The 57,671-nt window shown below is 42.1% G+C and carries 48 protein-coding genes and 1 pseudogene (1 of these 49 running past the window's edge); 21 read left to right on the plus strand and 28 right to left on the minus strand.

What is annotated here, in order from left to right:
* Positions 1 to 261: pseudogene (locus ACYVRH_RS03145) on the plus strand (hypothetical protein); the annotation flags it as partial.
* A gap of 67 nt (positions 262 to 328) precedes the next feature.
* Here ACYVRH_RS03145 and ACYVRH_RS03150 read toward each other — a convergent pair.
* Together ACYVRH_RS03150 and polA are read right to left on the minus strand one after the other, a co-directional pair.
* Positions 329 to 1,027, minus strand: coding sequence for an NYN domain-containing protein (locus ACYVRH_RS03150; protein ID WP_461255478.1), 699 nt, complete (start codon positions 1,025 to 1,027; stop codon positions 329 to 331).
* 38 nt (positions 1,028 to 1,065) lie between these two features.
* Positions 1,066 to 4,014 carry a DNA polymerase I gene (polA, locus tag ACYVRH_RS03155; protein WP_461255479.1) on the minus strand — a complete coding sequence of 983 codons (2,949 nt, stop codon included), beginning with the start codon at positions 4,012 to 4,014 and terminating at the stop codon, positions 1,066 to 1,068.
* Between the two features lie 65 nt (positions 4,015 to 4,079).
* Between polA and ftsH the strand changes: the two genes are divergently transcribed.
* Entirely contained in the window at positions 4,080 to 6,026 is a 1,947-nt protein-coding gene (gene ftsH / locus ACYVRH_RS03160) for an ATP-dependent zinc metalloprotease FtsH (RefSeq protein WP_461255480.1), read from the plus strand.
* Between the two features lie 175 nt (positions 6,027 to 6,201).
* The gene (locus tag ACYVRH_RS03165) at positions 6,202 to 6,585 is read left to right on the plus strand and encodes a hypothetical protein (RefSeq protein ID WP_461255481.1); all 384 of its coding nucleotides are present in this window, start codon (positions 6,202 to 6,204) and stop codon (positions 6,583 to 6,585) included.
* 85 nt (positions 6,586 to 6,670) lie between these two features.
* Here ACYVRH_RS03165 and ACYVRH_RS03170 read toward each other — a convergent pair whose 3' ends face one another.
* Entirely contained in the window at positions 6,671 to 7,012 is a 342-nt protein-coding gene (locus ACYVRH_RS03170) for a helix-turn-helix domain-containing protein (RefSeq protein WP_461255482.1), read from the minus strand.
* 96 nt (positions 7,013 to 7,108) lie between these two features.
* Positions 7,109 to 8,086 carry a M15 family metallopeptidase gene (locus ACYVRH_RS03175; protein ID WP_461255483.1) on the minus strand — a complete coding sequence of 326 codons (978 nt, stop codon included), beginning with the start codon at positions 8,084 to 8,086 and terminating at the stop codon, positions 7,109 to 7,111.
* Positions 8,087 to 8,168: 82 nt separating this feature from the next.
* Between ACYVRH_RS03175 and ACYVRH_RS03180 the strand changes: the two genes are divergently transcribed.
* Positions 8,169 to 9,317, plus strand: a complete 1,149-nt coding sequence (locus tag ACYVRH_RS03180) for a FliG C-terminal domain-containing protein (protein WP_461255484.1) — start codon at positions 8,169 to 8,171, stop codon at positions 9,315 to 9,317.
* The gene (locus ACYVRH_RS03185; RefSeq protein WP_461255485.1) at positions 9,314 to 12,274 is read left to right on the plus strand and encodes an insulinase family protein; all 2,961 of its coding nucleotides are present in this window, start codon (positions 9,314 to 9,316) and stop codon (positions 12,272 to 12,274) included. Before ACYVRH_RS03180 ends, ACYVRH_RS03185 begins: the two co-directional genes overlap by 4 nt.
* Here the strand turns inward: ACYVRH_RS03185 and ACYVRH_RS03190 are convergent, their stop codons facing one another.
* Entirely contained in the window at positions 12,275 to 14,362 is a 2,088-nt protein-coding gene (locus ACYVRH_RS03190) for a hypothetical protein (protein ID WP_461255486.1), read from the minus strand.
* 2 nt (positions 14,363 to 14,364) lie between these two features.
* On the minus strand, positions 14,365 to 15,414 hold the full coding sequence (locus tag ACYVRH_RS03195) for a DUF2804 domain-containing protein (RefSeq protein ID WP_461255487.1): 1,050 nt from the start codon (positions 15,412 to 15,414) through the stop codon (positions 14,365 to 14,367).
* 102 nt (positions 15,415 to 15,516) lie between these two features.
* Here ACYVRH_RS03195 and ACYVRH_RS03200 point away from each other — a divergent pair, with 102 nt between their 5' ends.
* On the plus strand, positions 15,517 to 16,311 hold the full coding sequence (locus ACYVRH_RS03200; protein WP_461255488.1) for an acyl-[acyl-carrier-protein] thioesterase: 795 nt from the start codon (positions 15,517 to 15,519) through the stop codon (positions 16,309 to 16,311).
* Between the two features lie 64 nt (positions 16,312 to 16,375).
* On the opposite strand, the gene ACYVRH_RS03205 is transcribed toward ACYVRH_RS03200, so the two are convergent.
* Positions 16,376 to 17,134: a glycogen-binding domain-containing protein gene (locus ACYVRH_RS03205; protein WP_461255489.1), complete on the minus strand. Its 759-nt coding sequence runs from the start codon at positions 17,132 to 17,134 to the stop codon at positions 16,376 to 16,378.
* A 41-nt stretch (positions 17,135 to 17,175) separates the two neighbouring features.
* On the opposite strand from ACYVRH_RS03205, the gene flcA reads away from it, so the two are divergent.
* Together flcA and ACYVRH_RS03215 are read left to right on the plus strand one after the other, a co-directional pair.
* Positions 17,176 to 20,700, plus strand: a complete 3,525-nt coding sequence (flcA, locus tag ACYVRH_RS03210; RefSeq protein WP_461255490.1) for a periplasmic flagellar collar protein FlcA — start codon at positions 17,176 to 17,178, stop codon at positions 20,698 to 20,700.
* Between the two features lie 145 nt (positions 20,701 to 20,845).
* Positions 20,846 to 21,622, plus strand: a complete 777-nt coding sequence (locus tag ACYVRH_RS03215; RefSeq protein WP_461255491.1) for a TatD family hydrolase — start codon at positions 20,846 to 20,848, stop codon at positions 21,620 to 21,622.
* Positions 21,623 to 21,716: 94 nt separating this feature from the next.
* Here ACYVRH_RS03215 and ACYVRH_RS03220 read toward each other — a convergent pair whose 3' ends face one another.
* A complete protein-coding gene (locus ACYVRH_RS03220; RefSeq protein WP_461255492.1) occupies positions 21,717 to 22,202 on the minus strand; it encodes a hypothetical protein in 486 nt (161 codons plus the stop codon).
* A gap of 4 nt (positions 22,203 to 22,206) precedes the next feature.
* Positions 22,207 to 24,576 carry a hypothetical protein gene (locus ACYVRH_RS03225; RefSeq protein ID WP_461255493.1) on the minus strand — a complete coding sequence of 790 codons (2,370 nt, stop codon included), beginning with the start codon at positions 24,574 to 24,576 and terminating at the stop codon, positions 22,207 to 22,209.
* Between the two features lie 97 nt (positions 24,577 to 24,673).
* Here ACYVRH_RS03225 and dusB point away from each other — a divergent pair, with 97 nt between their 5' ends.
* The gene (dusB, locus tag ACYVRH_RS03230) at positions 24,674 to 25,897 is read left to right on the plus strand and encodes a tRNA dihydrouridine synthase DusB (protein WP_461255494.1); all 1,224 of its coding nucleotides are present in this window, start codon (positions 24,674 to 24,676) and stop codon (positions 25,895 to 25,897) included.
* Here the strand turns inward: dusB and ACYVRH_RS03235 are convergent.
* Complete coding sequence (locus ACYVRH_RS03235; protein ID WP_461255495.1) at positions 25,881 to 26,744, minus strand: LEA type 2 family protein; 864 nt, start codon at positions 26,742 to 26,744, stop codon at positions 25,881 to 25,883. The two genes, dusB and ACYVRH_RS03235, sit on opposite strands and share 17 nt — an antisense overlap.
* Positions 26,745 to 26,988: 244 nt before the next feature.
* Here ACYVRH_RS03235 and ACYVRH_RS03240 point away from each other — a divergent pair, with 244 nt between their 5' ends.
* The 4 genes from ACYVRH_RS03240 (at position 26,989) to ACYVRH_RS03255 (ending at position 29,510) form a co-directional block, all read left to right on the plus strand.
* Entirely contained in the window at positions 26,989 to 27,570 is a 582-nt protein-coding gene (locus ACYVRH_RS03240) for a rhomboid family intramembrane serine protease (protein ID WP_461255496.1), read from the plus strand.
* A 2-nt stretch (positions 27,571 to 27,572) separates the two neighbouring features.
* Positions 27,573 to 28,652 carry a D-alanine--D-alanine ligase gene (ddlA, locus tag ACYVRH_RS03245; RefSeq protein ID WP_461255497.1) on the plus strand — a complete coding sequence of 360 codons (1,080 nt, stop codon included), beginning with the start codon at positions 27,573 to 27,575 and terminating at the stop codon, positions 28,650 to 28,652.
* Between the two features lie 227 nt (positions 28,653 to 28,879).
* Positions 28,880 to 29,152: a type II toxin-antitoxin system HicA family toxin gene (locus ACYVRH_RS03250; protein ID WP_461255498.1), complete on the plus strand. Its 273-nt coding sequence runs from the start codon at positions 28,880 to 28,882 to the stop codon at positions 29,150 to 29,152.
* Positions 29,145 to 29,510, plus strand: coding sequence for a toxin-antitoxin system HicB family antitoxin (locus ACYVRH_RS03255; RefSeq protein WP_461255499.1), 366 nt, complete (start codon positions 29,145 to 29,147; stop codon positions 29,508 to 29,510). Before ACYVRH_RS03250 ends, ACYVRH_RS03255 begins: the two co-directional genes overlap by 8 nt.
* A 42-nt stretch (positions 29,511 to 29,552) precedes the next feature.
* Here ACYVRH_RS03255 and ACYVRH_RS03260 read toward each other — a convergent pair whose 3' ends face one another.
* A complete protein-coding gene (locus tag ACYVRH_RS03260) occupies positions 29,553 to 29,906 on the minus strand; it encodes a helix-turn-helix domain-containing protein (protein WP_461255500.1) in 354 nt (117 codons plus the stop codon).
* Positions 29,907 to 30,368: 462 nt separating this feature from the next.
* On the opposite strand from ACYVRH_RS03260, the gene ACYVRH_RS03265 reads away from it, so the two are divergent.
* The 3 genes from ACYVRH_RS03265 to ACYVRH_RS03275 all read left to right on the plus strand — a co-directional run bounded on the left by ACYVRH_RS03265 (position 30,369) and on the right by ACYVRH_RS03275 (position 32,472).
* Positions 30,369 to 31,196, plus strand: coding sequence for a hypothetical protein (locus ACYVRH_RS03265; RefSeq protein WP_461255501.1), 828 nt, complete (start codon positions 30,369 to 30,371; stop codon positions 31,194 to 31,196).
* Positions 31,186 to 31,698 (plus strand): lecithin retinol acyltransferase family protein, encoded by a 513-nt coding sequence (locus ACYVRH_RS03270; protein ID WP_461255502.1) that lies wholly within the window; start codon positions 31,186 to 31,188, stop codon positions 31,696 to 31,698. Before ACYVRH_RS03265 ends, ACYVRH_RS03270 begins: the two co-directional genes overlap by 11 nt.
* 363 nt (positions 31,699 to 32,061) lie before the next feature.
* The gene (locus ACYVRH_RS03275; RefSeq protein ID WP_461255503.1) at positions 32,062 to 32,472 is read left to right on the plus strand and encodes an aspartyl protease family protein; all 411 of its coding nucleotides are present in this window, start codon (positions 32,062 to 32,064) and stop codon (positions 32,470 to 32,472) included.
* Positions 32,473 to 32,528: 56 nt separating this feature from the next.
* On the opposite strand, the gene ACYVRH_RS03280 is transcribed toward ACYVRH_RS03275, so the two are convergent.
* Entirely contained in the window at positions 32,529 to 34,616 is a 2,088-nt protein-coding gene (locus ACYVRH_RS03280) for a [Fe-Fe] hydrogenase large subunit C-terminal domain-containing protein (RefSeq protein ID WP_461255504.1), read from the minus strand.
* Between the two features lie 174 nt (positions 34,617 to 34,790).
* Here ACYVRH_RS03280 and pheS point away from each other — a divergent pair, with 174 nt between their 5' ends.
* On the plus strand, positions 34,791 to 36,452 hold the full coding sequence (gene pheS, locus ACYVRH_RS03285) for a phenylalanine--tRNA ligase subunit alpha (RefSeq protein ID WP_461255572.1): 1,662 nt from the start codon (positions 34,791 to 34,793) through the stop codon (positions 36,450 to 36,452).
* 1 nt (position 36,453) lies between these two features.
* Here pheS and ACYVRH_RS03290 read toward each other — a convergent pair whose 3' ends face one another.
* From ACYVRH_RS03290 to ACYVRH_RS03345, 12 genes are all read right to left on the minus strand, one after another.
* Positions 36,454 to 37,596 (minus strand): protein-glutamate methylesterase/protein-glutamine glutaminase, encoded by a 1,143-nt coding sequence (locus tag ACYVRH_RS03290; protein WP_461255505.1) that lies wholly within the window; start codon positions 37,594 to 37,596, stop codon positions 36,454 to 36,456.
* Between the two features lie 11 nt (positions 37,597 to 37,607).
* Positions 37,608 to 38,426 carry a CheR family methyltransferase gene (locus ACYVRH_RS03295; protein WP_461255506.1) on the minus strand — a complete coding sequence of 273 codons (819 nt, stop codon included), beginning with the start codon at positions 38,424 to 38,426 and terminating at the stop codon, positions 37,608 to 37,610.
* A gap of 275 nt (positions 38,427 to 38,701) precedes the next feature.
* Positions 38,702 to 40,525, minus strand: coding sequence for a methyl-accepting chemotaxis protein (locus tag ACYVRH_RS03300; protein ID WP_461255507.1), 1,824 nt, complete (start codon positions 40,523 to 40,525; stop codon positions 38,702 to 38,704).
* A gap of 94 nt (positions 40,526 to 40,619) precedes the next feature.
* Complete coding sequence (locus tag ACYVRH_RS03305) at positions 40,620 to 41,525, minus strand: polysaccharide deacetylase family protein (RefSeq protein ID WP_461255508.1); 906 nt, start codon at positions 41,523 to 41,525, stop codon at positions 40,620 to 40,622.
* Positions 41,526 to 41,604: 79 nt separating this feature from the next.
* On the minus strand, positions 41,605 to 43,323 hold the full coding sequence (locus ACYVRH_RS03310) for an AMP-binding protein (protein WP_461255509.1): 1,719 nt from the start codon (positions 43,321 to 43,323) through the stop codon (positions 41,605 to 41,607).
* 15 nt (positions 43,324 to 43,338) lie between these two features.
* Entirely contained in the window at positions 43,339 to 43,893 is a 555-nt protein-coding gene (locus ACYVRH_RS03315) for a helix-turn-helix domain-containing protein (protein WP_461255510.1), read from the minus strand.
* 136 nt (positions 43,894 to 44,029) lie between these two features.
* Entirely contained in the window at positions 44,030 to 44,830 is an 801-nt protein-coding gene (locus ACYVRH_RS03320) for a hypothetical protein (protein WP_461255511.1), read from the minus strand.
* Positions 44,831 to 44,840: 10 nt separating this feature from the next.
* Positions 44,841 to 47,285 carry an ATP-dependent helicase gene (locus ACYVRH_RS03325; RefSeq protein WP_461255512.1) on the minus strand — a complete coding sequence of 815 codons (2,445 nt, stop codon included), beginning with the start codon at positions 47,283 to 47,285 and terminating at the stop codon, positions 44,841 to 44,843.
* A gap of 59 nt (positions 47,286 to 47,344) precedes the next feature.
* Positions 47,345 to 48,394: a hypothetical protein gene (locus ACYVRH_RS03330; RefSeq protein ID WP_461255513.1), complete on the minus strand. Its 1,050-nt coding sequence runs from the start codon at positions 48,392 to 48,394 to the stop codon at positions 47,345 to 47,347.
* 15 nt (positions 48,395 to 48,409) lie between these two features.
* Positions 48,410 to 49,066 carry a FecR family protein gene (locus ACYVRH_RS03335; protein ID WP_461255514.1) on the minus strand — a complete coding sequence of 219 codons (657 nt, stop codon included), beginning with the start codon at positions 49,064 to 49,066 and terminating at the stop codon, positions 48,410 to 48,412.
* A 13-nt stretch (positions 49,067 to 49,079) separates the two neighbouring features.
* Positions 49,080 to 50,303: a hypothetical protein gene (locus ACYVRH_RS03340; RefSeq protein WP_461255515.1), complete on the minus strand. Its 1,224-nt coding sequence runs from the start codon at positions 50,301 to 50,303 to the stop codon at positions 49,080 to 49,082.
* Positions 50,303 to 51,211: an OmpA family protein gene (locus ACYVRH_RS03345; RefSeq protein ID WP_461255516.1), complete on the minus strand. Its 909-nt coding sequence runs from the start codon at positions 51,209 to 51,211 to the stop codon at positions 50,303 to 50,305. The genes ACYVRH_RS03340 and ACYVRH_RS03345 overlap by 1 nt, the downstream gene beginning before the upstream one ends.
* 105 nt (positions 51,212 to 51,316) lie before the next feature.
* Here ACYVRH_RS03345 and ACYVRH_RS03350 point away from each other — a divergent pair, with 105 nt between their 5' ends.
* Both ACYVRH_RS03350 and ACYVRH_RS03355 read left to right on the plus strand, forming a co-directional pair.
* Positions 51,317 to 51,508: a hypothetical protein gene (locus tag ACYVRH_RS03350; RefSeq protein WP_461255517.1), complete on the plus strand. Its 192-nt coding sequence runs from the start codon at positions 51,317 to 51,319 to the stop codon at positions 51,506 to 51,508.
* Positions 51,508 to 51,852, plus strand: a complete 345-nt coding sequence (locus ACYVRH_RS03355; protein ID WP_461255518.1) for a type II toxin-antitoxin system PemK/MazF family toxin — start codon at positions 51,508 to 51,510, stop codon at positions 51,850 to 51,852. The genes ACYVRH_RS03350 and ACYVRH_RS03355 overlap by 1 nt, the downstream gene beginning before the upstream one ends.
* 187 nt (positions 51,853 to 52,039) lie before the next feature.
* Here the strand turns inward: ACYVRH_RS03355 and ACYVRH_RS03360 are convergent, their stop codons facing one another.
* The gene (locus tag ACYVRH_RS03360; RefSeq protein WP_461255519.1) at positions 52,040 to 53,215 is read right to left on the minus strand and encodes a leucine-rich repeat protein; all 1,176 of its coding nucleotides are present in this window, start codon (positions 53,213 to 53,215) and stop codon (positions 52,040 to 52,042) included.
* Positions 53,216 to 53,271: 56 nt separating this feature from the next.
* Positions 53,272 to 54,654, minus strand: a complete 1,383-nt coding sequence (locus ACYVRH_RS03365; protein ID WP_461255520.1) for a leucine-rich repeat protein — start codon at positions 54,652 to 54,654, stop codon at positions 53,272 to 53,274.
* 240 nt (positions 54,655 to 54,894) lie between these two features.
* Between ACYVRH_RS03365 and ACYVRH_RS03370 the strand changes: the two genes are divergently transcribed.
* Together ACYVRH_RS03370 and ACYVRH_RS03375 are read left to right on the plus strand one after the other, a co-directional pair.
* On the plus strand, positions 54,895 to 55,098 hold the full coding sequence (locus ACYVRH_RS03370; protein ID WP_461255521.1) for a hypothetical protein: 204 nt from the start codon (positions 54,895 to 54,897) through the stop codon (positions 55,096 to 55,098).
* Entirely contained in the window at positions 55,091 to 55,423 is a 333-nt protein-coding gene (locus ACYVRH_RS03375) for a type II toxin-antitoxin system PemK/MazF family toxin (protein ID WP_461255522.1), read from the plus strand. The genes ACYVRH_RS03370 and ACYVRH_RS03375 overlap by 8 nt, the downstream gene beginning before the upstream one ends.
* Before the next feature lie 85 nt (positions 55,424 to 55,508).
* Here ACYVRH_RS03375 and rimO read toward each other — a convergent pair whose 3' ends face one another.
* Together rimO and ACYVRH_RS03385 are read right to left on the minus strand one after the other, a co-directional pair.
* Complete coding sequence (rimO, locus tag ACYVRH_RS03380; protein ID WP_461255523.1) at positions 55,509 to 56,996, minus strand: 30S ribosomal protein S12 methylthiotransferase RimO; 1,488 nt, start codon at positions 56,994 to 56,996, stop codon at positions 55,509 to 55,511.
* Positions 56,997 to 57,014: 18 nt separating this feature from the next.
* On the minus strand, positions 57,015 to 57,671 hold the 3' portion of the coding sequence (locus ACYVRH_RS03385) for a helix-turn-helix domain-containing protein (RefSeq protein WP_461255524.1). It continues 441 nt past the right edge of the window; only the last 657 of its 1,098 coding nucleotides appear in the window; its start codon lies beyond the right edge, outside the window; the stop codon is at positions 57,015 to 57,017.

Here is a 57,671-nt window from a genome sequence, read left to right on the forward strand (position 1 = left end):
GCGACAAATATAACCTATGAAAATAATTGTTTTGTAATAAATAACAAAGAAGAAAACACTATTCCTGAAATATTTAATGAGTTAATTATAGAATTAAAAAAATATGATGATTGGGTTTTATTTCAGGTTATCGCTCAATATATAAATTTCAAAAATTCAGGATATAAAAAATTTAAAGACTTTGCGCTTGACGCGGAAAAACGCGGTTATATACAGATTAAAAATAACAATCTTGACTGGTATATGAAAAGTAAAGAATAAAAATGAAAAAAGTTCAGTAAATACATTGCAACAATTTTTTCATTTTTCACTTGCCAAAATAATAGTTTTAGGTTATATTTGTCGCCTTTTTTGCGTCATGTACAAATTCCAGCCATGAATTATATCCCAATTTATTCTCATTAAATTGATCATTTAAAAGTTTCATTTTTATTTTTACGGAAGGCGATAAAGGTTTTTTATTTTCATTTATTATTATTCCGACAGCCTCCCTGAATAATTCAAACGCTTTTTCTTTTGTTAATTCATTATCCTTAATTTCGATAAAATCTTTGTCATTCTCTGTAAAGTCATCCATGTTTTTAATTATCGTTCTGTAATCTATGGAAAAATCAGCCATCCTTACCAATTCTTCAGACGCGTTATTATTTACGTCGCAAATAACCCATGTTTCTTTTCCGTGTTTTTTAAATGATAATAATAACGGTCTAAAATCACCGTCTCCGGAAATCAACACATATCTGTCAATGTGCGAATATTGAAAAATTAATTCAACTCCATGCGCTATCAGAGACATATCAGAGCTGTTTTTTTTCCCGGCACTGGATTTAGGAATGTGTATTAACTCAAAATTATTTGAAGCGAGATCAGAAGCGATATTTTTAATTGAATCGCTGTTCCAATTTCCAAACGCCATCGCATAGGATAAAGGCCCTTCTTTACATACGGCTTCTATCACAGACTGTATATAATTTGTCCCTACAGGGGGAGTTACGTTTTCTATGTCCCATAAAATACCGATATTCATGATTTATTTTAAATTTTTTTAAATGGTTTGTCTAGGCATCAATGAAAATCGCCCCACCTGCTCCCTGTCTCCACACTCACTCGCAGAGGGATGCTTAAAGTTGCCGCTTGTTCCATTTCAGTCTTGATCAATATCGAAGTCTTCTCGGCATCACTTTTTGGACACTCAAGAATCAGTTCATCGTGAACTTGCAACAAAAGACGCGCCTTGCTTTTCTCTGTGGTAAGCCGTTTGTCCAGATTGAGCATTGCCATTTTTACAATGTCAGCCGCTGAACCTTGAATGGGAGTGTTTACTGCGATGCGTTCCGCTGCGGATTTTTCGGTCTTGTTATGCGAATTAATTGTTGGAACGTAACGTCTGCGGCCTGAAAATGTCGTAACATAGCCAGTTTGTTCAGTTTTTTTAATTGTGTTTTCTATAAACTGCCGCACGCCTGAGTATGTGTTAAAATACGCGTTAATAAAATTCTGCGCTTCTGTTCTGCTGATGTTTAATTCATTGGCTAGGCGGAAGGCGCTCATGCCGTAAATCACGCCGAAGTTAATTGTCTTTGCCATGCGCCTCTGTTCGGGTTTTACTTCGCTTTCATCAATACCAAAGATTAGTGACGCTGTTCGGGCGTGAACATCGCGGTTTTCTTTGAATGCGGAAATTAGATTTTTATCCTGCGAAAGATGCGCGAGTACTACCAGTTCTATTTGACTGTAATCGGCAGAAATAAGAACGCAGCCGCTTTTTGCGATAAACGCTTCGCGGATACGGCGACCTTCTTCGGCGCGGACGGGTATGTTTTGCAGATTTGGCTCGCGGCTGGAAAGGCGGCCTGTAGCGGTTCCGGTCTGCACAAAGTTTGTGTGCAGCCGCCCTTCGCCGTCAGCCATGTCAGCTAACGTATCGACATAAGTTGATTTTAATTTGGATAAAGTGCGGTGACGCAGAATAAGGGCGGGGACGGGGTCTTCACGTGCCAGTTCCTCAAGCGCCGCCGCGTCTGTGGAGTAGCCGGTTTTTGTTTTCTTTCCCGGGGTAAGTTTGCGCTCAACATAAAGAACTTCTTGAAGCTGTTTTGTCGAGGACAGATTAAACTCGTGTCCGACAATTTTCCATGTGTCAGATTGAATTTTCTCAAGCTCAATTGCAAGCTCTTTGCCGTAACTTGTCAGCGCTTTTGGCTCAATTTTTATTCCCTCTCCTTCCATTTCTGCAAGAATGGGAAGCAGGGGCATTTCAAGATTTTCAAAAAGCGCGATAGATTCAGTCTTCTTTAACATTGGCTCAAGATGATATTTCAGCCTGAGGCAAAAATCCGCGTCTTCTCCTGAATAGCGCGTGGCGGTTTCCAGCGAGACAGCGTTAAATGTCATACCCTTTGGCACTATGTCCAAATATTTTATGGGAGTACAGTCAAAAGTGTAAGAAACAAGAGAGTCCAATGAATAAGCGTTGCGCTCAGGATCAACAACCCATGCTGCAGTCATTGTATCCCAAATTTTGCACTTCCAGCGGTCAATCCCCCAGCCGCGGCTCACTTTGTAATCAAACTTGGCGTTATGCGCGGCAATTGTCATCTTGTTATCTGCAAACAGGGGAGAAAGCAGGGCGCGGATTTTTTCAGGATTATTAAATTTTGAAAGCACGTCGCCAATGCCGTGGGGAGCGACCGGCACATAAAACGCCTCTTTTGGTTTTACCGCAAGCGAGATGCCGACGGGATGGGAATGCCATGCGTCTAGAGAATCTGTTTCAAAATCAAGAGCTAAAAGTTTTTGTTTTTTTGCCTGTTCTAAAATAGAAATTAATTCATCAATATCAAGGATTGTTTTGTATACTCCGTCTCCAAGAAGAGTCTGTTCGGGTGCCGAAAAAGAAATTGATTCAGCTTGATTTACGTTATCTGTCATTTCCTGAGCGGAAGAAATTTGCGTAACGGGGCTTTGTTCTGAAGCCGCCTGTGCGGCAGCCGCCTGTGCGGCAGCCGCCTGTGCGGCAGCCGCCTGTGCGGCAGCTGTCTGAGCGGCAGGTTTCACGTTTGGATCAAGCTGTTTGGCGCTTTGCCTTATGCCTTCGCGGATAAGCACTCTCGCTCCCGCAGGCTTGTCAATGTTTTCTATAGATAAATCGTCAACGGAACTTATCGGTAATTCAACGTCATTTCGCAGGCGAATAAGAGACTGGGAAAAGTAGGCGCTTTCTTTTCCTTCGGCAATTTTTTTCCCGACAGAGCCTTCGATTGCCGCTATATTTTTATATATGTTATCTAAAGAGCCGTAACGCGCCATCAATTTGACGGCTGTTTTTTCTCCTATTCCAGCCACACCGGGAACATTATCGGAATTGTCGCCTGTTAGTGAAAGCAAATCAAGTACTTTTGGCGGTTCTACGCCCCATTCATCTTTTACTTCATCATGACCGACAAGCTCCCAAGAGGGACCCGGCGTGGAGGGGGTCTCATTTTTTCTGTTAATTTTTGCGGGGCGCAGTTCAAATATTCCGCCGCCGACAAGTTGAAGCAGGTCTTTGTCAGACGAGAGAATATAGCACTGCCTTTTTTCAGCGCGGCATTTTTCCGCAAGGGTCGCAATAATATCATCGGCTTCAAAACCCTCAACTTTAAGACTTTGAACGCCTAATGCCGTTAAAAATTCTTCAACTAACGGAACTTGCTCGTGAAGGTCTTCAGGAGCTTTTTGCCTGTTCGCCTTGTATTCGCTGTACATCTTGTGGCGGAAAGTGGGAGTCCGCGAATCAAAAACTGCTGCAAGGCGAAGGGGCTTTACGAGACTATCAAGACTTTTACCGGCGTTGTCTGCGGCAGGGGCGCCTTCGTCAATCAGGGAAATTACAGTGCGGGCGAATCCGAATAAGGCAGATACATTTTTCCCGGCATTATTGCGCAGAGGACGGGTTAAAAAGGCAAAATATGAACGATAAATAAGACCATAAGCGTCAATTAAATAAAGGGGAGGCAAGACGGAATTTTTCATATTATATAGTAACACAAGAGGAGCGAACCTTGCAACGACAGTCAATTTATGCAATAATTCTATATATGAGTGAAAATTCCGGTGATAAGAATGATAATAAAGGCGGTCCCATGTTTCCTTTTGGCGGACCGCCTAAAATGCCTGATTTTAAAGGGTTTGGGGGCTGGAAATTCCTCCTTGTCTATGTTGTTATCCTGATTATTGGGATGAGTCTTTTTAATTATGTGTTTCTCAACAAAATGAATCCGGCGATAGATTTTTCTGAATTTAAATCCCGTATTTCAACAGGCGAAATTAAACGCGTGGAAATAACGGAATCTTATTTTACAGGTTTTACAAATCCCGACAAAAAAGAGTCTGCAAGATCAATTACACGTTCTTACGGTCCAACTCAGCATGATAAAGTGTATCGTACTGTTTCAATTCTTACCGAAGGTTTTATTGATTTTTTAGACGCGCATAATGTTTCCTACGGCGCGGTTTCACGCGAAGGCAACGCGGTTTTAAATTTTATTTTCAGTTGGGTACTGCCAATAGCTTTCTTCATTTTTATCTGGAGGTTCGTATTCAGGCGGTTGGGGAATATGGGCGGCAATGTGCTTTCCATCGGACAAAACCGCGCGGTTATTGTCGCGGAGGGGGACATTATTACGCGCTTTAGCGATGTTGCCGGAGTCGATGAAGCCAAAGAAGAGCTAGTTGAAGTTGTTGATTTTTTAAAGAGTCCTCAGAAGTACAAGGAGATCGGCGGCAAAATACCCAAAGGAGTGCTTTTGGTGGGACCGCCTGGGACTGGAAAAACTTTACTGGCGCGGGCTGTCGCCGGAGAAGCGAGAGTTTCCTTTTTCCGCATGAGCGGCGCCGACTTTGTAGAAATGTTTGTCGGTGTCGGCGCGGCGCGCGTGCGCGATTTGTTCAAACAGGCAAGAAATAAAGCGCCTTGTATTATTTTTATCGATGAGTTAGATGCCATTGGTAAAAGCAGGATAAACAATATCGCCGGCGGTAACGATGAGCGTGAGCAGACGCTGAACCAGCTCCTTGTAGAAATGGACGGTTTTGACAACGCAAGCGGGTTGATTATCTTGGCCGCCACAAACAGACCCGATGTGTTAGACCCCGCGCTCCTGCGCCCCGGACGTTTTGACCGTCAGGTGCTTGTGGACAAACCCGATCTCAAGGGCAGGGAGGCAATTTTATTAATTCATTCAAAAAATGTAATAAAGGACCCCTCTGTTAATTTAGAAACTGTAGCGCGTGTAACGTCCGGTTTTTCCGGGGCTGATTTGGCGAATATTGTAAACGAAGCCGCGTTATTGGCGGTCAGGGCTGGACGGAAAATGGTAGCGCAACGCGACTTTGACGAAGCGATTGAAAAAACCGTAGCAGGCTTGCAAAAAAAGACAAGAGTACTAAAGTTGAAGGAAAGAAAACTGACAGCTTACCACGAAGCCGGACACGCGATAATAGCCGCGTTTACACCTAACGCCGACCCTGTGCAGAAAATTTCAATAATTCCGCGCGGTTTTGCTTTGGGTTACACTTTGCAGCTTCCTCTTGAAGACCGTTATACGGTAACCAAGTCTGATCTTCTGGGACGGATAGACATCCTTCTTGGCGGGCGTATAGCCGAAGAAATGATTTCAGGCGAATATTCAACAGGGGCGGCTAATGATTTAACTAAGGCGACTGACATCGCCCGCAAAATGATTACCGATTACGGAATGAGCGAACGTTTCCGCAACGTAGCGTTGACATCGCGCGGCATGAGCATGACTGGGCAGGAAAGGCAGGAGCCGTCTTTCCAACGCGAGTACGCGGAAACCACACAACAGTATGTGGATGAAGAAATTGCCCGTGTTATAGAGAGCGAGTACGCGAAAGCCAAAAAAATCTTGGAAGAGAAACGCGATATTTTGAATAGTGTTTCCGCCGCTTTATTGGAAAAAGAAACTCTGGATGAAAAAGAGTTTAGAGCACTTATTGGAGAGGGAATATCAATAGTGGTATAAAAAAACGCAATTGTCCCGATGGCGGATTTGATACTTTACTTCAAAAGTATGTGAGAAAAACGGCATAATTTTGATTTTTTGTAATTTAACAAGAAGCGTAAAATAGTTTTAAGAAATCCTTTACTTTTTTTACGCTAAGTATTATAATTAAATGCATGAGAATAGGAGAAATAAAATGAAAAAACTATTATTAATACTAACCGTATTAACATTTTATTTTACGGGCTGCGATTTAACTCAAACCGCAGAAGAAAAACACGATGATGACCCCTTGAGTGGACAGTATTCCGCTTATTATGGATACGACGGCCCAGTCACTATCGGTCCAGATGAAAATCTATATGACCCATTCTATTATAAATATAAAAAACCAGTAAATACAGTAAGAGAGTTAGTTTATACGAAGAATACTCAGTCTACTATAGACTGGAGCGACAAAAAAATAAACGCCTTGACTAAAGCGTTGAATGACGCTGAAGTTGAAGACAAAATATTAATAGTCACGTGGAAAGACGGCTATGTTTTAATAGTTAAAACAGCTGAACCAACCGAAGAATAACAACTTGTGCGAATAATGTTCTTAAACAATTCATTATACATAGTAGTTAGTTAATAGGCTTGTTCGGGAGCGCGGGGTATTGCGTTTATTTCTTATCTCCGGTTAAGTACTGTTGAGTTAGCTCGCTTACAACTTTCTGTAAAGAATCATTAAAATCCTTCACATAACTCATAACTTCATTGTTTGCCATCGAATTAGGCAGAAAAAATTGATACGGCTCTACATTCAGCGCGACTGAAAGTTTTGCCAGTGTTTTTGCCGAGACTCCTTTTTTGCAGTTTTCAATGTCATTAATAAAATTATGAGTAAGCCCCGTATTGAGAGCAAGATTTAATTGTGACATATTCTGAAAAGACCTAAGGCGTTTAATATTGCTGCTCATTAATTTATAAACATATTTTTCATCAATTTCGTTTTTCTTTGCCATAATACTATTTTCATTTTTTATCAATTATTGACAAATAACATACGGCATATTTTTTATCGCTGTAAGATTGTTATTATGTTATGGTAAAGTTGTGTATTATTTTTCTATCGGAGACATTCCGTTTAAATATAAAACTTCAGGGCGGTATTCAAAATGCATGGTGTCAAAAAGCGGCCATTTGCCTCCCCAGATGAAACCATTGGCTTCAAACGCTTTTATTACCGCTTCAGGCGGGTGGTATCTTTCGTTATACGAAACATTCCACCAATCGCCTCTGTTCTGGGCAGTCCATAGCCAGTATGTTTGTTTGCCGCCTAGCGATTTTGGAAGCAAATCAACAGCAAGCCCATAGGCATGATATGAACGGGCGTGAGTATCCGCGATATATCGCCAGCCATACCCTTCCAGGGAGCCGAGGTTGTCTATCCATTTTTGAAGCGTAGTATCGGTCTTTGCTGCGGCTTTAATTCGTTCTTCAATAATAACAAGTTTTTGCTGAATGCCCTTATGAACTTTTGCGGTTTTCCCAAGAAAATTTATTTTTACAAGCTGATTTTCAGTTTCAACGCGTGTAGAAGCATTCCAGAGATCATCAAGAAAAAAACCAGAACGTTGAAGCTTATTTTGGCTTCGAACACTTGTCCAGTTTTTAAATCTTTCTATCTCCTCCGGACTACGTTCTACCCACGGCGGTAATTCCTCAGTATAACGATAAAATTGATAAGGCATATATTTATCGGCATTTTCTAAATGGCTTTCGGGCAATATTTTTCCGTCTGCATAATAATACCATTTACCTTTCATTAGAATTGCCCAATCGTCATTCTTAAATTCCACTTTATCAATTTTATCTTGATAAGCTTCGAATAATGCTTTCATTACAAGCTCCGCTCTTGTCGGTGGCGGCGGAATAACAGGCTGTTCAGAAACAGGCGCTGACTTAGACACAGGTGTAGGCGCGATCTGCTTGCTTCCAAAAGAAAATAAATTACAAGCGGAAAACAAAAAGATTACAATAAATTGAATATAAGCGATCTTTATTGTATTGTTTATCAATTTCTTTCTTTCTCTCATTTGATAACACCCATCTATTAATTAATTAATAATTATAATATAATTCCAAAATATGGGGAATATAGTACGACATGGCATCGAAATGTATAAACAAACCATGAACCAGCCGGCTGAAAACAAAGCAAAAAATGTTCCCGCCAAACACTCCACAAAAGATATTCCCACTGTTTTTTATAAAGAAGCAAAAAAGCAAAAACCGCCAATTTATGTGCCTGAAATTGAAATTCCGCAGGAATCAAAGTACAGGCGGGTTGCGAAATTCCTTATTTTAATCGGCAGCGAACAGGCGGCGGGAATTTTAGCAGAACTTGATCCTGATCAAGTTGATGAAATATCAAAAGAAATCGCTTCTATTAACATTATTAAACCGGATGAAAGGGACCAAATACTTGCCGAATTCCATTCGCTGTTTTCCAGACCTTATAATTTTTCCGGCTCTTCATACGGCGGAATAGAAACCGCACGCCGTATTCTTTACGCGGTAAAAGGTCCCGAAGAAGGGGAAAAACTACTCAATAGGGCTGTTCCGAAATCGAAGGAAAATCTGTTTGGCTTTCTGGAAGAATTTTCCGCAGAACAGCTTGTAATGCTTTTAAAAGACGAAACAGATCAAACAGCTGCGTTAATACTTTCCAGAATGACGGCAAAACTTACTGCGGAAACACTGAGCAAGCTTCCGTCTAACCGAAAAGCGGCAATTTTAAAACGAATGGCGCACAAAAGCGAGGTTTCGCCGGAAGTGCTTGAACAGGTGTCCGAGGCGTTACGAGAAAAAATCAGGCACGTCAGCGCCGGTTCCAATGACATAAAAATTGACGGGATGCAGACTTTAACCGCGATTTTAAAACATGGGGATTATTCCTTTGGCGATAAATTAATTAATGAGATAGTAAAGGACGATCCTAAAATTGGGCAGAACTTAAAAGAAAAACTTTACACCCTTGATGATGTTTTACTCGCGGTTGACCGTCCTATTCAGGATAAATTATCAACAATGACGGATCGCGATATTGCCATTTTATTAAAGGGCAGAGGAAATGAATTCTACGAAAAAATAATGTCCTGCGTTTCAGCGGGACGCAGAAAGACAATCCGTGAAGAAAATGAGATTCTTGGAGCAGTGCCAAAACGCGACTATGATTCAGTTGCCAAAGAATTTCTTACATGGTTCAGATATGCCCGTGAAAACGGAGAAATTTTGCTTTATAGCGACGAGGATGTAGTTTTATGAACAAGACAACACTAAAAAAAAATCAAAAATTAAACAGCGGTTTTGTAATTCTTGATGTGGTTGAACTTGAAGAACTTAAAGCGCAGGGTATTTGGGCTAAACACGAAAAAACAGGCGTAGAAGTTTTTCATGTGTTAAATGACGATGATGAAAACCTGTTTTCGTTTTCTTTTTCCACATTTCCTGAAGACAACACGGGTGTGGCGCACATTTTGGAACATTCAGTTCTCTGCGGATCAGAGCGTTATCCGCTAAAAGACGCATTTATTGTTCTTGCGCAGGGAAGCCTGCAAACATTTTTAAACGCTATTACTTTTCCAGATAAGACAGTTTATCCCGCAAGCTCAACAAATGAGCATGACTACTTTAACCTCATGTCGGTATACGGCGAATCAGTTTTTCGCCCACTGCTTCCTGAATGGACATTCATGCAGGAAGGGCACAGGATGGAGTATCAAAACGGAAAGCTTGCCATTACCGGGGTTGTTTACAATGAGATGAAAGGCGCTTATTCATCGCTTGACACTTACGCGGGTCTCTGGTCGGTAAAAGCGGTGATGCCGGACACTCCCTACGGTTTTGAATCAGGCGGTGATCCGCAGGCAATTCCGCAATTAACATTGGAAGGCTTAAAAAAATTCCACCGCAGCCGTTATTCTCCCGCTAACTGCAAAATTTTTCTTGCTGGTAATATTCCCACGGAAAAGCAGCTTGCGTTTTTAAATGATGAATTTTTCTCCAAATTGGAAGGCGGTAAGGCAAGCGATCCAATTGTTAAAACTCAGCGCTGGAAAGAACCTAAAAAATGTTATGTGCAATGCCCTTCGGGCAGCGAAAGTCAAGCGACAATTTTTCTATCATGGCTTTGTTCCGATGTTACCGATATTAACGAGAATTTCGCGTTAGTAGCGCTTGCGGAAATTCTTCTAGGGCATGACGGTTCTCCTTTGACAAGGACATTGATTGAGTCCCGACTTGGAGAGGATATAACTCCCGTATCGGGGTTTGAAGGCGAGATTAGGGAAACTTTATTTGTTGTGGGATTGAGAGGCGTAAAGGGAAATGTAAATAAAAAAAGCGAGGCAATAGAAAAATTAATACTTGGAGAACTGCGCAGGCTTGTAAGTGAAGGTATTCCGCCGGAAGAAATAGAAGCCGCTCTTTTATCGCTTGAGTTTTCTCAACGTGAAATACGCCGTTCAGGAGGGCCGTTCTCACTTGTTTGGTTGCGCCGCTCTCTTAGGGCGTGGCAGCACGGCTGTAACCCGTGGGAAGGGCTGTTGGTTACCGGACCCCTTTGTAAAATAAAAGAAAATCTTTTACGCGATAAAAAATATTTTGAATCATTAATTCAAAAATATCTTCTTGATAACCCGCATCGCGCCCTTGTTATCTTAGAGCCAAAAGATGATTTCTTGCATAAACAGGAAAAGAAACTTTCTAAAGAGTTAAAAAATATTCATAAAAAATTGAGCAAAGAAGAACAGCGGCAAATTTTAGACAAGTCTAAAGAACTGGAAAGATTCCAAAGCGGGGCGGACAGTCCGCAGGCGCTTGCGGCAATCCCGCATCTTTCGCGTAACGATCTTACCGCTAATGATGATATTATTCCGCGCAGTCATGAAGATTTGCGCGGAGTTCCCGCTCTTTGCCATGAGCTTTACACTAATGGCATAACATATATGGAGCTTGCATTCCCCGTGGATGTTTTGCCTCCCGAAGATTATTCATGGTTGCCGTTTTTCTCCAGAACGGTTGTTTCTGTCGGACTTCCGGGCATGGACTACGGAGAAGTGTCAAGTTTACTTGCCCGTACTGTCGGCGGTTTTAACGCGATTCTTCACACCGGGTCGGCTGTAAAAAACACTCCGTTGCAACTGCAAACCGCGTCGGGTAATTTTGATTTGTCAGGCCGCGACTGGATACTATTCCGGCTAAAATGCCTTGATGAAAAAATTGCGCCGTCAGCCGATCTTGCCATGCGCGTAATCTGCGAAGCGGATTTTTCCGACCGCAGGAGAATAAATGATCTTGTTTTGGAAATGAAAAACGAAATTAATTCCAGCCTTGCGCCGATGGGGCATATTTATTCATCCGGCAGGGCAGGCCGTTTTAAATCGCGTTCAAAAAGAGTGGAAGAAAAATACTCCGGGATTTCGCAGATTGAATTTGTTCATCAGCTTGCCGGGTATGATACCGGGGAAATAATTAACAAATTGCAATACATCAGGGAAAAAATTATTAAGGCGGGACTTATTGTAAACATCACAGGAAGTGCGCTTAATGCAGCTGGAACGGAAATAGCGCAGAGATTCAGCCGTTTTGGCCCGCCTTTGCCCCGGCTTTCCGCAGAGATGGGCGCAGGGACGCAAGCGCCTGAAGTTTTTACTTCCAGGTCTTTACAAGTGGGTTTTGCGGCGTTAGCGTTAAATTCCGCGCCTCATGACACTATGGAACAAGTAGTAGAATTTGTTTTAATGCATCAGTTGAGTACTGGGGCGTTATGGGAAGACATACGGATGAAAGGCGGCGCTTACGGCGCTTTTATCAACAGCAACTCACTTGAAAACTGCGTCTCTTTTGCCACATACCGCGATCCGAATCCCCTGCGTTCACTGGATGTAATTTCTTCAATATTTAAAAACAGCTCTTACGGAAAATGTTCCGAGGACTATCTTGTTAAATCTATAATCGGGTGTTACTCGAAAGAGACGCGCCCGCAAACAGCTGCGGAAAAAGGCATGGCTGATTTTTACAGGTTTCTTTACGGCATCGAGGAAAGCTACTATAAAAGAAAACTAGAACGGTTAATTTCTGTTTCAACGGCGGATATTGAGGCTGTTTTTAATTCATTAAGTTCCAGGGAAACTTCGCCACCTGTAATAATCGCGGGCGTAAAAAAAGCTGAGGAGGCCGCTAAAAAGCTTGGAACAGATGTGCAGATGCTGAAAATATAATTACGTTTGCGCGCCCGCTTTTTTCAATGAGTCCTTAAATATTTTATCCGCGTCAAGTTTATTGTCCACGCCAAATAACGGAATTATTCCCTCGTTATTGACGCTCCTGAATAACGCTCCGGGCTTGCTATCGTATATCCAACTGTTTTCATTATTAATGATATAATCCAAAACTGTAACTGCGGACAGTGAGAAAAAAATCAATGTGGCATTCATCCGTCTTTCCGGCGCAAGCATCATATCAAGCCGTCTTGATACGGGATTTGGAACCTGAAAATTATAAGGCGCCCACGGGTTATTAATTCCCTTGCACGGCGCTTTAGCTTGCGCTCCGCCCGCTCGTATTCCCTGTTCGACACCAAGCGCAAACGCCGTCAGATATTTGCGCAGTTTTCTGACTTCACTGTAAACTGGAACAATATCACTTTTTGGAAATGGAGGGGGGCCTATAGATTCAAATTTATAGTACGGAAGGAAATAAAGCCTTTTTATCCAATGGAGTTCATTCAAATTTTTTCTCGCGTAAGGCGACAATCTGGAATCTTTTGAATTTTCCAACATTCGGCAATATTCGGACAGGCGTGGAAGATAGTCCCTGGAAAAACTGTCTTCTATGTAACTGCGCCAGTTGTTTAAAATTTCCGCAAGTTCATCGCTGACATTTACAGATGCTCCATCAGCGCCCGTAATCACGTTAAAATTCACATAACGAAGCCCGATAAATAAATCATCCAGTATGTGCAGTAAAACACAAACATACTGAAGCGGATCTTTAGGAGAAATTAATTCGTAACCATGTTTCAGATTGTATACATTCGCAAAATACGGATAAAAATCAGGAAATTCTTCCATTTTATCCCAACCAGCTTTTGGAAAGAGAACTTCCATTGCGGTCCGTCCCTGCTCCATGGATTTGCGTTCAGCTCTTTCGGCTTCTTGTTTTGCCCTTAACGCGGCCACTTTTGGATCTTCAGGAACATCTTTTTCTTCTTCAGGCAATTCACCGCCTTCTTCGGTTGTTCCGTCTTCATTTTTAACCGCTTCTTCTTCGTTTGCGCTTTTTTGAAGAGCGTCTACGTCAATACTATCAATCTTTTGCGGGTTTAAATCCACGGGGTTTAGTTGATCAGTTTCCTTAACGTTCAGAAAAGCCATAAAACGCCTTCGTCTTTCAATAAAAAAGCGTTCATAAACAATATAACGATCGGATATTAATTTCATTAAAATCGGGTACATGCAAAAACAGACATTCTTACGAACATCAATAAACGACGCGATAATGTTGCGTATAATTTCCTGATACTTATCTTTTGCTTCCATTGGGCTTTCTATGTACAGTATTTTGTAAATTAATTTAAAAGCAGCTTTTATATTATCAATGTTTAATTCATCAAGTATAAATATCGGTTTGTATATTTCCCTAAGAACATCTGAAAAATCGTGAACCGTTACTGAGCGCGGATGCGCCTGTAATTCGGCAATATTTTTTGCAAGAATTTCGATGTCCCAACTCCGGAGCGTTTCAAGTACTTTATACACAAACAAAGACGCTCTTTTTAGCTGGTTGTCGCGTTTTTTATTGCTCTTTGGAAACAGGCTCCTTGCTCCGTTAACCAGCCTTTCAATTTTATTGTAAAACTCGTTCAAGCGAGTAAGGACAAAATGCTGATTTACATAATCAATAGGTTCTTTAAAAAACGAAAAAATTGATGTAAGAACCTGCAAAGAATTTTTTATTTCAAAAATAAGCTGGCTTGCATATTGATCTATTTTTACTCTTTCTCTGTAACTTAGCCTTGAGGGAACCGAAGGATCGTCTCCCGGATAAGGTCCTGAGCGTTTGGTCCTTGATTCGCCGACTAAATCTTCTTCCGGCGCCAAATCTATTCTGCGGCGTTTCTTGCCGCTTGAAGTATTGTTTTTACTGTTTTTTTTCTTATCATCTTCGGAGTCTCGTTCCGTTCCTACTTCGCCGCCAAGAAGTTGCGCCATTCGTTTAGCTTCGGAATCGTCTTTTACACCCAATTTATCCCTGACGCGGCTTAATTCGCCCGGCGCATAAATCGCATTATTCTTCTTTTTTGCCATACTCACACCCGCAAATAAAGTTTTTCACCAATTCCAAAAAGGTTTTTAATTTGTATTTTTTCTCCTTCGGAATTAACTAACATTCCATTAAAATACCCCAATGGAACATTAAAATCGGCTCTTGTAAATATCGATTTTACGCCGCTTTTATCCGGTTCTTTTGGGGTAAATATCAAATCAACCATACCTTCAACATCCTGAATTATCCAATCAGCGTCAATTCCATTTGGCATTGTAATTTGCACCGGCGGCAATGGGGTTAATTTCCCGTTTACCCACAAAGCGTTCTCGTTATTTTTATTGGTATCCCTTGTTTGATTTTCGGCAATATGAAAGCCAAAACGCCTGTTTTCTTCTTCAAAACCCGCAGCACTGCAAATAGTATTATGCATTCTGTATGGGAAAAACCCCTTGCAATCCCAAAAAACCCCCGAACAGGTATCTTGTCTTAAAGTTATTCGTTTTCCTCCCAAAACCATGTCTCCTCTGACAGGGGCAAACGCTTTATAAGCGTACATTATTCTCTGCTTTGAAAACCCAAGAGTAGCCGCCATTGGTGTAACATCCTGACTGTTCATATCATAAGCAAGATGAATGGTTAGCGGAGGGTGTTTTCTATTCGACTCAATATTGATATCCAGATTTACTGCGTCCGCGTCAAGCCAGCTATGGATACGGAAGAAAAAACTCATTGAACGGCTGTCTACCGAAGAATTTGCAAGGCTGACAGGCAATTGCCAACCTGTGCCTGGCATTATTTTTCTGTAGAGATATTTTTGTTCTTTTTCCCTGTCATAGAGTAAAACCTGAGCCATTCTGTACATTTTTACATTACAGAAAATAGCATCCAACAAAAAATAGTTGTTTTGTGCGCTGAAACACTGCCATTCTTTTATTCGTAGGTCTTTCGCCCACCGAGGCAGGGGGTAATTGTAAGGTTTGCGAATCTCCTGTAAATCAACCTTTTCAAAAGCCCTGTTCCATGTCCCAATAATAGGATTCCCATCTACAATAGGCGAGGCAATTGGAGGCAGTATTTCCCTAGTATACATCTATGTAGATTCTAGCATACTTTACGTTTATTTGCAAAAAGCCATTTACTGTTCTGTTGAAAAATCTCATTTAATTCTGTAAAATTGACAAAAGGCAAAAATATGAATTGTGATCCGGCAAATCCCAAAGGTATCGAAATTGTTGACGTTTGGCAGGAATCCGCACCGGTACGGTTTGGCGCGATAGATAAATCAGACAGGCTTACTCTTGACGCAGTATTTCAGTTTTTTCAGGAAGCGGCAATTTGTCACGCTGAAAATCTGGGAGTAGGGCGCGAGGACATGGCAAGGACAGGCCAGGTGTGGATACTTTCGCGAATGTCAGTACTTGTTAAAAGGCGGCCTGAATACTGCGAAACCATTACAATCCGCAGTTGGCCGCGCGGATGGGAAAAGTTGTTTGCCATGCGTAATTTTGAAATAAAAGATAAAAATGACACGGCAGTCGTCTCCGCCCGCAGCGCGTGGCTAATTGTAGATATGGAAAAACGCCGCCCTTTAAGGCCTCAGTCCGTAATGGACAACCTTCCTCAAAATGAGGGCTTGGAATCCCTTACCCCGGAAGAAAATGGCACCGCCGCTCTTACAGAACGCGGGGATCTTCAAAAAGTTATGGAAAGAAAGGCTCTTTATAACGACATTGATTACAACGGGCATGTTAATAACGTGCGCTACGTCCAATGGATAGAAGACGCCCTAGACCCGCAACTTTTAGAAAAAGCGGATAAATTCCGCATAGATATTAACTATATGAATGAAATTATGCTTGGAGAAACCGCAGAACTTTTATCCGCGCCAATCTCAGGTGAAAATAACGCCTTCGCCTTTGAAGGCCGCAAAAAAGAAAGCGGACAAACAGCGTTTCGTGCCGAATTACGTCTGAATATTTCACGCTAAGATAACGGACAAAAACCCCCTAATCCCCTCTTTGTGCTCTTAGTGAGAACCTCTTTCGAATAAATTAAGGAACAGTAATCTCCGAAGATGCTTTTCCTTCTCGCGAATAACTTCTGCGGGGATTATTTAAATCTACAAAACGTTTGCCCTGACAGAAAAATACGTATTGGTATGTGCCTGGCGGCAGCGGAAGCGTAAGGGTATAAACACCCGATGGGTTTTCTTTAAGTTCGTACATAAATGGGTCCCAGCCGTTAAAACTGCCGGCTACAGTGACGGTCTCTCCCGGGGGGCCGTTAAAAGTAAAAGTTAATCCTTCGGGCAGTCCTTTAAGAGGGTCGAGTTTTATTGGCCTAGGCGGCATACGTACAACCGATAAAATCAAACCGGAAACAGGGTCTCTGCGGGTTAGGGAATTATTCGGGTCTGTTGTCCACAGGCCGTTAATTACAAGCCTGTATCCAACTTCATTTAAACCTTCAGGAACCTCAAATACATGGAATTGAATACCCGAATCCTTGTAAGGATCGGGGACTTTTTTACCGGGCGGAATAGGAGCGTACAGGAGGTCCTGAGGGACAATAAGCTGCTTAAACCAGTATGTATAGGCAAAATTCTCATTGGCGAAGGCAATACCTACCCTTCTCAGGCTTGAATCGGCGGTAAAAACTATAAAATCTTTATAAATTAAGGGTGTTCCGGGGCCAGGCATGGTTAATAAGCGTTCAACCAGTTCGTAACTCTCCCAGTCGGCAGCCCCTACTGTAGACAGCGTAAAAGAGGAAATCAACGCTAAAAGAATAAAAAACCTAATCGTTCTCATACATTCTTTACAATTATCGGTCGATATATAATTATCTTAATATGCCTTCTTTAAACGCGCTGGGGCAGTTTAAGTCCTCTTTTAATAATATCGCAAATGAGAAAGCCGATATTGAATCCCTAAAACTGCCTTTTGACGACTTAAAGCTCCCGACAACAGAAGCGCCTCCTTTTGAATATAAAAGAAATGAAGCCCCGCCAACTGATGTTCCCATAGACGACGCAGGCGGCGCCGATGGTTTTGATGTTAACTCCTTTTTAAACGATATTCCCGGTGGTGATAGCCCGCCGCCCCTAGATATGCCCGCAGGCGGCGCAACGTCCGCTCTTGATGATTTTCTAAAAGACCTTAACACCGGTTCTTCAGAGACTGAAACAGCCGCGCCGGATACTTCCGGCGTAGATGATTTTTTGAACAGCCTTCAGAACGATGCCGCGCCGGATACTTCAGGTGCGCCAGATGCTTCAGGTACGCCAGATTTGTCAGGCGCAGATGACTTTTTAAGCGGCTTTCAGAATGATGCCGCGCCGGATACTTCAGGTGCGCCAGATGCTTCAGGTACGCCAGATTTGTCAGGCGCAGATGATTTTTTAAGCGGCTTTCAGAATGATGCCGCGCCTGATGAAACAAGTGCGCCGGACGCTTCAGGCGCGCCAGATTTGTCAGGCGCAGATGATTTATCTTCTATGGGTGGCGGTCAGGACAAAACTCCACCTTTAGATGATGAAGGTTCCGTACCCGATGATCTTTTATCGGGCTTTTCTGATGAGATGGAATCTGCTCCCACCGATTCAGGACTTCCCGATTTTAGTAAAGAAGACTTTAATGTTGATGCGGGGCAGGATGAATCTGAAAATGATGATTCGGGAGCCATAGACCTTGGCGGGGAAAATCAAAACGGTGAACTCTCATCAACCGGTTCCGGTACTGATGATTTAGGTATTGATAATACTGCATTTGACTCAGGCGCAACTGATAATCCGTTTGGAGAACCACCTTCTGAAGAACCTCAAGACTTTAACGACGGAATTGATATGGGCGGCAAATCGCCCGATTCCGCGCCTAAAACGGCTGACGATGATTTTTCTACGGACTCTTTGCCGGATATGAATTTTCCCGGGGGAGACGATAATGCGTTCTCAAGCGGGGATGATTCTGGTTCAGATGCGGGCTTTGACTCTTCTTTACCGGATATAGATTTTTCAAGCGCGGACAGTACTGCGGGTGATTCCGGCGCTGTGCATGATTTTGGAGATTTGGGCGCTGACTTTACATCCGATAAAATTGAATTGGACAGCGGCGGCGGGAGCGAGCCTGCGGCTCAGGAACAAAATGATTCTGGTTTTTCGGGCGATGCTTTTGGCGGTGATGAATTTTCGCTTTCAGGGCTTGATGATATTTTAAATAAATCAAAAGCCAGCGAACCAAAACCGCCGCCGCAGAAAAAAGGCTTATTCGGCAGGAAAAAGCAAAAAGCAGAGGAAGAAGAAGAAAAAGAACCAACAGAAGAAAACATTGATGAAATTTCTTTAAGCCAGGAAAATGTTGATAATTTAATACGCACACTTTCGTCTTATCCGTTGAATTTAAAAATCATCTGTGAAGAATTAATAGCCGAACAGGTTCTTCTGCCGGAGCAATTATCAAAATTAATCCGTTTTCTTGTAAATGGCGCGTCTGTAAAAGATACTGCGGCTCTCGCTGGAGAAATTACCGGTAAGCCGATTGTTATTCCCAAAAGTTTTGAAAAAAGCTCGGGTGCGGAGTTTGAAGCGGAGCAGTCAAGTTTTGCGTATATCTTTGTACACAATTTACTTCCGGTAATAAGGTTGTTTGCTTTCATTGCGGCAATGGCCGGCTCTATCATATATCTTAGTTACAAATTTATTTACATTCCCATAAAAGCCGAATCCCTATACAAACGCGGTTATGAACGTATTCCCGCCGGAGAATATCAACGGGCAAACGAATTATTCCACGACGCGTTTACATTGCACCGTAAGAAAAAATGGTTTTATTCCTACGCCGAAGCGTTTACTGACCAACGCCGTTATATGCTTGCGGAAAACAAATATGACGAACTTTTAAGATACTATCCCCGTGATAAAAAAGGCGTTTTGGATTACGCGGCTCTTAACACTTATTATTTAATGAATTACGATAAGGCAAATAAACTTTTACAAAGGGAGCTTCTTGATTACGCTCCCAATGATTTTCAGGGGCTTATTGCCGCAGGAGACAATTTCCTTGACTGGGCGGATTCCAATCCTTCAAGATTTTATGATCGATACGAAGATGCGCGTTTTGCTTACGCCAGGCTCATAGAAAAATACGGATGGCAGCCGACTGTTGTTGAGCGGATGTTGAAGTATTTTATCCGTACGGACAATTTAAAAGAAACGCTTTTATTAAGAGTCTGGTTTGAAAACGATCCAAAAAGGCGAAAACTCTCTCCTCCGTCTCTTGCGGAGCTTGGCGGATATCTTTTGGACAAACAGCTTGAAAAGGCATCGGGCGTACCCAATTTTTATGTTGAAAGCATAGAAAGCGTAAGGGCTATGCTTTTACAGGCAATCGCCGGAGATCCGTATTTGCCTGAACCGCATTACCATCTTGCCCGCTATCATCACAATCTTGGTAATACCCACGAAGAACGCCTGACTTTAGAAAACGCCATCCGCGCCTTCGACCTAGCTAAGCAGGAAACTGTTAAACGCCGCCTTTACCGCGTTGACACTCAATATCGTTACGCGAATCTTCTTATCGAAAACCGTGAATTTTTTCCCGCCGATGAACAGGCGGTAAAAGGGATAGAACTCTTTGAAGACTTCCTCAATAGGAATTTAATCCCTCCATCTCCCCAAGTTGGCCAATTATACGCAATCCGTGGCGATCTTGAGTACTTTGTAAAAACAGGCAATATGGAAGCCGCCATCGCCAACTACAAAAAAGCCGAAGGGTACGGTTATGCCCCGCCTGAAATTGAATACCGTATGGGTGCCGCGTATTATCAGCGTGAGGACTGGAAAAATGCCCTTGAATATCTGTTTAAAGCTTCAAAGGAACTGCCATTGAACAGACGGCTTCTCTTTGCCATGGGTAACGCTGCATATCAGCGTGGCGACTACTTCGCGGCTCAAGGCTATTACAACCGTTTGCTTGACATCCTTGAAGTCCAGCGCACAAGATTGCCCGTCTTATTGCCGAATGACAATATCCAATTTCTTGAAACGGGAGAACGTCTGATGATGGCGCGAAATAACGCCGGAGTTGTAAATGAAGCCCTCTCTAATCAGACAGGCAATCGCGAATACCTGTCCAAAGCGATGGTTTTATACGCCGAATCCTCCCGTGCATGGGACGCGATAACCCGTAACCCCGAATCAATGGTAAGAATGCGCCTTACAGACAGCCCAGGCGCCCCAAGCATCAACCTTGGCTACTTGAACGCAAATAACGCCTTGCGCCCCACAAGCGGTTACAGACCGCAAATCTTTGTACGTATCGATAAAGACGCGCTTGAACCCTCCCATTGGGAAGAATTAGCTCCTTTAGGCGGCTTGTAGGGCATTTTTCACCGTAAAAACTGAAAAAATTGTACAAAGTACCATAATAAATTTTAATTATTTTTCTTGACGAATTTGCATGGTCATGCTAAAATTAAGTTTACCAGTTTGGTATTCTTAAAATTCTTACCTTTTGGATAAAGCTATGCAGTATTTTGATACTCATGCCCACTTAGGGCTTATTGTTGAAGACCCTATAGAGCAGTTAATTGTTATTCAGGAAGCCCGTCAGGCTTCCGTTACCAGAATTGTCTCGATTTGCAACAGTCTTCATGACTTTGGTCACGTTTATGAAAATCTCAAATCGGCAACAAATGTTTATCATGCCGTAGGCGTAAGCCCGTCTGAGGTACAAAACCCCGGTAAAGACTGGCTTCAGCATATTGAACAAAGCGTCCAATACCCGCGAGTAGTCGCAATTGGAGAAATAGGGCTTGATTATTACCGTAAATTCGGCGACAAGAAGTCTCAAATTGAGTTGTTCATCACCCAACTCGATCTTGCGGCCAAGCTTAGTATGCCTGTAATAATTCATAACCGAGACGCGGGGCATGATGTGCTTGATATTCTCCGTGACCGTCTGCCTCCTAAGGGCGGCGTGCTTCATTGTTACTCTGAAGATGCCGCTTATGCCGAAAAAGCCCTAGAGCTTAATCTGTATTTTTCTTTTGCGGGAAATCTTACATACAAAAACGCGAAAAATTTGCACGAAACAATTTCTGTTTTGCCCTTAGACCGTATATTGATAGAATCGGAAAGCCCGTTCATGGTTCCGGCTGATCATCGCGGCAAAAGAAATATGCCCAAGTATCTGCCGTTGACCGCCCGTTTTATGGCAAATATGCTGGATATGGACGACGAGGCTCTTGCCGCTCAACTCTGGGAAAACGCGAATAAATTTTTCGGCTTGCCGAATGAATAGCGCTGGTTTTTAACCACGAACCACACGAACGGCGGGGAAAGGGTATCACGCAAGATATATGCTATTTTGTGGTGATTGCCGCCAGAGTGAACGCTTATTCATCACTAGAATAGGCATAAGTAAAGGCGGGCATATTATCAACCGGTTTATCGCAGGGGATTGTATCCTCTTCACGGTAATAACAATTATCAAACCAATTTTTGCAGTTGTATAAGCCGCCGACATAAATGTCCATTTTGCCGAACCAACAGTCTTTTTTCAATGGGGTTTCACGTACAAATTGGTCATCTGTGAGGAATATAGAATATGGTGGTTTCTTTCCGGTTAGAAACAGCAATTCATAACAGTCTTTTTTTCCATTGTAAGTGCCTTTGGTAATTATAACTATTTCTGCTTCGGTTATATTTACTAACCAATCATCTTTTCTATCAGGCAGGAACATAGTGTATATTGAAGTGTGAAAGATAAGATAATAAAGATTTTCGTTATTGGCTTCATCTTCATAATATGTGGTATCCGTTATGTACCCTTCTTTGTCAAACTGATGCATTAAGGGCAATAAACTTAATTGTTTACACATTTTCTTACTCCATTAAAAACCCGTATTCATATACTTTGGGCTGTATTTTATCCGCCAATACTGACAGATTTTTACGTAATTTTTTTATAATGACGTTATATTGCTCATCATTGGATTTTGTTTTCATTGAGCCGCTGGTTTTTGAGCGTCCTTGAAAAAATTCACGAATGTCATAATAAGAAGCGTTTAACAATGTTTTATCATTGCCTTTTATTTTTGAATGGTAGTATGTCCATAACTCCTTACCCGCATCCATTACGGCTTTGGCTTCCTTGTTGAATTTTTTTCCATTTAGATAATTAACCATAAAATCCGATTTGAAGTTATCTTTAGCTCCCACTTCCTTTGCCGTAAAAGGTATCCAATGATTTACGCCGTCTTTTGCTGAAATACGATTTTGACCGTGGAATAAAGTAAAGGCTATACAGTCATATTTAAATGTTTTATCGGTTTTCCATTTTTCATTTGGATATAAAAATTGGTCACGGTCATTTAGCCAATCAGGAGCAATTACATGGCGTATAGTACAGTAAATACAAGCTTCAAATAAATTATTTTCTCCAATTACTAACTGCGTCCTATCTTTTGAAGAACTATGAGGAAGAGCTATAAATACCATATTAGAATTACCAAAATCAGTTCCACGATAATTTAGCACGCCGATTTTAGTCTTATTTATTACATCATAATCCTTAATCCAATCATTTAATGAAGGAACATCATCGCAAGCCCAATATTTTTTTGTTTGAATGAGTGAGCCGTCGTTATCTAAAACATCAGCGGCAGCATGACGGAAAACTCTTTTTGTTCCAGTATCCCATATTTTGAAACCAATAGGAAATTTACCATCAACATTATCAAATGTATTGGCATGAACCACAAAACATTTTTTTAATTTAGCTTTAAAGAAATTTACTCTGAAATATCTAAAATTAGGTGCTGTAAGTAATTTTAATTTAGAGAATTCCGCTATAATACATTCAGGAATTTCAAAATAAATTCTTGCTATAAATTGTGCAAAAAGTTCATGATTTGCTTTTTTTAAGGTTAGTGCATATTTATCGTGTATCTTATTTTTTGCTACTCCGCCTTTATTTTCAGTACCTTTACTGGCATCTTCCGCATAAGGCGGATTAATATAAACAATCAATTTTTTTCTTTTTTCAGGGTCATCAATTATTTGCTTTAACCCTTCCGGCAGTTTATCAAATTTGTCATTCAAAAAATCAAATTGAAACACATGATTTTCCAGTAAGTTTGCTCCGTTTTTTATGCGGTCTCTCATTACGCCCACGTCTTGATTGTCAAGCGTAGAAGCCCAAATATTATATTTATTGATTAACCCGACAAGTAAATTTCCAGTTCCGGCGGCGCAATCCCATACATAGTATTCATCTTGCCAATTCACGCCAAATGCTTTTGCAAGATATTCCTGCGATTTTTGCACCCATATTTGAGGGGTAAAAAAACTTCCTTTGCGTTCCCTTATATCCTGCGGAACTAATAAATCGCGGCGTTCAATAATATAGTTCCAATAGGTTTCCAATGGGGGGCGTTTGTATTTTCGCCAAAACTCATTATAGGCTTTTTGGTTATCTTTGAATTGTATTTCCCCAAAAAGCGAAATGCCGTATTCATCCTGACCTTTGGCAAATTTATAATGATTGCTCTGTAAAACGATAAGCAGCCTTTCTTTAAGGGATACGTTTTCTATTGACAATAAATCGGCTAAATAAAAATCTCCGTCTATTATTCCGCCTTTTTTCGCCATGTCCCAATCTATGGCGATTGACGGCTTTACCGTTTCTAACCAGCGGTTGTATGTTGGCACAAAGTTACTTATATCTATTTGAACAAGAGAAACTAATTCAGGAAAAAGAGGCGTGCTGGAAGAAAAATTATTTTTAATAAATTCCTGAAGGATTTGTTTATCGTCATCAAAAGAAAATAACATGTCATTTTCTTCTATTGTTTTTTCAACGATAGATTTTATCTGCTTAAACTCTTTTGTTTTATGGTCGCTGGGCGTTACATTCCAATTAAAATCGGTTTGATAGAAAATTTCGTGTATGACATTGTACTGCAAGAACGCTATTTTTTCGTAATCGAAAACGCATAAAAAGGGCGGTGGGTTGTGTTTGTCAAATGTTCTTGCCTTGCCTATGGTCAGTATTAACTGGGCAAACATTTCAATAATATCCGCCGTATTTTTTTTTGTTTCCGCCCAAATTAAATGGCTTTCCGCATTGTCGGTGATGACAAAATCTATGCGGTCAACTTCCTGCATATATTTGAATTTTTTACTTCCAAAATATTCCTGAAATACGGCAGTTTTAAAGTTGGCTTCGCCTATTTTCTGGTTGCTTTTAGGCATTTTCCCTTCCCGATGTATAGTATCATATTTGAGGATAATTCGCTATATCTTGGACGAATCAAAATGAAGGATTTTTTAGGAGATTTCTCTTTGTTTTATGTTAATTAAGACATATAATAAAGAAATTAAGGCATACCAGAGAGCAAGGGTAAGGGATACGAACAATAGGGAGAGCGAAAAAATTTTTAACAACGAGATAAAACAAACAAAGGAAAAAGAAAATTTCGCTTTTCCCCACTCCCCACTCCCTAAGGCAGCAACGCTGCCCCCCTACTCCCCATTATCCACAACTCTCTTCCACCCCATTAAAATAGGCTCTCTTGAACTGCCAGGAAACCTTTTTCTTGCGCCTGTAGCCGGTTACACTGACCGTGCGTTTCGTTCCATTTGCGCCGAAGAGGGGGCGTGTTTTTCGTTTACGGAGCTTGTCTCCGCCGAAGCATTGTACCGTAATTTTGGGCGGTACGGGTTGGGGGCGGAATTGGGAGCGTCATCAGGCGCAAACACAGCCGCCATCAATTTGGTTCGGCGGGGGGAGAAAGAAAAATTCTACGCGATACAATTATTTGGCGCGGAGAGCGAATCTGTCTACAGGGCGGCTTCTCTGCTTGCGCCACTGAAGCCGGACGCTGTGGATATTAACGCCGGTTGCCCTGTTCCCAAAGTTGTAAAAAACGGCGCAGGGTCTGCATTGATGAAAAATCCGTCCGGCATTGGCAGAATAGTGGAGGCCGCAGTTCGCGCTTCCCGTGAAAGTTTAGGCAGTGTTCCGGTAACAATAAAAATCCGTTCAGGGTGGGACAGTGCTTCGCTAAACTACGCTGAGTGCGCACGAATTGCTGTTGAGGCGGGAGCGGCAATGGTCAGCCTGCATCCCCGAACACGCGCGCAAAATTACGGCGGCAAAAGCAATTGGTCACACATTACGGATTTAGTTTCCCGCCTGCAAATCCCCGTTACAGGTTCCGGTGATCTTTACACGCCGGAGGACGCGCAAAAAATGCTCAAAGACACAGGCTGTGCGGCGGTAATGTTCGCAAGGGGTGCGCAGGGCAATCCGTTTATCTTTTCGCAAACCCGTTCCCTGTTGGAAACAGGCTCATGGGAGCATGTTTCGGTTTCTGCGCGGATAGCCGTTGCCATGCGCCACCTTGAAATGCTTGCCGCAGACATTGGCGAGCGCACAGCTTGTCTTGAAATGCGAAAACAATTCTGCGCCTACACAAAAGGCGTTGTCGGCGGCGCGGTTTTACGCGAAAAAGCCGTTCACGCGGAAACGATTGAAGAGTATCAGCGGATAGTTACTATTTCCGCAAACTGAACGAATCGCCTACATCATTGAGGAACGGGAAATCAGGAAGACCAAATTTATAATTACCGGTAAGGTTAAAATTAAAATTGCCTTTAAGAACGTTGACTCCGATTGCAGTAAGATCTTTAAGAGCTACAGGAAGTTGAAAGGTTATTTTTTCTGTAGCGCCGGATTTTATGTTAGGACTGCCGGTAATTCCCACCCTGGATAACGAAGTATTGCCAATTTGCAGAACATAGGAAAGATCATTAATTTTTACGGCAATATTGCTGTTGTTTTTTACATTCAAAGCTAATGAAATATTCGCGCCTGTAGGAACGCCGGGAATAGAGCCGTAAGTGAATGTTGTACTGGGTGCTGCCGCGATGCTTATATCAGGAAGGCGCAAGAGAGGTAATTTTCCTTCATGCTCAAGGGGAAAAGACAAATCCCCAAGTCCTTTTATGGGAATATGCGCTATCATTTTTATTTTATACGAGGCATTATTATCATTCAGAGAAGTGATTGCTTTAATCAGATTCACATAGGTAAAACTCACCGGAAATTGTACTTGCGTTGATCCACGGGATTTAAGCGAACCATTACTCTCTATGATTCCTTTTACAAAGGGATTATTAACAATTGATAAATCCCAATCGATCTTCGGGAGCGGAATATCAATGGAATTGTCATTTTTTACATCCACCGTGCTTAGCAAGGTGAGTCCATTAAAATCAATCTTGGAAAAGTCAACTGATTTGAGCGTTACCTCAGGCGCTTTAACCACATCTTTTAATAAACCGGCTAATATACTACAAGTAGTACACATTAATCCGCATATCAGAACTGCCGCCATAAGTAATAATTTTTTTTTCATTTTCATCCTCCTATTGCGGTCTATTCCCGCCGTCATATATTTGTCTAATATTTATGACAGTATAACACTTTTATTAAATTATTTACAGTAATTTATAAGAAAATTGAAGGCAATGCGACAGGTTGACCTTATTTAAATCTATCTTTATTCTTAAAGTATGAACATAATCAGGCGGCCTTTAAGATACAGTAATGACGGTGTTGTATTTTGGCTTATAGGAATTAACATTCTCGTCTATATATTTATGAGGTTTTTAGGAAATCAAATCAGGGTAACTCTGAATGTAGACATGGAAAAAATACCCGTATCCCTTGCAAATGCGATGGCAATGATCCCATTTACGGTTATACATGGATGGATTTGGTCTTTTATTACTTATATGTTCATGCACGGCAGCGTTACCCACATTCTTTTCAATATGCTAGGGCTTTTTATTTTTGGAGTTCAAGTTGAAAGGCAGATGGGCAGCCGCGAGTTTTTGCTTTATTACCTTCTTACAGGCGCGCTGGCGGGAGTTTTTTCTTTTGGAGTATATTTCTTTACATCTCCTTATGTCCCGCTTATCGGAGCGTCCGGCGCTCTATTTGCCGTTGAACTAGCTTATGCGATATTTTTTCCCGATTCAATTCTTTATATTTGGGGGATACTTCCCCTTCGCGCCCCCGTGATGGTGCTTGGTTTTACCGCGCTTGAATTGATTTTTTCAGTAACCGGACGCAATAGCGGAGTAGCGCACCTTACCCATCTTGCCGGCTTTGCCACTGGCTGGCTTTATTTTCAGATTCGCTTCGGAGTGAATCCCTGGCGGCGGCTTACGGGGCGGTAATTATGAAAAGAGTCGGCATACTTTTTGGCGGCAAGTCCGCAGAACACGAAATTTCTTTGTTATCCGCAAAAAATGTCTACGAGGCGATTGACAGGACAAAGTTCGATCCCGTCTTAATCGGTATAGATAAAACAGGCCGCTGGCTGATAAATGACGCAGAAAAATTTTTACTTAACTCCGACAATCCCGCTCTTGTAAAAATCAATCCAAACGGCAAAGATGTCTCTCTGCGCCCCGAAAGCAACGGAATGTTTTCCGCAGAAGGCGCGGGTAATTTTAACATTGACGTAGTATTTCCCATTCTGCACGGACCTTTTGGCGAAGACGGAACAGTACAAGGTTTTTTAAAGTTAGCTGACATTCCCTACGTCGGCCCCGGAGTGCTTGGCTCCGCAGTTGGCATGGACAAAGATGTGATGAAGCGGCTTTTGCGTGATGCGGGAATCCCCATTGGAAAATTTATCACTATTAAAAGTCATGAAAAAATACCGCCCTTTACGGAAATAAAAAACGAATTAGGCATTCCGTTTTTTATTAAACCCGCGAACATGGGCTCTTCTGTCGGAATCAGCAAAGTTCGCAGTGAAGCGGAATTAGCCGCCGCGTTAAAGGACGCTTTTTTATACGACACAAAAATCATCATAGAAGAATTTATCCCCGGCAGAGAAATAGAATGTGCCGTTCTGGGAAATGAAAACCCCGCCGCGTCCGTACCCGGTGAAATAATTCCCTCTCATGACTTTTATTCTTACGATGCCAAGTATCTTGATGAAAAAGGCGCCGCTCTTGAAATCCCCGCGAAACTTGATGATGTGACAAAAAAGCGGATTCAAAACCTTGCGGTAAAAGTTTTTCAGGTACTCTGCTGTGAAGGGCTTTCGCGCGTGGATTTCTTTTTAAAAACCAGCGGCGAAATAATAGTCAATGAAATAAACACAATGCCGGGTTTTACAAAGATAAGCATGTATCCAAAAATGTGGGAAGCAAGCGGAATAAGTTACACCGAGCTTATTACCCGCTTAATTGAATTGGCTGTCAGCCGGTTTGAGAAAGAGCGAGGGTTGAAAACGAGTGTAAATTAAGCTAAAAAAGCCTACGACTTTTTTAGCTTAGAAGTTTTGCCAAAAAGAAATATACAGTTTTTATTATGATTTTTTACTTTCGCAAGACTCTATGTTTTTTGCGGTAAAGATTTACAATTTCCCGATCCGGCTCGCTGGCGAACATTTCCCCTTTTCCGGTTTCCAACCATTTTGCGCTGATAACGGTGGTTAGGTTGAAGACAGGTAAGTATCAATATTATTGACAAATGATAGCAAATATGCTATCATTTATTATAGGTAAGCACGATAAACTTATACAGAAGATTTTTAGGGATAATGCAGATATTACCCCAGATGAAGCTGTAAAAGTTCTTAAGAAGTTGGGGTTTAAGGCAACACCGATTGGTGGTTCTCATCTTACTTTCAGGAAAGTAAATTGTCAGTCTGTTACAATAGTTCTTACTCAAAATCCGCTAAAGTTGTACTTGTTGGAAAAATTACAGGAAGCGTTAATTAATGAGGGGTATAAAAATGAATGAAAAAAATTTAGATTATTATTTGAGTCTTCCTTATTCTTATATTATTGAATGGTCTGAAGTTGATGGCTGTTTTTTAGGCAGTATTGTTGAGCTTGAACGCTATATGACTTGTGGACAAACTCGTGAAGAAGTATTGTCAAATTTAAAAGAGGCGCTTGCTTCTTATGTTACAACAAGCCTTGAGAATAACATGGAAATTCCCGAACCTCTTAAAATAAAGGATTTTAAGGGAAACATAACTTATAGGACGACTAAAGAACGTCATTATCAACTCGCAAAACAGGCAAAATTGTATGGTAAAAGTATTAATGTTCTAATTGATGAAGCGATTGGTGAAAAACTTAAAGCGACTATTTAAAGCATACATCTTAACGCACATTTTATGAAAAATGAAAATATTCTATTCCTCTTTTTCCGTTCTAGTACTATTTTCGTAATTAATAATCTCCAGCAACTGCCGCTTGAAATAGCCCTTAAAGAAGGGATTTAACTGGCGGTAAAGGTTGACAATTTCCTCAATTTCCCGATCTGGCTCGCTTGCGAACATTTCCCCTTTTCCCGTTTCCAGCCATTTTGCGCTGATGCCAGTGGTTAGGTTGATAAGCTTGATCATGCGAGGATTGATTTTACGGTCGCCAATCTCCATAGAACCTAAAAAACCGGTAGTAACGCATATTTTTTTGGAAAATTGGGCTTGGGTTAAGTGCAGTTTCTTTCGAGCATAGGCTAACCGCTCATTTACCGTCATCACCATAGTTTAACAAATATCATCATAGATAACAAGATAAAGGTAATAATGGGTAATTTATTCTTAAATTAGTGTTTTTTTGTTAATTTATCGTTGACATATTTACATCTATGATGTATATTTTACATCTATGAGATTATCAAATTACCATGTCTTTGATGGTGAAAATATATTTCTTCTATACTCCGGTCTTAACAGTATCGTTGACAAAGAACGAAAGCACCTTAAAAACATTGCTCAATCTCTTATTGCCATACAGAATCGTCCGGGGACTCCTGTGCCTGACAGTATTGGGCGGGAAATCATGAGAGATTCAACGAAGGATTTATTAATGGGAGTGAAATGAAAAAATTTAACTTGATTTAATCAAGCGTTTAATTATGCATTATAAATTCTGAATATATATCAGAATTTAATAAATCTAAATGCATAATAAAACTTTGTTACCAAAGTAAGGAGGAAAAAACTATGGTAAACAAAAATTTCTGGTTAGGGATACTGGTATTAGTATTCGGAATGATGGTTATTGGGTGCGGTGACGGGTCAACAGATGACGATTATGATAACAGACCATCTTTAAGAGTGTTTGTTGACATTGACAATTATTATCCTGTTATAGGAGAAACTATAACTGCTAGTTATAGTAACCCGTTTAATCATGAGGTAATAGGTAGCCCATCATGGACTTGGTATAAAACAACAGAAGAACTCACGTATTCAGATGATGTTTTAAAAAAAACAAGTGTAGGTTATGGTAATACTTATACCGTTAAACAAACTGATGTTGGCTTTTTTCTACATGCAGTATTAACCTATAGTGGAAATAGCGGTTTCGATGTAGGAAGTACTTCTTCAGTTCTCGGTATTCCCGCAACAGCAACAGTATCTGTTTCAATTAGTGCTAGTCGTGTATTAAGAAATGATTCTTATTCTACAATGCCAAATCATTATGTTAGAATAATATTGGCATTATCAGATGGTAGATGGAATCCAGTTTCTTACAATACAGCTAAGAACTGGATTTCACTTTCTGGTATTCCAAGTGTTTCTTCTTGGGTTCCACCTAGTGGGTATATAGGTCCATATGTATCGAATAAAGGACGGAATTTAGTTTTTGTTTATTCAACACGGTCGGAAACTACGCTATCTATAAATAACCTTACCGCCGCTTTGGTTAGTTCACAACTTTCAACAATGCGAAGCAATACCAATGTGTACAACAGCCTTACAACTGGTACGCCTTCATCAGCTTCTGTTTCTCAATGGACAATTTCGGAGGACTTGTATGAATATTAGTAGCAAATTTCAACCACCAAGCAAAGGCGATGTAGTTTGGGCTTTTCGTTTTCCTTATTTCCATTGCGGCATATACGAAGATGAAAATTCCGTTATTCATTTTGCATCAACGGAAAATGCTTCAAAATCAAAGGAAACCGCTATTATATGTAAAACATCTCTTGAAAAATTTGCTGATGGTTTTCCTGTTTTCGTTGTTGAATTCCCAAATGAGAAATGTTTTCCTCCCAACGAAGTTATAACCAGAGCGCATTCACGTTTAAATGATACTGGATATAACCTGCCTTTGAATAACTGCGATCATTTTGCCACATGGTGTAAAACAGGCAAGCATAACTCTATTCAAATTGATTTTATCAAGGAAATGGTTATAGCAATATGCAAAGCTTTGGACAATTCAGGGAATAAGAAAACAGAATTTGCAAAATATGTGGAAATTGCCATTAAAATATACGAAATTGCAGAAATATTTGCATCGCTTGAAATCAAAAATAAACTATAGAATATTGAATCGTATGGGGATGGACATACACCAAACCCAACGAAGACAGTCAGACATGGACGAAACAGTAGAGCATAGCAAGCTAACGCATAGCTATCTGTTACAACTTTTTCGTAACGTACCCTGCCTTGTATGGTACACTATAATGGGATGTGATCACGGTAATAAAATGCTTATTACCGCTAGAAGATGTATGCCGAATAAAATCCTTGACTGTACTAAATAAATTCTTTGGGCATACATCGTGTTGTACACAAAGCTATCTGTTACCAGTGCGTGTACAGTCAGACATGGACGAAACAGTAGGACATAGTATACTGTACGAACCGCTTTTTTACGATATAATTAAAGCAGGAGGATCGTATGGGAAACGTATCCGCAGAAATCACCGTTAAAAACGCAGGTGATCTAATTCGTCTCAAAGATGGGCATATAACCGAAAAAGAAGTCCGTACCGTAACATTAACCGCCGTAGTCGATACCGGAGCCACAACATTAGTAATCACAGAGGACACATTCAAACAGTTAGGAGTGTCGGAAGTTGAAAAACGCGAAATAAACCTTGCCGGAGGCGGAAAAATAGAATGTAAAGTTACCGATCCTGTACAAATTCAATGGAAAGATCGTTTTGCTTCGGTTAATGCCGTAGTATTACCCGGTGGGAAAACGCTTCTTGGTGTAATGCCATTGGAATTTATGGACTTGATAGTTGATCCTGTCCGCCGTGAACTAGTCGGCGCTAATGGCGACAAAGCAGTTTTAATGGCAATGTAACACAGAATGTATGCCGAATAAATTCTTTAGACATACATCGTGTCTCCACATTAAATTTATCTATGGTCAGCCTCATGCCGATCCGCTATCGAAGCTAACTCATGCATCTGGTCGCGTAATTGATTTGTCATTGCAATCATTTTATCGTAGTCAGTTTTTACGAAGTTGCTGATGTCGCGCAGATCACAAAGGGCGTCTGTTATATCTCCGCTTTGGGAGGACAGTTCATTGAAGGTGTTTATCAGCTTAGTCATAGTATCAGCAAAGTCGTTTATCGCCGTGGACATTTCGGTAATTCTGGTACCGGTATCGCCCGATTGTTTTGATGTTTTAGAGATGCCGTCTATGATGTTTTTTAACGTCTGCGATATGTTACGCGAATTTTCCCTTGTACTCACGGAAAGATGGCGGATTTCGTTTGCTACTACGGCAAAACCCCTTCCCGCTTCTCCGGCATGAGCGGCCTCAATTGCCGCATTCATGGAAAGCAAGTTTGTATTGGCGGCAATTGCGCTGATAATTTTAATTGCGGACACTATGCCGTCAACTGATTGGGAAATGCCCTGTATTGATTGTATTGTCTCCTGCATGGATGTTTGGCTTTTTGAAGTGTTTTCTATCAAATCTTTTATGTCTTCACGTTTTTGCCGTGAAAGGTCAGAAGTAGTCATTAACGAATTAACCATTACTTCAGTTTTTTTAGAAGATTCATCTACGGATTTGGATTGAGAATCTATGTTTTGATACAAATTGTGTACAATTTCCACTATGCCATCGATAAGAAGGGTTGCGTTGTTTATATGTTCGGTAAGCAGCTTGTTTAATTCCGCCGTATTCACTTCATCCTTGAGCCGTTCAAGTATGTAGTGGGCGCAGTTATCCGGTTTATTAAGACCGTTAAAAATAGCCCTTGCCATAGATTGGCATTTTCCGTATCCGCAACTTGTACAATCGTATATATCCTTTTCACTGAATTTTCTCATGCTTTTATAAACTTCTTTTAGCTCTTCATCATTTGGTTTTTTAATTGTATAGTTATCGGATAAATCCCTGTAAGTTCTATCGTATAAATTTTTCTTCCAGTACTGATTTAAAACTTTATGATATTTATTATATTCCGATTCTCCTTTTTCAGAATGATGATATTTTTCCAGCCTTGCTATGCGTTTGCGGACCGGGTTTTCTATAACAGCCATTGGTTGTTTGCTATTCCCTGTTCCGGGGCCGCCATTACAGCCTTTTTCGCAATTCAGGCAGTCTATCAATAACGGTAATTCAATATCATCTTTCAGATGTTCAGAGATTTCTTTTAAGTACGGATATATTGTGTGAACTCCTTCTGTCTTTAGAGTTTTCCGCCTGATACCCGGAACAAATCGTTCTGCGGTATCCAGCAAACCGCCCGGAGTGGAAAAACCTACAGCGCGTTCAGCGCGCGGACCTATATAAAAAGTTTCAGGGAAGGAAGAAATATCGATATTATTCTTTTCAATATAATTTTTCAAAGCATACATTGTAACGTTGTAATCTCCCATTTTTGTTTCATCAAATTCACGCCGTTTGGCGATACATGGGGAAATAACGGCAACTTTATAATTTTTGTAATCGGGATAATATTCACGAATCATTTTTATAGTATGCATCATGGGACTGTCCGCCGGCGCAAGATAGGGCAGTAATTCAGGATGATAAATCTGAATATAGCTGACAATCGCGGGGCATGGCTGGGCAATTACCGTTCTGGGATTTTTTGCTTTAATGTAATTAAGGTATGAAATAACGGTTAATTCGGCGCCGAAACTTACGTCAAAAGTATCTACGCCGAGGGATTTAAGCCATCCGTTTAAATTAAGATATTTTTCCGGAAAAACCGACGCGACAGCAGGGGCCACGACGGCAACCATCTTTTGTCCCTGTTTAAGATCGCTAAAGAAATGAGGAGTATCGTCAACTAATTTTCTTGCGCTGTGCGAGCATACCAAAATACAATTTCCGCACCCTATGCAAATGTCAGGGTTTATAGACAGTTTATCGCCTGACCCATCCATGCAGAATTTCACAGGACACCCTGTGATACATGCGTAACAATTTATACATTTATCGCTATCAATTTGAATGACAGGCGTTAGCAGTGACTTTCCCATGTTGTCACCTCCATGAACAAATGAAAATATGCAAATATTATACTATAAAATAAAAGTAATTTCATGATTTTTTTTGATTTTTCGCGAATTTTGTTTTTTCTTTAACGGTTTCGTCTATTGACCGCCCACATAATTTTTGATAATTTTTATATATAAATTGAGGTAATTATGCCAATAGATATTAAAAATATTGTAAAAAATTTACATCCGCTGGAAGTACGGATACTCCTTAATTATAAAAAAGGAGATGAACTTACAATAGAAAAGGTTGAGCAGGAACTGGGATTTAAGCCCGGAAACGGAAATCAAGCACTTTCCTGGCTTGCCGGCAAGGGGCTGGTAAGTGAAATCCGGCATGAAACTGCGGTGTTTTTTGAATTGACGGAACTTGGAAAAGTATGGAAAGAGAAAGGCAGCCCCGAAGAGCGCATTGTTGAACTTGTAAAAACAAAGAGCGGAAAACTTAAATTGCCCGATATTGCGAAGGCGCTTAATATTGAAAATAAAGACATTGGGAGCGCATTTGGAAGCCTTTCTAAACTTGGCATACTTGCAATGGACGGCGATAAAAATGTAATTATGTCGAAAGAGCCGTCTGCTGATCAATTTGCCGTACTTCGCGGTTTGCTGGAAAAAGGCTTAAAAGGCGCAATTGCTGAAAGCTCTTTAAATGCGGCTGAAAAAAACGCCATGTCCGGCATCGCGAAAAAACGCGGCGCGGCAGATGCGCCGTTCCGCCAGATAGACCGTGAAACGGTCTACTTTGGATTTACAACAGCGGAGGGCGGACAAGTTCCCGCCATCGAAGCGGCGCAGGCCCTAAAAGCGGCTGGAATCACAGGCGATGAAATTGGCTCCTTGACCCAATCAATGCTTGAGGATGGCAGTTGGAAGGGAAAGACATTCCGCTCTTACAATGTTAAAACGCCGCCTGTTCGCCTAACGCCGGGCAGAAGTAACCCCTACGCTAAATTTTTAGAAAATGTAAAAGATAAACTTACTTCCCTGGGTTTTGAAGAATTTGACGGCCCGTTAGTTGAGACTGAATTCTGGAATTCGGACGCTCTTTTTATGCCGCAGTTTCATTCAGCCCGCGACATTCACGACGCGTACAGCGTCGCCGATCCCGCTAACAAAGACGGGGTTGCCGGCAATTCTGCAAGCGAGATAACTGGCAATTCCGTAAACGGGATTGCTGGCAATTCTGCAAGCAGAATTGCCTTGGCAAAATCAATCAGCGAACCGTGGCTTTCCAATGTCGCGTCCGCTCATGAAAACGGAGGCACAACGGGCAGCCGAGGCTGGAACTACAGTTTTGACCGTGATTTTACAAAGAGGCTTATCCTGCGTTCTCAGGGGACTGTGCTTTCCGCGAAACAACTGCCAACGGCGAAAATCCCCGGCAAATACTTTGGTATTGTGCGTTGTTTCCGCTACGACCGCGTAGATGCGACCCATCTGCCCGACTTTTATCAAACCGAAGGCATTGTGTTAGGTGAAAACGTCAACCTTCGCACGCTTTTGGGAATGTTGGAAATGTTTGCCCTCGAAGTCGCCGGAGCGAAAGAAGTTAAATACGTTCCCGGCTACTTCCCGTTCACGGAGCCGTCCGTTGAAGTGCATATCAAACACCCGGTACTTGGCTGGTTCGAGCTTGGCGGTTCCGGCATTTTCCGCCCTGAGGTAACTTCCAGTCTTGGAGTGAACGTCCCTGTCGCAGCATGGGGCATAGGCATAGACCGCATGGCGCTAATGGCGTTGGGATTAAATGATCTTCGAGAATTATTCAGCAGTGATATTGAAAATGTAAGGCTAAGAAGAGCGAAAGCTAGTTAATTTAACGCTGCTGTTTTGCAACATCGCAGATGCGGCGAGCCATATTATTCAAAGGAACCTGTTCCATAACATGACCCAATTCATAAGCGACACGGGGCATTCCGTAAACTACAGCGCTGGCTTCATCCTGACCGAGTGTCATGCCGCCTTCTTTGTAAATAGTGCCAAGGTGCTGCGCCCCATCGCGTCCCATGCCCGTCATGATTACTCCGAGCGCGTGATTTGTAAACGCCATTGCAACAGATGCGAAAAGCACGTCTGCGGAAGGCCTGTGGCCTGAAACCTGCGGAGAGTCGGAAAGACGGGCAACCGCGTTGCCGTATCCCTTTTTTTCTACTTCAAGATGTTTGTTGCCCTGCGCGATAAGGATTCTGCCTGGTTTTATTTCATCGCCGTCTTCCGCTTCTTTTACATCCAATGGGCAAATACGGTCAAGACTCTTTGCAAATTCATTTGTAAATCCTGCCGGCATGTGCTGTACTACGACAATTGGCACTTTTAAATCGGCATCTATATTGGAGAAAACTACGCGTAACGCGTCAGGTCCCCCTGTGCTGATACCGATAGCTATAATTTCAGTGTTAGCCGGATAACGCGCTCTGACAGGAGGTTGGGCGGGAGCGGCAGGCGCCTGGACTGCCATTTTAAAATAAGTAGCCACATCTGAATTTTTTGCGGCTGGAGTTTTTGGCTCATATTCCGAGGGGGTAAGTACTTTTTTACCCTGCGATCTGCGGTATGACCCGCCATAACCTAAAAGCTTGCTTACAAGAGTGTCTCTTACTACATGAATGTCCTCGGATACGGAGCCTGAAGGCTTTTGTATAAAGTCGCTTGCGCCGAGAGAGAGAGCTTCCATTGTTATTTCCGCGCCTCGTGAAGCAATGGAAGAAAGTATTACAACGGGAATTTCAATTCCTAATTTTTTTCGTTCTTTTAAAAATTCAATACCGTTCATTTCCGGCATTTCAAGGTCAAGGCAAATAACATCAGGATTAACACGGGGTATCTTTTGAAGGGCAAAACGGCCATTCATGGCTTTTTCGGCAACAACTAAGCCCGGCGTATCTTCGATCATGTGTCCGATTAAATTTCGCATTAGCGCTGAGTCATCAACAATCAAAACGGATATTTCATCTGCCATCTAACTTTCTCCTAGACTTTTTTACAATATAAAGTTGCCCATTCGGTCTTTAAAAACTCAAACTTTGTATTCATCCCAAACAGTGACTCAGAATGACCAATAAACAGGAAAGACCTGGATGCCATAGAATCCCAGAAACGGTTCATAACCGCAGTTTGAGCCGCTTCATCAAAATAAATAATTACATTACGACAGAAAACAATGTCAAGGTTTCTTTGCTGGGAGTCGTTTTTCAGGTTGTGATAGTCAAATTTGATTTTTGCTTGAATATCAGGATGTATCTTAAATCCGCCGTCTACTTTGTCAAAATATTTTGCAAGGTAGTTATCGGGGATGCCAACGATCCTGCTTTCGGCATAGAAACCTTCTTTTGCCGTCATTAAACATTTAAGTGAAATATCGCTTGCAAGAATCTCAAAATTCCAAGCTTTTGGGAGAACTTCGCTTAATAACATGGCGATAGTGTATGGTTCTTCTCCTGTAGAGCATCCGGCGCTCCATATCCTGATTGTTCCCGGAGTTTTTTTGATATTGTTCATCAATTCCGGAAGAACATATTTTTCCAGCGCGTCAAAATGCGCTTGATTTCTGAAAAACCGAGTCAGATTGGTTGTGATAGAATCCAAAAAACCGTTTAATTCCTCTTTGCTCGATTTTATTGTATCAAGATATGAAGAAACGGAAGTAATGTTTTTTTCGCGTAACCGTTCTTTTAACCTGCTTTCCAATATTGAACGGTTTGTAGATGTGAATGTTATACCGCTTTCCCTGTAGATAAGGTCGCGATACAGTTCAAAATTAACATCATTAAGAAATTCTATTTCAGCCATATTTATATAATAAGTTACTATTTAATAACTGTCAATTGGTAATGGTCAAAATTATACATAATAAGTGAAAATTTAAAATGACAAGAAAAATTTACTTCTTATTTGCCAAATTGATTTTTATGTTTTTTATTGATTTTTGGGCATTTTATCGGTTTTTTCATTGCTATTTTCTTCTTTATTTGGCAATAATGGCTAAATTTTGCAAAATTTTGCTTTTCAGACCGAATTAGGTGTTGTCAAAGGCAAAATTTCCATGTTTTTTCGCAAAAAATGGCTCAATTTACCTTAAATTTTGAAACTTCACTGAATAAGGTGTCAATACAGTCTTTGTTTGTTTTGCTTATCACTTCAACTTGACTTACGGAGGAATTTATCTTTTCCGCGCCGTTTACAATTTCGTTCATGTCGGTAGAGATTTCCACAGTCACTTTTTCAAGATTTCTGCTTTCCATAATGACTTCTTTACTGCCATCCAGCATCTCCGTCGAACCGCGCTTAACCATTTGGGTTAATTCCTTCAACTTGCTTACGGCTTCATGTATCTGCTTACTGCCGCGTCCCTGCTCTTCCATTGCGGTGTAAATATTGGTTTCCTGCTCCGAAACGGCGCGTACCTTTTCGTCAACATCATTAAAATTATCAAGCGCGGTGTTAGTTGAACCGGTGATGGTTTCTATTGAGATTTTTATTTTTTTGAGTACGTCAGAAATTGTTTTTGACTGTTGGGCGGCGCTCTCCGCCAATTTGCGTATTTCTCCGGCAACTACGGCAAAACCTTTCCCCGCTTCTCCGGCATGGGCGGCTTCGATTGCCGCGTTCATCGAAAGAAGATTTGTCTGGCTGGAAATGTTTTCCATTACCGAGTTGATTTGCATCAGCCCCTCAGATTCTTTGGCGATTTCCTGAATATCCTGCGTAACTTTTTGCAGGCTGGTTCGTCCGTGATCCGATACTTTGATTAACTCCTGCACGCTTTGCGCGTTACGTCCCAAAGTTTGAGTAACGTTCTCTATACTGGCAAGCATTTCTTCTATTGCGGAAGAAGACATGGACACGCTTTCAGTTTGAGCTTCAACGTTTTTATCAAGCTTGTCAATGTTAGCTGTCACATTATTCATTGTCGCGCCGGTTTGTGAAACTGAAGCGGACTGGCTGGTTATTTTTTGTTTGATAGCTTCGATATGGGCTGTAATATGATGTATTGCCCCCACAGTCTCCTGCATATTTGAGGCCAGATTGCCGCCTACACTATGAAGATTTGACGTTTCTCCCTTGATGACGACGATAAGATTGCGTATCTTATCAAGCGTCATATTAAAATAAGTCGCCAATTCCTGAATTTCATCATTCCGGTGAATATTGATCCGTTTAGTTAAGTCTCCTTCGCCAAGCGATATTTCTTTCAGAATAGCATTGATATTGTTAATTGGCGTAAATATCATCCGCATGAAAAACACCGCAAGCGCAATGCCAATGATAATGGAAATTCCGCCGATAATTGACTGTTGCTTTATTTCTAAAACAATTGAGTTGTGAAGACTCGTTCCGTTAAAGTCGCATCCCGCGATTCCTACTACCTTTCCTGAAGAATTTTTAATAGGGGAGTAAATTGAAACTATCCAGCCCCATTCACCTTGATCCACCAACTCGCTACATTCAGTTTTTCCTGAAATCATGACCCGCCTGAACGCTCCGTCATAATCGCTGGTATCTTCTTTGTCCCCAATTTCAGAAAAGTTATCTTCATCGTCCGGCTCAGAACTGCCGTCAATGATATATTGCCAAGTGTCACCCTCTACCTGAGACATGGTATACAGGTATAGACAGCCTGACAATTCTTTAATCTCCAAGAGCTTAATTCTGGTTTCTTCATAAAAAGGATCGTTTTTATCCAATGATTTGACTAGAGTATCAAATGAGTCACCGTTAACAATGGAAACCGCTTTCTCCACTATGGCAATACCTTGAGCGGAAAAAACCTCCGATGCCGCTTTTGTTGTTTGACGTATTCCCAATAAGGACAATGAAACGCTCAGAACAACTATAAAAACAGAAAAAATAAAAGCAAACCGAAACCGGAGTGAATGGAATAATTTCATAGATCTTCTCCATTAATAAAAAACATACTTAATTTTACAGCTAAACCAGTCCAATAATATTGGTCAAGATTAAAGAAAAACAGTTAATATTATACTAATTTATTGAGTTGTAACGTTTTCCTGCTTCTAAAGGTTTTTCTTTTACTGTGGCAAGTTGGCCAACTGTCATAATCCAGAAACCCTTCTCCCTAAGACCGTTGATAATATCAGGCAGAGCGCTAAACGTATCGCCTTTGGAAGTATTGTTGTCATGTAAAAGAATAATGCCGCCATCCTGCGGATTAGCAAGAACGCTGTCTTTTATTGATGTCGGCGTATGGCCGGTTCCGTCCCAGTCGTTGTGAACATTTCCGTCGATTAGAGCCATGCCCCTATCCTCGCAAACCTTTGATAAATTTGTTCCGTGGTTTAAATTGGGAGCGCGGAACAAGCAGGGATATTTTCCGGTTATTCCCTTGATTGCCAGCGAAGCCGCGTCAAGGTTTGCGGCAATGTCGCTTGTTGACGATCCGCCCAGACTGCCGTAACCATCTGAATGATTGCCTAATTCGTGTCCGGCGTTAAAAATTGCCTGCGCGACGGTTTTGTTTGAGCGGACATTCTGCCCTATTACAAAAAAAGTAGCCTTAACTTTTAATACATCAAGTTTTGCAAGCATGGCGGCAGTTCCGCCATTGTTGGATGGAGAACAGGGACCGTCGTCAAAACTTATGGCAATGTATTTGGTTGGTTTTACACTGTATCCGTACTCCTGCCATTTTGCTTTAATTTCCGCCTCAATATCTGCTTTTGAATAATCGTATTTCATAATTTCGTTTCCGTGCTCGTCCAGCCATGTTTGGGGAACATTTTCATTATTACCGCCGTTATCTGTATTACTACCATTGTCCGTATTACCGCCATTATCTTCATTACTACCGTTATCTGAAACGCATCCTGTTATCAGAATAACTGCCGCAAAAACAATTACCGCAAATAATTTTACGCCATTAATTTTCATTTTTTTCTCCGTATATTTAAATAATACTTAAATACCGGCTTGCGGTTTGGCATTATGTTGCTTTTTAACGGTGATAATTCTAAATATCGGTCTCCGTCGCAGGTTTGCCCATGTCCCTGTTGCGTATTTCCGCGCGGCGAATTTTTCCGTTAATGGTTTTGGGCAGTTCGCTGACAAACTCAATAACTCTTGGGTACTTATACGGCGCAGTGTTCTTTTTTACAAAGTCCTGCAATTCCTTTTTGAGCGCGTCAGAGGCTTGGTAATTTTTTGCAAGCACTACTGTCGCTTTTACGTTAAAGCCGCGTATCGGATCGGGTATGCCTGTTACCGCAGTTTCGGCTACAGCGGGATGTTTTAATAATACGCTTTCCACTTCAAACGGCCCAATGCGGTAGCCTGACGATTTAATAACATCATCGTTGCGCCCCACATACCACAGATAACCCTGCTCATCGTAATAGGCAAGATCGCCCGTGTGGAAGTACCCGTCATGCCATGCCTTGTCTGTTGCTTCATCATTTTTGTAGTAACCCATAAACAGGCCGACCGGACGGCGGATGACTCCCGGTTTTGGGTGCTCGGCTTTCATGCAGATTTCGCCTGTTGCGCCCGTGGGGACTTTGTTGCCGTCCGCGTCAAGAAGAGCGATTTCGTAACCGGGGATTTCCATGCCCATCGAACTGGCGTGGGGTTCCGTGAAAGGGTACAGAGTTCCGCAACAGATTGTTGTTTCCGTCTGCCCGAAACCTTCGTAAATGTTGAGCTTCGTCATTGTTTCCCACTTTTTAAACAGATCTTGGCTCAATGCCTCGCCCGCCGCGGTGCAGTGTTTAAGACTGGAAAGATCGTAAGACGGCACGTCTTCGTTCATGATAAAGCGGTACATAGTGGGCGGGGCGCAGAAACTTGTTACGTGATATTTTTCCAGTACTTTTAAAATATCGCGCGCGTTAAATTTTTCAAAGTCGTAGGTTAGTATGGCACATTCACCAAGCCACTGCCCATACATTTTTCCCCACAGCGATTTAAGCCAGCCCGTATCAGAAATGGTAAAGTGAAGGCCGCCCTTTTCTACCCTGTGCCAAAAAACTCCTGTCGCCAAGTGGCCAAGCGGGTAGGTGTAATCATGCGCTACCATTTTAGGATAGCCGGTAGTGCCTGATGAAAAAGACATGATCATTATATCGGTGGCGCAGGTAGCTTCCGCTCCTGTGGGACGTTGCCACACATCGGAGGCGGCTTCCAGTCCCGCTTCAAAATCGAGCCATCCGTCTCCGGCTTTTTTACCTTTGGTTACCGCTTTAATTTTTATCGTCTCATATTCGCTTAACCCGCCGTCAAATGCCTCGGTGCAATTATTGTCTCCCGTGATGACTGCCATTTTGATACCCCCTGAGTTACAGCGGTAAATGTAATCGTCTTTTGTTAAAAGATGAGCCGCCTGAACCGCAACCGCGCCGAGTTTATGCAGACCCATCATGCAGTACCAGAACAGATAGCTTCTTTTGAGTACCAGCATCACAAAATCACCCTTGCGTATTCCGAGAGATTTAAAATAATTCGCCGCTTTATTCGAGTAACGCGCCATGTCAGAGAACGTTATACGCTTTTCTTCGCCTTCGTTGGAAATCCACAGCATACAGAGAGCGTCCGGCTGTTTTTTTGCCAATTCGTCAAGTACGTCATAGGCAAAATTAAAATCATCGTTATAGGTGATCTTGTAGTTTTGCATAATGTCTTCGTAAGATTTAAAGTCATCCCTGTTTTTTCCGGTAAATTTTTCATATATTAGCATAATTAAACTCCATATTTATTTTATTACTACGGCAAGAAATTTTACCGCCTGTCCGCCTGCGGCTTTCATGGCGTGCGGCACGCCCGAATCGAAATACACGCTGTCGCCCTCGTTAAGTTCGTAGATTAAATTGTCAAAGTGAAATTCCATTTTGCCGGAAAGCATATAGTCAAACTCCTGTCCGTCATGCGAGTGCAATGTCGGCACCTCATTTTGTTTTGGCTCTACCGTTACAATGAAAGGTTCGGCTTTTTTATTGCTGAAGGTAAACGCAAGATGTTTATAGTCATAAGCCTTGCGGCGTTCTATGTCGAAACCTTCGCCTTTTCTGACAATGGCGCATTTGGTAAGTTTTGGCGATTCGCCTGAAATAATGTCTACAACGTCCACGCCGAAAATTTGCGCCGCATTTTGTAAAAAGCTGAACGAAAAATCCTTCTGACCGCTTTCGTAGGCCGAATATTCCTCAACGGAAATTTTCAAAGTCTGCGCCATTTCTTTAACAGGAATGTCAAAAATGTCGCGTAACGCCCCAAGCCGGGCGCCGATTTCCTTTAATTGTTCTGTCATAATCTTCCTCCAAAGTAAATGAATTTTTCACATATATTAGGCGAAATCATATTCTTAATATACTATTTCTCAAAAATTATTAACAGTCCTCTTTTTCTGTAAAATCACTCAAAAAGGAGAGATTAGCGGTTTTTGTCTACCCCTCTCCCAACACCGCCGCCAATTTCATCTCTTCTCCGTCAGATAACTCTCCCGGAAGGACAAGTGGAAATGACGGGGCGGGCGGCAATAAAAATCCCGCTTCCATAAATTTTTGAAATAGAGTTGACCAGTTTTCTGTTTGTACTTTTTCTCTCAACTCAAGATAAATGCCGTGCCGTTGCCAGCGGCTTTTTTTTAAAACTTTTTCAACGCGCTGTAATTGAAGGGTTGCCCTATTCGGCGCGGCGAGCAGGTCGTAGATTCCACGTGTTGCGGTTGCAAGCAGTACGGGGGGAAGAATGTCGCTCTGCGGCAGATTGGCAAGTTGGTTTTCAGATTCAGCGGCTGTTACGCACAAGCCAAATGGCAGTCCGCCGCGCCAGAGTTGAATGCCGGAGAGTACGGGGATAAGAATAGGGACATTATCTATCACTGCGAATGGGTCTGCGGGGTTGGTAAAAGGGCGCCAAAGTTTGGCGTTTCCGTTGTTGAAAAGTAGGGATAACTCCTGTGGCGGCGCGGCGTAGAGGCGAAAAACGCGCCCCGGAAAAATTTTTGACAGTGATTTCAGGTAACGGGCTTCGGTGAAGTGGGGGAAGGGCGCATATAGGCCTCGGCTTGCGGTGTTTTTCAGTTCGCGTAAAATGTTTGGCGGAGTGTGACCTAAGACTGCCGCGCCGCCGTTTAGCCAAAGATCGACTAAACGTTTGCCATTGGATAAATAAAGACGGAAGCCCCTTGCGCGAAGAACGGTGGGGATTTTTCTTAATAAATTGAAATCGTCTTTTATTTCCATACTATCTATTTTAGCAATCTTCCCCTATTTTTTCATAGGCTCTGCCCTGATGCTCGCTTAAAAAACGCTTGTCCTGTCCTGAATCAAAACGGACATGCACAATAGGGCCTTCATCACTATCCATTACTCCCATGACCGCGCCATAACCGTGATCTTCGTGAAACAAACGCTGTCCCCTTCGCCACCCGGCGCGTTTTTCAAGTTCGCTATTTGCGCCGCTATTTGCGCCGCTTGCTCTGCTTGCGCCGCTTGCGCGTAAGTTTTGCGGATTAAGCGGGTTAAAATTTCTCCCGATGAATGGTCTTCCGCCTGAGTACTGCGGCGCAACAACGCTTTGCGTTACCTCAATCTCCTTTATTTGCAAATAATTTCTGTCAATCTCGCGCAAAAATAACGATGGCTGCATTTGCGCAGTTTTTCCGTACATTCGACGTTCGGCGCAGGTTGTTAAATAAAGTTCGTCCATGGCGCGGGTGGCTCCTACATAAAAGAGACGGCGCTCTTCTTCAAGCTCGTCATCTTTTTTGTCTTCTCTTGGAAAGATGCCCTGCTCAAGCCCTGTCATTATTACGCGCTTGAATTCCAAACCTTTAGTGTTGTGAAAAGTAATCAGCGTTACGGCATTTTGCACATCGCCGGATTTGTCTGCGTTTGCTTTGTCTTCCATTGAGCGGTCAAGTTCGATGTTCTCAAGGAATTCAGCAAGCCCTTCGTAGGTTTGAGGATAATCGCTTGCCGAATTCACAAGTTCCTGTAAATTGCCAATTTTGTTATTTCCCGTAACGTCATCCTGCGTTCTGTGATATTCGGCAAGGCCGGAATCATTAATTATTTTTGTAACCAGAACCGAAAGTTTATCGCCTGAAATAAGCTCATTTTGTTTTCTTGACGAGCGCTTTTCTGGCAACTGAGTTTCCGCCTTGAGTTTCTTTTTCGCGGATTTTTTTACAGTGAGGTTTTTTGTTTTGTCATTTACAATTTCTTCCAGTGTTTGCGCGGATTGAGCCAACAAATCTTTCGCGTTTTCTTCTTCGAGCGTTTGCGCCGGAGGAGCTAACAATTTTTTAGCGTCTTCAATTACTTTTATAAACTCATTCAAACCTTTACGCGCTTTTGCGGAGCAGTCCAGGGCGCGACTTGAGTCAAGCAAGTTGCCGCCGTATTCGATTGAAGTTTCTGTTATTTTATCAACTGTTACGGCGCCTACGCCTCTTGTGGGTTTGTTTACTACGCGGCGGAAAGCGACTTCATCGCGGGGATTTACAAGAAAAGCTAAAAGCGCAATGGAGTCTTTTATTTCTTCGCGCTCGTAAAATTTTAATGAACCGACAACACGGTAGGGAATGTTTTTTCGCAGGAAATGAGTTTCAAACCCCGCCGATTGCGCGTTGGTGCGGTAAAGGATTGCCCAATCCGACCACGCTGTTTCTTTCTTTTTTACGGAGGCGATGATTTTATCCGCGCAAAAAGACGCTTCCTCGTTTTGGTCGGGAAGGTAGGCAAGTACGGGCAGAGGGCCGTCTCCTTTTTCGGCGCGGAGGGTTTTTCCCAAACGGTCGTGATTGTAATCAACTACTGAGGATGCAACTTTTAAAATGTTAGATGTTGAGCGGTAATTTTGTTCAAGGCGGATAATGTCCGCGCCCGAAAAACGGTCGGGAAACTCAAGTATGTTTTTTACTTCCGCGCCCCGAAAACGGTAAATGGACTGGTCGTCATCGCCTACTACGCAAACATAAGTATCAGCGCCGCATAGTTCTTTTAACAGACTGAACTGCGCCACATTCGCGTCCTGATACTCGTCTACCATTATTGCCCGAAACCGCTCGCGGAAACGCCGCGCCACTTCCGGCTGACTGCGGAGAATCTCAACCGGTTTTTTTATCAAGTCGCCAAAATCGACATTGCCTATCTGCGCCATGCGTTCTTCGTAGCGTTTGTAAATGTCACGGAACCTTTTACTGTGATCGATAATTGCAAGTTCGGGATCGTCGGGGGTGAGAAAATAATCTTTCGCTCTGGAAATGTTATGCGCGTAATGTTTCACGTCGGCTTTAGGCGTGTTTTCCAAAACTGAAGAAAGAAGGGAGACGACATCATCGTCATCGTAAATGACAAAGCCAGAATCAAGACCGGCAAGACTGCCATTGCGCCGAAGGAACCACGCTCCAAAAGAGTGAAAAGTCCGCAGCATCGCGTCCCCCGCGCGTTCGTCAATCTGCTTTGCGCGTTCTGCCATTTCTCTTGCCGCTTTGTTTGTAAATGTTACCGCCAGAATTGAACGCGGATCCATTCCCTTATCCCTGATTAGCCACGCTATCTTTGTAGTGATTACCCTTGTTTTGCCGGAACCCGCGCCCGCCAGTATTAACAGCGGTTTTCCCGCGTGCAGAACGGCGCGGCGTTGTTCGCTGTTGAGCGTGTCAAGATAGGAAGGATAGTCAGCTTCGCGCATTGGCTAATTGTAACAGAAATAAGTTTAAGTGTCAGGCGGATTTTATCGCGTTTTTTGCTTTAATTTTCTTTTTTAAAGAAAACAACATATTTTTCATTTATTGCTCTTGTAGGATAACCATCTTCATCTTGACTGGAAAAATAAGGTTCGTTATAATCACGAGTATAAACAATGCCGCCTTTATAAAAATAAAGTCTATCTTCTTTATAACCGGCTCCTTCGCCAAAAAACCAGTAAATAATCCGTTCGTCATCTGTTTCAATAAAATTTTTGGGTTCAAGATTAATTCGGCTCGCTCTATTAAACAAAACAGTTAAACATTTCAATTCTTTATTATACACAATTTGCAGAGCGTCATCTTGCATATCAAATAAACTTTGGTCTCTGTCAGATTTTATTATTTTGCATGAATCAAAGCCATAATATCCTGTGAAAGTTTCAATATAATCGCTTGTAAACTTACGGACATTATCATTTATAGGATCGTTAAGATTACCGGCAAAGGTATAGGGCATTTCATATTCAAAAGGACCACGCCATGTTTTTTCAGGGGCGTTTTCTAAATATACTATTTGAATTTTTCCTTTTTCTGTTTCTAATTTTGTGCGATTGTGCGCAAAAGTTTTACCATTAAATTGCAGTAAAATTTCTTTTCTTGTAACTATTTCTCCTTTTACTAAATCAATTTCTCTGATATATACATTTTTATCTTTTACGGACAATACAAGGATTTCCGGTGAACGTCCGCCTTGGAACTGCTTTTCTGATTGTTGAATATAATACCCTTGCACCGGTATTATAGCTTCAATTTCTGAAACATTTTCTATACCTGATCCTTGATACCATGGAGGACCACCGATAGCGGAGGCATTCCTACCTGCAAAATCAACCGCGATTTCTGCCGCGACAGTATCATTTTTCATCATTTCTTCGAATGTGTCTTTATCTTCTTTTCTTGGTTTAGCGTCGAGAGTTTCTTCCGCTGTACTCTGTTCGGAAATAGATTCTTCTTTATTTTCAATATTACTGGCGTTATTTTCGTTCTTTTTGCAGGAAAAGAGCAGAATAATTATTAACAGCGGCAGAAAGTATTTTCTTATTATTGCCATATATCAACATTAATCCTACTTCTGAAATTCAAGCTCGAATGTAAATGGCGTATTCGCGGCGGCAGGGCCGGAGGCAGGCATTTCTTTCGCGCTTGTTCCTACGGGGCTTGGCGGCGTTAAGTTTGCGGTTCTTTCGTCTCTTGGCGTTGTAACCTGTCCCGTCTGATCCACGCGGCTGCTTCCGCCGGCGCCGACAAGGACGTTCTGCCCGTTGTTGCCTGAAAAACTGACCGTGCCTTCGTTTACATAAAGGTTATTTGTATCAAATTCAAAACTGGTTCCTCGGACGGACGCAGTTGAAGACGGCGAACTTACCGTTGTCAGCGCTTTTGTTCCGGCGGCAGGCTTTACGTCCACGCGGACCCTTCCCGATTGCAAACTTACATTCAGAGCTTCAGTCTCTTCTGACTTTTGAATTTCCGCTAACGATAAAGCCGTCAACGGGCGTACCGTTATGGTTGTGCCGCCGATTATGACAATCGCGTAACTTTTAAAACCTGTCGATATAATGGTGTCCTTAAAAAGTTTGTCGCCTTTTATCGCAGTTTTAAACGAAGCGTCTTTTGGTTGCTTAATTTCCACCGTGCCGGTAAGCTGGTCGATATACGCGTCCTGAGCGAATACGTACAATCCCGTTAAAACAAAAATTGTTACAAACAGCAATTTTTTCATTTTCTTCCTCCTATTAATATATTGAAAATACCAAATTAAGTTTTATGCGCCATAAAACATCCGCCTCGGGCGCGGCATCGCCTAACGCGGGCATGAATACGCCTGTTCCAAAGTTCAGACGGATTCCCGAAGTTATATTCCATATAAGCCGACCGAATAATTCCGCTCCAAGTAAATGTCCGTTTGAAGTGTCGTCGGTTATGGGATAATATCTGTACGTTCCCAAATCATTTCTGATAAAATACGTAAACGCCGCGTTAGCGGATAATGACTTCGCTATTCTGCCCGAAAAATCAAGTGATATTAGGGACAAGCTGGAAAGTTTCGCTTCCACAAGCTCTCCCTGGGGAACAGTCGTTATGGGCAAAAATGCGCCGATTGATTTATCTTCGCTCACCCCGCTTGAATAGCGCCACGATAATTTTATTTGTTTTTCTAGTTTTGTCGGCATTATGTATGTCAAACCGATATCTGCGGCAAACGCGGGAGTTATATCATCGTTATACTCGATTAATTCAAAACATCCGCCCAAATCGAAAATAAAGGATTTTACCGGAACAGATAATGCGGCTGTCAGATATTGGCTGTTTAACTTTTCATCTCCCGCGTCAAACTGGGTTAATATCGAAGTTTTTAAGCCGAGGAATCCGGCAAGAGCAGGGTGGCTGTATTCAAACGCGGCTAAAACACGCGCAGGAGCGAAGTAGGTATTGGCGAAATCGTCATAGTCAACTTTGTCGTAACTGGATTTCAGTTCGTTAAGCGTCATCGTAATCGCCGCCCTATCCCTGTATAAAAAGCCGGTGTACCATGCTCCGACGCTGATATTCCCGTTACGTGTAATGATCGATGCCTGTGCCCCGTCAAAAAGGCCGCTAGCTGTTATTCCCAAAGGATCATTGTAGAACATACGCCCTATGTTTAAATTTACGTTTCCCAAATTAAAGTTAATATCGGTTCTTGTCAGTTCCGGTATTATCGAAAAAGAATAATCATCGCTAGTAACTTCGTAACTTATCGCGGCTGAAATATACAGGCCGCCCGTCTCCCCAATCGGCGCAGTAAATCTCGGCATTAAAACGCCTGTTATGTCGAAAGCGGTTTTATCAAAATCAAAAGAGGGAGCGTCAATTTCTACGTTCTGGCTGAAAACAAGGCCGAAATCAAAAGCGTTAAGTGAAAACGCGCAAAAGAAAAATGCCGCATACAGAGCGAATGATGTAAATCTCTTTTTCATTATTCATTCTCCAGAATCGTAATTTCTACCCGCCTGTTAAGCGCCATGCCTTCCTGCGTGCTGTTGTCCGCGATAGGCCTTTCAGAGCCGTATCCTTTGACTAGTATTTCATTCGCTTTGCGCGCCCCCAAGCGGACAAGGTAATCCGCTACCGACTGCGCCCGCTCATGAGACGTTTGAAGCCTTTCCTGTTCGGTTCCCGCAAGCGCGGTATGCCCGGCGACAAGAATTTTTCTGCCCGGAATGGATTTGAGTATCCGCGCAATTTCGGCTATTTCCGCTTTTTCTTTTTCCGGCAATTCAGAAGAATTGGCGAGAAACTGTATGTTATTAATGCTGATGGTTACGCCTTCTTTCGTTACGCGAACATTGGTGTCGGCAATTCCCATCGCCTTAATCTGGTCGGATATTTTTTCCGCCGTCATCTCGCGCGAAAACTCCCAGGGGTCGTCTTCAATCTTGTACAAAAGTCGGTTGACGATAAATAACATTCTTTCGCCCGGCACTTTCATGTGAGGATCGCTTCGCCCCTGTATCAGATCCTGAAAAACCATTTCGCGGTAACTGTAATGCGCGTTGTTAAAAATAGCGTACATTGGCCCGCCCTTTAAATTAAAAGCTTTCATTATGAGGAGCGAAAGCGCTTCCAGCGAAATCGCGTCCTGCGCATCCGCTTTTTGGGACAGCCAATTTTTTTCAGCCGCAAAACGCACCGCGTCCTGCCCACTTGTTTTGTCGTAATCGCCCGACACGTCTGCCGCTTCCAATACAAACCGCGCCGCCTGCGCGTAACTCACAGCTTGAGTTTTTAAAAGCGTTTGTATCTCGTCCGCAGTTTGCGCGTGTAACGGCGCATTTAATGCGGCGCAGATGATCAGCAGAAAGATTGTTATGCTTATGTTTTTCAAAGTACGCTCCTTTTTTCTTTTTTCATGCTATATTTTCCCCATCGCACTTCTGCGCCCTTTTCTTACCTATTTGACAAACGCCATTAATTGCCGTATTCTTAAGGTATGCAAAGTGTTGTATTAAATATTTACGATGACAACAAGACCGATACCGTGCTTGGTTTGCTTCGTGATCTGAGTTATGTGGAGGTTCGAGGGGTGGCGGAACCGGGTGATGTATACGCCGGAATTCCCTCAAAACTTGATGATGACCTTTTGAAATCCCAACTTGATGTTCTTGAAAAAGCTGATTGGTAATGCTCAAAGGTGAAATCTGGTGGGCTGTACTGCCCAAGGCGCGCGGGTCGGAACCGGCGAAAATCCGTCCGGTGTTGATTGTCCAAAGCGATACGATGAACCGCAGTTCGGTAAGCACGGTTATGTGCGCCCCTATCACGTCAAACCTTGAACTGGAACACGCGCCGGGAAATTTCCGTCTTGAAAAAGGCGTATCAAAACTGGAAAAAACTTCTGTCGTAAACTTTTCGCAAATCGTTACTGTTGACAAAACATTCATACGTGAATATGTTTGCGCTCTGCCAAAATCATTTTTGGAACGTATCGACCAAAGCTTAAAAACTGTTTTCGACATACAATTTTAATCCTCCTTTTTTTAGTGGTTAGTAAATAGTATATAGTATTTAGTTTTGTTGTTTGTAAGCTGCGCTTGTTATTAACACGCTACTCTTGCAAACTCCGCTCTTCACTATCCACTAACAACTTCTTCCTCTAACGACACAACGAAAAAGCGGTAGCTGTTACGTTGCGTGGGCTACTAATAACTTTTTCTTACTGTTTTGCCCAATCATTGCTTGATGTGCTTGATCTAGTATATGTTCCATCTTTACCTATATTATAGGCAGTTTTTAATGCTTCGCTTCCGGATGTATCTCCAGGAAAGGCCCAAGCACCAATGGTTGTGTCGTTTCTCCCGAATGTTACGCTGGTAAGGCTGGTGCAGTTGTAAAAAGCCTCTTCCCCAATGGTGGTAACGCTATCCGGTATGGTTACGCTGGTAAGATCGGTGCATCCGGAAAAAGCCTCTTCCCCAATGGTGGTAACGCCATTAGTTATAGTTATGTTTGTAAGGCCGGTACAACTGTAAAAAGCATATTTTCCAATGGTGGTAACGCTGCCGGGTATGGCTACGCTTGTAAGGCTGGTGCAATAGGAAAAAGCCCACTTCCCAATGGTAACGTTATTCCCTATTGTTACGCTGGCAAGACTGGTGCAATTGGAAAAAGCCTTATCATCAATGGCAACGTCATTCCCTATAGTTACGCTGGTAAGTTTGCTACACATATAGAAAGCACTTTCCTCAATGGTTGTAACATTATTCGGTAAGGTTATGCCGACAAGCGTGCCACAAGTGTAAAAAGCGCTATTCACAATGATGGTTAGATCACAATCTGTAAGGTCAAGGTTTACATATTTTGAATAAGGGTTTTGCCATAATACGCCGCCAACTCCGCTTATAATTTTACTATTGCCGCCTGTAAGGGTATATGTACCGAGATCGTTAATGTTCAGTTTTACGGTATAGGGCGTTTGGACGGTATTTTCAGGCATGGAAGTAAGCCATTCTTTAAACCCGTCAATGCTATTGCCGGTAAAAGTACTGGCAACCCATTTTGCGTAAAGAGTGATATTGCTGTTAGGTGTGGGCATAGATGTGGTATATGTGGTTCCATTGCCGTCTGCTTGGGTATTCCAACCTAAGAAAATATAGCCCTCTCTGGAAAACCCGTTTCCGCCCGGCAACGTTATAGTGGAACCACTAGTGCCCGACTGTGGATTAGGCACTGTTCCTGTTCCGTTATTAATGTTAAAGGTTACTGTTACGGTGGTACCTCCGCCACCACCGGTGCTGGCGGGGGTGACGGTAATCGTTGCAGAGGCGGTTTTGCCGTCAATGATAACGGTTATGGTTGCTATTCCTTCTTTAACGCCTGTAATTGCGGCCATATTGTCATTAGGATAGATGGAGACAATTCCCTCGGGATATGATGACCATGACGATGTTAATGAGTTGCGCTGGACGGCTCAACTATGGCATTAAGTGATATAGTACTGCCCACTGTCACGGTAGAGGTGTTCTGGTTAAAGGATACGCGGTCAACTAAAGTCCCACTGCTCCCCTGTTTTGTCCATATTGAACCGCCTGATTCTCTGATATAGGTTCCCGCTCCTCCAGTATTAGCGTTGAGATAGGCATTCTTTAAGTTGTCGCCGCCAGCTCCAGTGGAATCTTGCGGAAAGGCATTTTCAAGAAAATTGGAAAGTGTTATGCTGCTTCCTGTTGAAAATGTTACGATGGTAAGTTTGGTACAACCGCTAAAAGCATACGGATAAATGCTGCCAACACTGGCGGGTATGGTTATGCCGGTAAGGCTGGTGCAACCACTAAAAGCATAGTCGCCAATTGTGTAAACAGCAGCAGGTATGGTAACACTGGTAAGGCTGGTGCATTCGGCAAAAACGTAAGTCCCCATGTTATGAACGGTGGAAGGTATGATTACGCTGGTAAGGTTAGTGCAACTTCGAAAAGCGTTAGAATCTATGGCGGGACCAAAGGTGCTTTGTGAAAGGTCAAGGTTGACGTATTTATCAGAGTTTGTCTTTAATACGCTTCCAAGTTCGCTAGGAGAATTTGTACCAGCTATGGGTGGACCGAGATCGCTTATGTTCAGTTTAACGTTATAGGCGGTTCTGGGGGTATTGGGTTGCTGGGCCTCAAACCATTCTTTAAAATCGGCAATGCTGTAAAAGGTATCTGCATCCGGTTCCGAATTATCCCATCTTGCGTAAAGAGTAATACTTTTAGTTATTTCGGCACTAAAATCAAAGATGTCTGTAAGCTCATCGTTCTCATACCATCCGCCAAAAGGAATCTCTCCACAGGTAGGAGAAGTAGGCTTTTCCACTTTGCCGCCTTTGGGTACCGGTTTCTTCAATTCACTTTCCCCATTGGCAAATTTGCCTTCTCCAGCGTCAAATGTTACAATAAGGGCCTCAAACATTTTTATTATTACGTTATTCTGCCCTAATTTTAAAACTACATCCTCGGAGCCTATAGCATAAATATTTTCATTTTCTTCATCATTCAGATAAGAATAAACAGATACATTCCATTTACCTGGCGCTAAATATGCTTCAAAGGTCGTGCCGCCGTTGACACTGAACTCCAGCTTTCCCGCTGTGCTTGCGTTTGTAAATACAATCTCATGTTTAAGCTTCTGATGGGTATCGGTATCATCAGCGGCATAACGTCCCGCGCTGCCGAACGAAATAACGATTTTCGCCGTATCGCCCTGCCATTCGCTTAAACAGCCGGATAAACTTACAATGATAAAAACCGCTATAAGAATCGATAATTTAACTAAAAAATTTTTATATGCCGCCATACTTATTCTCCTTTTATATTAACACCTTTTAATATAACTCAATTTTTTAAAAATAATCAAGCTTAAAGTTAGGACAAATTATGCTTATTGTTTCGATATGACATTATTTGGTATTTTGTCAAAATTCCAAGTTACGGTAAACATTTTGGAAAAGGTGTGCTGAAAAGTAATGTCAAAGTCGGGAAAAAATACTTGCGATGTTAAGATAAAAATTGTATATTGAATATGAAGGAGACAAATATGATAACAAATGCAATTGAATTTGATGCAAAAATAGATGCCGATTGGAAAATCAGCATACCTATAGAATATCGTAAAAAATTATCATTTTCTCCAAGAGTAATCTTACTGCCCAAAAGCGATAATGATGAATTAATAAAAGCAAGCGAAGGTACACTCGCTTTCTGGGATAACGAAGATGATAAGGTTTGGGATAATGTTTAAGCGCGGTGAAATTGTCCTTATTCCTGTTCCATTCAGCGATTTATCTTCTGTAAAAAAACGCCCTGTTCTTGTTATTTCAAACATTTCCCATAATAGTACAAATAGTGATATGATAGTCGTCGCAATTACATCAAACCTGCAACAAAACGGTATTTTCATTGAAACAAAAGATTTGCTGTCAGGTGAATTACCAAAAAAATCACTCATACGTTACGATAAAATTTACACTCTTGAACAATGTATAGTTATTAAACAATTAGGAATGGTCTCGGAAAATATCTTAAAAAATGTTATAAATTCTATAAATATTTTAATTACCGAATAAAAATACTGAAAGATTGTTATGCTAACGCATAGCCATCGGACAATAACCCCTATTCCTCTTTGTGAGAAATCTTTCAGATAAATTATTAAACGCCCACTTCCAAATCAAATCCTCGACGCGCTATAACTCTGCATTTTGCAAAATTTCCCAACTGTGGATTTACTTCGCTTGTCTCACTCTTTACAATTACCGCCGCCCCGTCAATGTCCGGCGCTTGACAGTACAGCCTTCCTAGCCAGAGAGTTTCACTTTCTTCTGATGAAGTAGATTCGGCGGCGGACTTGCCAGCGGCAGTGTCGCCAGCGGCGGTGTCGCCTGCGGCGACTTGCTCTTCAACTAACACTTCCAAATTTTGACTAACAAAGCGATTCATATTTTTTTCGGTAATAGGGATTTGCCGCTCTTCAATTATTTGTTTGCGTTTTTCCGCAGTCTTAACCGGAACGCGCTTTTTCATCGAATACGCCACAGTGCCTTCTTCTCTTGAATACGCAAAACAGCCAAGCCAGTCTAAATTGGCTTTTTCCTGAAAATCAAGTAACTGCGCGAAATCTTCTTCTGTTTCACCGGGGAAGCCTAGTAGAAAAGTAGAGCGTATAACGGCGTTTGGCAGTCTTGCGCGGATTGTTTCGAGTAACGCAAGGTATTTTTCCGCGCTGCCATGACGGTTCATTGCGGTAAGCATTTTGGAAGAGGCGTGTTGAAAAGGAATGTCAAAGTAGGGAAGGAAACGCGTGTCTTTTTCCATAAGATCGAGTATTTTAAGAGGGAAATGGTCGGGGTGAATGTACAACAGGCGCACCCAAAAATGTTCTTTCTTTTTTAGTGAAGAAATCGCTTCAAGCAGTTCAGGTAATTTTGAGGCGGTTTCTGCGCCTGTAATTGCGATTGAGGAGGAGCGTTTAACTGCGTTTTTGGCGGTATCCTCAGTGCTTGCTGAGCATTTAGCGGTATCTGTTCCAAAAGCGCCAATATCCTGCCCAATGATACACAGTTCCCTAATACCGCGATCCAAAAGCGTATTACATTCTTCCAATACATCGGGTATTTTACGGCTTACAAGACCGCCGCGAATGAGCGGAATGGCGCAAAAAGAACAGCGGTTGTTACACCCTTCACTGATTTTTACATAAGCCGAACCGGGCAGTGATAAAAGCGGTCGCTCTCCAACAGGCGGAACAGCGTTATGTGATAATTTTGGCTTGCGCGATGAGGTCGCACACTTTGCGCCGTTTACAAGGTTTTCCGCTATTTGAGTTATTTGCGCGATATTTTCCACGCCGAAAAACCTGTCCGCTTCCGGCATGCTTTCGCCCAGTTCTTTCGCATAACGTTGGGCAAGACAGCCTGCAAGGAGTATTTTTTTACTGGGGTAGAGTTTACGCCATTCAAAGACTGCGTTAATCGATTCGCGTTTCGCGCTTTCAATAAATCCGCAGGAGTTTATGATAATTAAATCCGCTTGTTCCGCTTCGAGAACATTTTCCCACCCTGCTTTGTTAAGATGAGCCATCATATTTTCAGCGTCAACCTGATTTTTTACGTAGCCGAAGGGATCAAGAAAATAGCGCATTTATTTAACGGCGGAGAATTATAGTTCCAGCCGCATCAGAACAAGGCGGTAACGGTTTTCATCGTCTCTTACCCAGCGGATTTCAGCTACGACAACTTCACCCGCAGAGCCAATTTCCGCAGGTACCACACGACCGCCGCCGATTACCTGAAGTTTCGTAGACTGAGCGTTAGACAACCAAATACGAATCCCGTTTTGAGCCTGAATATCAAGGACTTCTGATCGCTGAAAATAACGCTGGGTAGAACCCCTGCGGTCCCTCTCATTAAGAATTTCCCAGCGGAACATGCAATACCCCTGAAAACTGATCTGTAAAGTGAAAGGATACGCGCTTACCGAAGCGGGAAAAATCGTAGTACTTGCGGCGGTTACCGTATTATCAGTACGCGAAACTTTTTTTTCAGGTTCCGAGCCTGTGTAAGCTGCGGCATCCATCAGATAGAAATCGAGTAACGCTCCCATATCGGCTTTATTTTTGGCAAAGTCTATTAACGTTACGCGCAATTCGGGAATTCCATCGTTGTTAAGATCGATAGTTATTTCCTGGCTTAAATCCAGTATTTCCTGACCCGCCGGAGTGCGAATTGTTACGGCTTCGCCCATATTGTATAGTTCCAGTTTGTATGTTTCATTATCTACGGAAATTAAAACTGTGTCATTTTTGTATAAGCGCCG

The organism is Treponema sp. R80B11-R83G3 (assembly GCF_054786115.1).

Bases quoted from the DNA above. Each gene is read 5' to 3' on its own strand.
- ddlA (WP_461255497.1), top strand. From the start codon at position 27,573: ATGAAAAGAGTCGGCATACTTTTTGGCGGCAAGTCCGCAGAACACGAA.
- ACYVRH_RS03190 (WP_461255486.1), bottom strand. From the start codon at position 14,362: ATGGCAAAAAAGAAGAATAATGCGATTTATGCGCCGGGCGAATTAAGC.
- ACYVRH_RS03340 (WP_461255515.1), bottom strand. From the start codon at position 50,303: ATGAAAAAGAGATTTACATCATTCGCTCTGTATGCGGCATTTTTCTTT.
- dusB (WP_461255494.1), top strand. From the start codon at position 24,674: ATGTTAATTAAGACATATAATAAAGAAATTAAGGCATACCAGAGAGCA.
- ACYVRH_RS03335 (WP_461255514.1), bottom strand. From the start codon at position 49,066: ATGAAAAAATTGCTGTTTGTAACAATTTTTGTTTTAACGGGATTGTAC.
- ACYVRH_RS03270 (WP_461255502.1), top strand. From the start codon at position 31,186: ATGAATATTAGTAGCAAATTTCAACCACCAAGCAAAGGCGATGTAGTT.
- ACYVRH_RS03260 (WP_461255500.1), bottom strand. From the start codon at position 29,906: ATGGTGATGACGGTAAATGAGCGGTTAGCCTATGCTCGAAAGAAACTG.
- ACYVRH_RS03195 (WP_461255487.1), bottom strand. From the start codon at position 15,414: ATGTATACTAGGGAAATACTGCCTCCAATTGCCTCGCCTATTGTAGAT.
- ACYVRH_RS03275 (WP_461255503.1), top strand. From the start codon at position 32,062: ATGGGAAACGTATCCGCAGAAATCACCGTTAAAAACGCAGGTGATCTA.
- ACYVRH_RS03365 (WP_461255520.1), bottom strand. From the start codon at position 54,654: ATGGCGGCATATAAAAATTTTTTAGTTAAATTATCGATTCTTATAGCG.
- ACYVRH_RS03175 (WP_461255483.1), bottom strand. From the start codon at position 8,086: ATGAGAGAAAGAAAGAAATTGATAAACAATACAATAAAGATCGCTTAT.
- flcA (WP_461255490.1), top strand. From the start codon at position 17,176: ATGCCTTCTTTAAACGCGCTGGGGCAGTTTAAGTCCTCTTTTAATAAT.
- ACYVRH_RS03220 (WP_461255492.1), bottom strand. From the start codon at position 22,202: ATGTGTAAACAATTAAGTTTATTGCCCTTAATGCATCAGTTTGACAAA.
- ftsH (WP_461255480.1), top strand. From the start codon at position 4,080: ATGAGTGAAAATTCCGGTGATAAGAATGATAATAAAGGCGGTCCCATG.
- ACYVRH_RS03205 (WP_461255489.1), bottom strand. From the start codon at position 17,134: ATGAGAACGATTAGGTTTTTTATTCTTTTAGCGTTGATTTCCTCTTTT.
- ACYVRH_RS03225 (WP_461255493.1), bottom strand. From the start codon at position 24,576: ATGCCTAAAAGCAACCAGAAAATAGGCGAAGCCAACTTTAAAACTGCC.
- ACYVRH_RS03185 (WP_461255485.1), top strand. From the start codon at position 9,314: ATGAACAAGACAACACTAAAAAAAAATCAAAAATTAAACAGCGGTTTT.
- ACYVRH_RS03355 (WP_461255518.1), top strand. From the start codon at position 51,508: ATGCTCAAAGGTGAAATCTGGTGGGCTGTACTGCCCAAGGCGCGCGGG.
- ACYVRH_RS03180 (WP_461255484.1), top strand. From the start codon at position 8,169: ATGTATAAACAAACCATGAACCAGCCGGCTGAAAACAAAGCAAAAAAT.
- ACYVRH_RS03255 (WP_461255499.1), top strand. From the start codon at position 29,145: ATGAATGAAAAAAATTTAGATTATTATTTGAGTCTTCCTTATTCTTAT.
- ACYVRH_RS03265 (WP_461255501.1), top strand. From the start codon at position 30,369: ATGGTAAACAAAAATTTCTGGTTAGGGATACTGGTATTAGTATTCGGA.
- rimO (WP_461255523.1), bottom strand. From the start codon at position 56,996: ATGCGCTATTTTCTTGATCCCTTCGGCTACGTAAAAAATCAGGTTGAC.
- ACYVRH_RS03165 (WP_461255481.1), top strand. From the start codon at position 6,202: ATGAAAAAACTATTATTAATACTAACCGTATTAACATTTTATTTTACG.
- polA (WP_461255479.1), bottom strand. From the start codon at position 4,014: ATGAAAAATTCCGTCTTGCCTCCCCTTTATTTAATTGACGCTTATGGT.
- ACYVRH_RS03295 (WP_461255506.1), bottom strand. From the start codon at position 38,426: ATGGCTGAAATAGAATTTCTTAATGATGTTAATTTTGAACTGTATCGC.
- ACYVRH_RS03280 (WP_461255504.1), bottom strand. From the start codon at position 34,616: ATGGGAAAGTCACTGCTAACGCCTGTCATTCAAATTGATAGCGATAAA.
- ACYVRH_RS03315 (WP_461255510.1), bottom strand. From the start codon at position 43,893: ATGACAGAACAATTAAAGGAAATCGGCGCCCGGCTTGGGGCGTTACGC.
- ACYVRH_RS03200 (WP_461255488.1), top strand. From the start codon at position 15,517: ATGAATTGTGATCCGGCAAATCCCAAAGGTATCGAAATTGTTGACGTT.
- ACYVRH_RS03170 (WP_461255482.1), bottom strand. From the start codon at position 7,012: ATGGCAAAGAAAAACGAAATTGATGAAAAATATGTTTATAAATTAATG.
- ACYVRH_RS03150 (WP_461255478.1), bottom strand. From the start codon at position 1,027: ATGAATATCGGTATTTTATGGGACATAGAAAACGTAACTCCCCCTGTA.
- ACYVRH_RS03330 (WP_461255513.1), bottom strand. From the start codon at position 48,394: ATGGCAATAATAAGAAAATACTTTCTGCCGCTGTTAATAATTATTCTG.
- ACYVRH_RS03310 (WP_461255509.1), bottom strand. From the start codon at position 43,323: ATGCTAATATATGAAAAATTTACCGGAAAAAACAGGGATGACTTTAAA.
- ACYVRH_RS03305 (WP_461255508.1), bottom strand. From the start codon at position 41,525: ATGAAAATTAATGGCGTAAAATTATTTGCGGTAATTGTTTTTGCGGCA.
- ACYVRH_RS03360 (WP_461255519.1), bottom strand. From the start codon at position 53,215: ATGGCCGCAATTACAGGCGTTAAAGAAGGAATAGCAACCATAACCGTT.
- ACYVRH_RS03325 (WP_461255512.1), bottom strand. From the start codon at position 47,285: ATGCGCGAAGCTGACTATCCTTCCTATCTTGACACGCTCAACAGCGAA.
- ACYVRH_RS03320 (WP_461255511.1), bottom strand. From the start codon at position 44,830: ATGGAAATAAAAGACGATTTCAATTTATTAAGAAAAATCCCCACCGTT.
- ACYVRH_RS03370 (WP_461255521.1), top strand. From the start codon at position 54,895: ATGATAACAAATGCAATTGAATTTGATGCAAAAATAGATGCCGATTGG.
- ACYVRH_RS03250 (WP_461255498.1), top strand. From the start codon at position 28,880: ATGATAGCAAATATGCTATCATTTATTATAGGTAAGCACGATAAACTT.
- ACYVRH_RS03290 (WP_461255505.1), bottom strand. From the start codon at position 37,596: ATGGCAGATGAAATATCCGTTTTGATTGTTGATGACTCAGCGCTAATG.
- ACYVRH_RS03350 (WP_461255517.1), top strand. From the start codon at position 51,317: ATGCAAAGTGTTGTATTAAATATTTACGATGACAACAAGACCGATACC.
- ACYVRH_RS03215 (WP_461255491.1), top strand. From the start codon at position 20,846: ATGCAGTATTTTGATACTCATGCCCACTTAGGGCTTATTGTTGAAGAC.
- ACYVRH_RS03240 (WP_461255496.1), top strand. From the start codon at position 26,989: ATGAGGTTTTTAGGAAATCAAATCAGGGTAACTCTGAATGTAGACATG.
- ACYVRH_RS03375 (WP_461255522.1), top strand. From the start codon at position 55,091: ATGTTTAAGCGCGGTGAAATTGTCCTTATTCCTGTTCCATTCAGCGAT.
- ACYVRH_RS03300 (WP_461255507.1), bottom strand. From the start codon at position 40,525: ATGAAATTATTCCATTCACTCCGGTTTCGGTTTGCTTTTATTTTTTCT.
- ACYVRH_RS03235 (WP_461255495.1), bottom strand. From the start codon at position 26,744: ATGAAAAAAAAATTATTACTTATGGCGGCAGTTCTGATATGCGGATTA.